This window comes from Mesorhizobium shangrilense, from assembly GCF_028826155.1.
GTDB classification, from domain to species: Bacteria; Pseudomonadota; Alphaproteobacteria; order Rhizobiales; family Rhizobiaceae; genus Arvimicrobium; species Arvimicrobium flavum.
Window position 1 is genome coordinate 2855305 of record NZ_JAQGPN010000001.1, and the last position, 55308, is coordinate 2910612.

A 55308-nucleotide genomic window follows, 5' to 3' on the forward strand; every position below is an offset into this window, starting at 1 on the left:
CCAACTCCTGAAGCAGCGTCTCGTCGATGTCTTCTTCCTTGGGCGGCGGCGGTGGCGTGGGAGACTGCGGCCGTGCGGGCGCAGGGGCCACTGGCGCGACCGTGCTCACCGGGATCGGGCGGGCAGCGAGCGGCTTGTTCTCCGGACCTGCTTCCTGTGGGCGCGGAGATGGCGGCGCAGGGCGAGCCTGCGGAGCGGGCGAAGCGGGACGCAGCGGCGCGGCCGGAATTGCGGCTGGGCGCTGTCCCAGCGTCTCGGGAGGGCGCGGCCGCGCCGGCTGGTGATTCGCAGCTTCAGTAACGCCCGGGCGTCGGGCCGGCGCGTTCAGCCGGATGTTCTGTTCGACGACGATGTCGTTCGAGCCGCCGATCAGGAGCAGGTGTTCCACGTCGTCGCGCCTTACGAGCACGAGCCGCCGGTGGCTGTCGACAGCCGTGGCGTCCATTACCGCCAGGCGGGTCTTGCGGTTGCGCCCGCCCGCCACGAAAGTACCGGATGAGGCCCGCCGCACAATCCTTACGGCGACCAGAACAACAACCAGGGCGACTAGCGCCGCGAATGTCCAAAGGAGCGCGGGGACATATTGCGGCCCCGCGATGTTCTCCAACCAAGCCAGCATTTTTGCGCACCCCTGCAATGGCTGCCGAGACTAGACTGTAGACTCGCGCGTCTGCAAGTTGCCAATATCGGGGCGCGTATCAAGAAGTTTTCCTGTTGTTTTCCCAAAGGGCACTTTCCGGGCTCTTTGGAATATGATTCAAGCACGCTGCGAACCGGGGCAACCGCGACGCCAGGCAGGGGGCGATGGCCAAAGAGAATCGTAGCGATTTCAATCCACTCCCGATAGTCGACGACGTGATGCGACCGGGCGCGGTGACTCGGCTCATCATTTTCATCATTGTCCTGATCGGCGGCGCCTTCATCTTCGGGATCTTCCGCGACCGCTTCGGCAATCCGTTCCTGCTGGGGCTGCTGGGCGTTCTTGCCATGATCGGCGTCGGCTACCTGTTCGCCACCGCCATCGGCTTCGTGCAGATCGCCCCGAGATCGGGGGGCGACGAACTGTCAAAGGCGTTCGTGGATTCCATGCAGCAGGGTCTCCTGGTGACCGATGCCCGGGGAAGGATCATCTACGCCAACCGCGCCTACGGGGACATGACCGGCGCGACATCCGCAGCCGACCTGAGAACGCTGGAGGGATTGCTGTCCGATCTCCCGGAAGCCTCGGGCATCGTCTATCGCTTGAGCCGGGGGCTGAAGGACGGGCAGGGCGGGGATGGCGAGTTCCGTCTTCTGCAATCGATCAGGCCCGGCGAGGCGGCCGGCGCGCATTGGTACCGCATTCGCGCACGCAGCTTCACGGCGCCCAGCCACCGTCAGCCGCTGCAGGCCTGGCAGCTTGCCGACATCTCGAGTGAGCGCGCCGAGCAGGAGCGCTTTTTCCTGGACCTGCAGAAGGCGATCGACCACCTCGATCATGCGCCTGCCGGCTTCTTCTCGGCGGATCAGGACGGCCGCGTCACCTATGTGAACGCGACGCTTGCCGAATGGCTGGGCATCGACCTGGCCAGCTTCACCCCCGGCTCCATCGCGCTTGACGATATCGTCGCGGGCGATGGCATGGCGCTGGTGCGCTCGGTCAAGGCCGATCCGGGCACCACGCGCAATGCCGTCATTGACCTGGACCTGGCGACGTCCAAGGGCGCCGCGCTGCCTGTCCGCTTCATGCACCGCATCACAGCCAGCCGAGAAGGGCAGCAAGGCCCCACACGGACCATCGTGCTCAACCGGGCCGAGGGCGAGGACGTCTCGGCCGAACTGCGCGCATCCGAGGTCCGCTTCACGCGGTTCTTCAACTCGACCCCCATGGCGATTGCGGGGATCGACCAGCAGGGGCGCATCCTCCGCACCAATGCGCCGTTCGTGTCGCTCTTCTCCAGCGTGGTCGATCGCGATGCAGTCGATCGCCGCGTGCGCTTCGATACGGTGATCCATGAGCGCGACCGAGCGGCCTTCGCCAATGCCGTGGAGAAGGCCGTGCAACGTCAGGCTGATATCCCGCCGATCGACACGGTGCTGCCGGACAACGAAGAGCGGCATGTCCGCTTCTATGTAAACGCGATCGCAGAAGGCGCCGGCGATGACGGCGCCGAGGAGGCGGCGATCGTCTATGCGGTGGAGACCACCGAGCAGAAGGCGCTCGAAAGTCAGATGGCCCAGAGCCAGAAGATGCAGGCTGTCGGTCAGCTCGCCGGCGGCATCGCGCACGACTTCAACAACGTGCTGACGGCCATCATCATGGCGTCCGACCTGCTGCTGACCAGTCACCGGCCATCGGATCCGTCATTCCCGGACATCATGAACATCAAGCAGAACGCCAACCGCGCTGCCTCGCTGGTGCGGCAGCTGCTGGCTTTCTCGCGGCGCCAGACGCTTCGTCCGGAAGTCCTCAACCTGACCGATGTCCTGGCCGACCTGCGCATGCTTCTGGCGCGGCTGGTGGGCAACGATATCAGCCTGAAGATCGACCACGGGCGGGACCTTTGGCCGATCAAGGCCGACATCGGCCAATTCGAACAGGTGGTCGTGAACCTTGCTGTCAATGCGCGCGATGCGATGCCAGGCGGGGGCGATCTCACCGTGCGCACGCGCAATCTGACAGCCGAGGAATGCGCGCGCTACGGGTATCGCGAGTTGATTGCGGCCGACTATGTGCTTGTGGAGGTGGGCGATACCGGCACGGGCATCGCCCCGGACGTGCTCAAGAAGATCTTCGAGCCCTTCTTCACGACCAAGGAGGTCGGCAAGGGCACGGGCCTTGGCCTGTCCATGGTCTACGGCATCGTCAAGCAGACGGGCGGCTTCATCTTCTGCGATTCCGAAGTCGGCAAGGGCACGACCTTCCAGATATTCCTGCCTCGCCATGTGCCCGAGGCAAAACCCGTCGTGGAGGCGGGGGCGCAGCCGGCGACAGATGTGGCGCCGGCGCCGGCGAAGGCGCCGGACCAGAACAAGGATCTCTCGGGCTCCGCTGTCGTGCTGCTGGTCGAGGACGAGGACGCCGTGCGCATGGGAGGCATGCGGGCGCTCACCTCGCGCGGATACAAGGTGCACGAGGCGTCGTCCGGCGTCGAGGCCCTGGAGGTTTTCCACGAACTCGAAGGCAAGGTCGACATCGTCGTGTCCGACGTCGTGATGCCGGAGATGGACGGGCCGACCCTGCTCGGCGAGCTGCGGAAACTGCAGCCGGACATCAAGTTCATCTTCGTGTCCGGCTATGCCGAGGATGCGTTCGCGAAAAACCTTCCGGCGGACCAGAAATTCGGGTTCCTGCCCAAGCCATTCTCGCTGAAGCAACTGGCGACGGTGGTGAAGGACGTGCTGGAGAGCTGAGCCCCGTCTTCCACCGGCGCTGCCCGCCGGACATGCTGATCCGGGTTCGCGTACGACGTCTTTTATGACATAGTGTGCGGGGTGGGGTTGGGGATCTGCCGATGACGCCGCATCTGGAAGCCGCCGCAGGCGACTATGCCGATGCAGTGCTATTGCCCGGAGATCCCGACCGGGCGGTGTGGATCGCCAAGACCATGCTGGACAGTCCGCGCTGCGTGAATCGTGTCCGGGGCGCGCTCGGCTTTACCGGCACCTATCGCGGCGTGCGCGTCAGCCTGCAGGCCACCGGCATGGGCCAGGGGTCCTTCGCGATCTATGTCAACGAGTTGGTCAAGTTCTATGGCGTGAAGACCGTGCTGCGCATCGGCAGCTGCGGCAGCCTGACGCCCGAGGTGAAACTGCGCGAACTCGTGGCCGCCGAGGCGACGGTGAGCGATGTCGAAAGCGGCGGCTCGAGCTTCGGGACGTTCGAGAGCGCCAAGCGACCATCTGTCGAACTGCTGGACAAGGCCCGGGCGCGGGCGCGTGATCTCGGCCTCGTCCTGCATGTGGGGCCGACGGGCGCAAGCGACCATTTCTATCATCCGCTGGGCATGGCACGGTTGGCGGGGCTGATGGCTGACCGCGCGATCGCCATCGACATGGAAACCCATGCCCTCTATGCGCTCGCCGAACGGCTCGGCATTCGCGCCATCTCGCTCTGCACGGTCGTGGACAGTCTGGTGACGCACGAGGAGATCGACAATTCCGAGCGGCAGGCAGTGTTCGGGCCGATGGCGCGGCTGGCGCTGGAGATCGTCGCAGCCTCCCGCCTTGAGCAGGGGCACCCGCAGTGAGTTGCGGCCCCGTACCCGCAGTCTGCAAGCGATGCTAAAATTGCGTCCGTGAGTCGGCTTGAGAGTTTGGGGGGAGCCGCGAAAAATCGACCTTGAATGCGCAAGCTTGGCGCAGGCGTCGCGGACTAGAAGGAGTGCGGTAACAGTCAGTTCATATGCGTTGGCTGGTTGGGGCAGAGGGGACCAATGCAGGACAACATCGAGGATTGCGCCAAGAGGCGCCTGACGGAGCGCGTGGATCTGGAGACTGCGATCTCAATCCTTCGCGCGCGAGGCTACGACGTCGAGGAGATGCTGACCGAGATGGTGCGGCTCTTCTATGTCGATCTCGACGAATTCAATGAATTGGTCCGGGCCGCCTAGGCGCGGCTGCTGGTCGTCCGCTCGATTTGCGATGAAGATGCGCCTTGCGCTGGCCGGGCGTGATCCAGTCTGGGCTCGGCAAATCGTTCCCCGTTTCGCCGCAATTCGCCTTACAAGGCGAAGCGAGGTTGGCGAGTCGTCGCGGCCCGCAATTGAGAGGGATATTGATGAAGACCAAGATCGTCGCTGCCGCGGCAGCACTCGCATTTCTCGCGGCATGCACGACCGACCCCTATACCGGCCAGCAGAAGATCGCCAACACCACCGGCGGCGCGGCCATCGGCGCCGGCATCGGTGCGCTTGCAGGCATGGCGCTGGGCGGCGGCAACGATCGGCGCAATGCGCTGATCGGCGCGGGTATCGGTGCGCTGGCGGGCGGCGCCGTCGGCAACTACATGGATCGGCAGGAATCGGAGCTGCGCGCCCAGTTGCAGGGCACCGGCGTCAGCGTTACGCGCGCCGGCGACCGGATCATTCTCAACATGCCCTCCAACATCACCTTCGCGACGGATCAGGATGCCGTGAAGTCGAGCTTCTACCCGACGCTCAACTCGGTCGGGCTGGTGCTGAAGAAGTTCAACCAGACGATGGTCGACGTCTACGGCCACACCGATTCGACGGGTAACGACCAGTACAACTACGATCTGTCCGAACGTCGCGCCATGTCGGTCGCCAACTACTTCTACGGCCAGGGCATCGACGGCCGGCGCTTCGTCGTCCGGGGCCTCGGCGAAACGCAGCCGATCGCATCCAACTCGACCGAAGCCGGCAAGGCACAGAACCGGCGCGTGGAAATCCAGCTTTCACCGCTGTCATAGGCTCATCTGCGGAGGCGGCGCGTGCCTGACCGGCGCGGCCGCCTTTCGACTTGGTGAAGCCGGATCAGATGTCGCGCGCGATCCTCGCGGCTAGCCGCGCATTGTTCTCCACCAGGGCGATATTCGTCTTGAGGCTAGCGCCGCCGGTGATTTCGAGGAGCTTGGCGAGCAGGAAGGGCGTGACCTCCTTGCCACTGATCTTGCCATCGAACGCAGCCTGCTGCGCCTCGGCGATGTGAGCAGCCATGGTTTCGGCCGGGATCTCGTCGGCGGCTGGGACAGGATTGGCGACCAGCATGCCGCCGCCGAGACCCAGCGCATGGCGGGTCGCAAAGAAGCGCGCAATTGCCGCCGGTTCATCGAGCCTGAGCGGCGCGGTGAACGGGGATTGCCGCGACCAGAAGGCCGGCACGACGTCGGAACCAAACACCACGACCGGCACGCCGCGCGTCTCCAGCACTTCCAGCGTCTTCTCGATGTCGAGAATGGCCTTGGCGCCGGCCGACACCACGATGACGGGCGTTCGGGCCAGTTCGTCGAGGTCGGCGGAGATGTCGAAGCTGGTTTCCGCGCCTTTGTGGACGCCGCCGATGCCGCCGGTGGCGAAGACGCGGATGCCGGCGAGCGCCGCCGCGATCATCGTCGCGGCGACCGTGGTGCCGCCGGTGCGGCCTTCCGAGACCGCGAAGGCGAGGTCGGCGCGCGATAGCTTCATTGCGCCGGTCGTCCGGGCGAGCGCTTCGCGTTCGGCTTCGGGAAGGCCGATCTTCAGCCTGCCGTCCACCACGGCGATGGTGGCAGGGGTCGCGCCTTCCTCGGCGATGATGGCCTCGACCCTCGCGGCCATCGCGGCGTTGTCCGGGTAAGGCATTCCATGCGTGATGATCGTGCTCTCAAGCGCGACGACCGGTTTGCCGGCGGAAAGCGCTGCCGCGACAGGTGCATCCAGGTCCATGAACTGCCGTGCGCTTTCGGGATTCATCGAAATGCTCCGCTTGTTGCGCCGCTCATTGCCACCTCGATGGGCTCGGGCACCAGCGCAAGCGCGCCCGAAAACTCCTCCGGCGTGAAATCCGGCACGGCCGATGCGGTCTCGACGGCGAGCATCGCGGCTGCCACGCCTTCGCGAACGGCCCTGACGAAGGGCGCGCCTCGCAGGAGCGCGGCGACCGTCGCGCCGGCAATAGCGTCGCCCGCGCCGGTGACGTCGACGATGCGGCGCGGCGGCGGCGGCGTGAAGGTCCAGAACCTGCCTTCATCGAAGGCGATCGCCGCATCGCCGCCGTGGGTGATGACGGCGCGAACAATGCCGCGCGCGGCCAGCGCCTGTACGATCGACTGCGGATCGGCATGAAGGGGCAGCGCGGCGAGGGCCGCCGCTTCGCGGCGGTTCATGAAAAGGCAGGACAGCGAGGGAAGCATCCCGGCCAGCCGCACGGCCTTGGCCGGGGAGATGGCGATGGCGTAGACGGGCCGTCCGTTCGCACAGGCGACGAGCCGCGCCAGCGCGGGTTCCGGCAGGTTGGCGTCGGTCAGGATTGCGTCATGTCGGGCAATGGCCTCGCGGACCTTGGAACGTCGCATCTGCTTGGGGAAGGCGAGTTCGTAGAGGCCCATGTCGGCAAGCGCGGCGACGACGTCGCCCGTGCGGTCGAGCAGCGCGGTGTAGCTGGGCGTCGACCGGTCGAGGAAGATCGCGGAGGCGTCTTCGATGCCTTCATGCGCTATCGCGTCGGCCACCAAAGCGCCCGGCCCGTCGCCGCCGCGAACGGACATCAGTGTCGCAGTGACGCCACGCCGGACCGCGATGCGCAACGCGTTGAAGGCGCCGCCGCCGATTTCCTCGCGCATCGTCCCGGGGATCGATGCGCCAGGCACGAAATCGGCGGCCATCTGGCCGCGCCGGTCGATGTGGGCGCCGCCGACGGCGAAGATTTTCTGGCGTTGGCTGGGTGAGTTCATGATCGGGATGTCGTTGGCAGGCGACCATAGGCGGGCCGCATGCAGGGTGCAATCGGTCGTCCGCGCGGGCAGGTCTTGAGCCAGCGCGGGTGCTCCCGACGTGCCATCCCAGGAAAGCTATGGCGCAGCCCGGGCAAAGGGTGCTTATGTCGCGCCGCCATGAGGAGAGGGGAAGACGGCTCAGAATGCGTCCGACGGAGTTTCCTGATTTCGGCCTGACCGAGGCCGAGCGACATGAGGCCGTGTTCGGCCACTATTTCGAATCGCCAGGCATGGACGGGGAGCGCGGCGAGATCTGGTGCTACACGGATCGCTTTTCCTATCGACCGGGCGACAAGGCGGAGTTCAAGGTCAGTTCGACCGCCCCGCGATTCGACATCGAGATCGTGCGGGACGGCGGCGTCGAGATGCCGGCCTTTTCCCAGCATGGAATCGCTGCCCACTGGCAGGAGACGCCGGAGCAATGCTCGGTCGAAGGATGCGGCTGGGAAACCACCTTCGACCTGACAATCCCCGACGAATGGCCGTCCGGCGCCTATCGGGCGACGTTGACGGCGGAAGGCCGGGATGGAAAGCCCATTCACAGCCACCATCTTTTCATCGTCTGCCCGAAACGGGCGAAGGCGGGGCGTATCCTCCAGATCGCGGCGACTGGCACCTGGACGGCCTACAATACCTGGGGAGGCTCGAATCATTATCAGGGGATCACCGGACCGAACCGCGACCAGTTCGCGACGAGGGTGAGCACCCAGCGGCCCTGGTGCCGCGGCTTTGCCGTGCTGCCTCCCGATGCGCCGCGGGTGCCGCTGGAGATCGCATTGCCGCCGATGACGGAACCCCGCTATCCGCATATGGAATGGGCCTACGCCACCGGCCACTCGAAGAAATACACCTCGGCCGGCTGGGCGAGCTACGATTCCCATTTCTTCAAATGGGCGGAACGGTCCGGCTACGGAGTTGACCTCATCAGCCAGCACGAGCTGCATTTCTCGCCGGACATCCTCGATGGATACGACTGCATCGTGTGCGTCGGCCATGACGAATACTGGACCTGGGAGATGCGCGACACCGTCGACGCCTATCTGGAGAAGGGCGGACATGCGGCGCGCTTCGCCGGCAATTTCCTGTGGCAGACGCGGCTCGAGGACGGGGGGAGGCAGCAGGTCTGCTACAAGTACCGCGCGCGCAAGGAAGACCCGGTCTACGCGTCAGGCGACACCAGCCGCGCCACCAACGCCTGGGAGGCGCCCGAGGTCGGGCGGCCCGGCGCCACGACCTTCGGGCTCAGCGCGATGGCGGGCGTCTATGCCGGATGGGGGGGCTGCCTGCCGCGCGGCGTCCGCGGCTTTCCGATCTACCGGCCGGAGCATTGGGCGTTCAAGGGCTCTGGCCTCTACTACGGCGACGTGCTGGGCGACGAGAGCCACATCTTCGGCTACGAGGTCGACGGCCTCGATCACGTTATCTGCAACGGCCTGCCTGAGCCGACAGGCAAGGACGCCGCCCCTGCCGGCGTGCAGATCCTTGCGGTCGGCCTTGCAAGCCAGGTCGAGGAGAACGCCGACATTCCCCCGGGCTTCCTCAACGACGAGGATGGCCGCTTCACCGCCGCGACGCTCTATGGCGAGGCGAGCGACGAGAACCTCGAAAAGGTGAAGCGCGGCAACGGCATGATCGTCAATTTTTCCAAGGGGAAAGGCGAAGTCTTTCATGCGGGAACCTGCGAATGGGTCGCGGGCCTGCTGCGCAAGGACGCCATGGTGGAGAAGGTGACACGCAACGTGCTGGACAGGTATCTGGGGAGCTCGAATTCCTGATGAGCAACCGCGCATGACGAACCAAAACCTCTTCTACTACACGCGCCTGCCGCGACCGATGGTCGATCGGGCCGAGGGAATCTACCTCTGGGACAAGACCGGCAAGCGCTTCATCGACGGGTCGAGCGGAGCGGTGAACGTCAATATCGGCCACGGCAACCGCAACGTCATCGACGCCATGAAGCGGCAGATGGACAAGGTCTGCTTCGCCTACACCATCCATTTCGAGACCGAGCCGGCGGTGGAACTGGCGCGCGATCTGGCACGGCGCATGCCCGGCATGGACAGGATCTACTTCGTCTCGGGCGGCTCGGAGGCGGTGGAGGCAGCGCTGAAACTGGCGCGGCAGTGGGCCGTTGCGACCGGCCAGTCCGAGCGTTGGAAGGTGATCGGGCGGATGCCCTCCTACCACGGCATTACCATCGGTGCGCTGGGCGTGACCGGCGACCATGTGCTGACTGACGCCTTCGACGCGATCGGACGCGGCATGCCGCTGGTCCCGGCGCCGATGACGCATCGCGACCGGGACAACCTCTCCGATGAGGAGCGTGGACTGCGCTATGCCGACATGCTTGAGGAAAAGATCCTTGAGGAGGGGCCGGAGAGCGTGCTCGCCTTCATCATGGAGCCGATCGGCGGCGCTGCGACCGCGGCACTGGTTGCGCCGGACAGCTACTATCGGCGTGTCCGCGAGATCTGCGACCGCCACGGCATCCTGCTGATCCATGATGAGGTGATGAGCGGGGCCGGGCGGACCGGCAAATTCCTCGGCGGTGAGCATTGGAACTGCCGCCCCGACATCGTCATCCTGTCAAAGGGCTTGAGTTCCGGCTACCAGCCGCTCGGCGCCATCGCTGCGCCGGAGCGCATCGTCGGGCCGATCATCGCCATGGGGGGCTTCCTGCACGGCCATACCTATGCCGGCAACCCCGTGGCCTGCGCCGCCGGTCTGGCGGTGCTGTCGGAGACCGACCGGCTGGGCCTTGTCGAACGGGCTGCGGTCATGGGCGAGGCGCTGAAGAGCGAATTGGAGCAACTCGGAAAGCGCTTCCCCTTCGTCGCCGACATACGCGGCAAAGGTCTTCTGCTGGGCGCGGAAATCTACGCTGATCCGGTAGCGAAGCGGCCGCTTCCTCCCGAAGCTTTTGCGAACACCCGTTTGCTCGACCTTGCCTTCGAGCGCGGCCTGATCATCTACTCGCGCCGGGTGAAGGGGGGAGCGTTCGGAGACAACTTCATGGTCTGCCCGCCCCTCATCGTCTCGCGCGAGCAGATCGGCGAGATCGTTTCGATCCTCGGCGATTCGCTGCAGCAGCTTGCGCGGGAATTGGATCTCCCGGTGGATGGTTGACCGATGAAACCGTCTGCAGACGTTACGATCCGGTTCGCGGAAGCCGGCGATGTGGATGAGATCCACCGCGGGCTTCTCACGCTGGCGACGCATGTCGGCGACGTCCGCAAGATCAAGAGCACCCCGGCGGACCTTTTGGCGCACGGATTTGGCGATGACAGGGCATTCGAATGCCTGCTCGCCGAATCTGGTGGAGAAATTGCAGGCATGTGCCTGTTTTTCCGGAGTTTTTCGACGTGGTTCGGCCGTCCGGGACTGTATGTCCAGGATCTGGTCGTGGATGACGCGCACCGCGGCAGGGGAATCGGCGAGAAGTTGATGCGGCGCGCCGCGGCAATCGCCAAATCGCGTGGCTGGATCTACATCCGCCTGGCCGTCGACCACGAGAACCATACCGCCATGGCGTTCTACGAACGCCTTGGCTTCATTCACCGCTACGACGATCTGATCTATGGCCTCTACGGCGAGGCGTTCGATGCGCTGGCGCGGGAAGAGGGAGAGACGCGGTGAAGGCCTATTACGCGATCGAACAGAAGCGCCACGATCCGAAGGCGTTTTTGTCGAGCGGCGCGCCGCAGCCCAATCCTGAGCAGCCGGAGCGGGCGGAGCGGCTGCTCGCCGGCGCAAGGGCTGCAGGCTGCGAGATCGAGCGCCCGGCCAACTACGGCCTGGGACCCATTGCGGCTGTTCACACCCCGGAATACCTAGCCTTCCTGGAGCACATTTTTACCCGGTGGCGTCGCATCGAGGGGGCGTCGGAAGAGGTGATTCCCAACATCCATCCGCTCGCACGCACCGGCTCCTATCCTGCGTCGGCGGTGGGGCAGGCGGGCTATCATATGGCGGATACGGCCTGCCCGATCTCTGCCGAGACCTTCGACAGCACCTGCTGGAGCGCATGGAGCGCCGTGGCGGCGGCAGAACATGTGATGTCTGGCGCGCCCGCCGCCTATGCGCTCTGCCGCCCGCCGGGCCATCACGCCTTCGCCGATGTTGCCGGCGGCTTCTGCTTCCTCAACAACTCGGCGATCGCCGCACAGCATTTGCGCCGGTCCGCGGCGCGGGTGGCGATCCTCGATGTCGACCTGCATCACGGCAACGGCACGCAGGGCATCTTCTATGCCCGGCCGGACGTACTGACCGTGTCGCTGCACGCCGATCCGGTGCGATTCTATCCGTTCTTCTGGGGGCACGCAGACGAGCGTGGCGAGGGACCCGGGCTCGGCTACAACCTCAATCTGCCGCTGCCGCGCAAATCGGGTGACGAGGCGTTCCTGGGGGCGCTGGCGTCCGCCTTCCAACGGATGAGGGCTTTTGCGCCCGATGCGCTGGTCGTCGCCCTGGGGCTGGACGCCTTCGAGGGCGATCCGTTGGGCGGATTATCGGTATCGACCCCCGGCTTCTCGCGCATCGGCGAGGCCATTGCAGGTCTGGGACTGCCGACGGTCGTCGTCCAGGAGGGGGGCTATCTCTGCGATGCGCTGGGCGACAACCTGACCGCCTTCCTGACGGGGTTCGAAGGATGATTGCGTAGTCTGCGATTCGCGCCAGCGGAGCCCGACGATCCCACGCTGCGCGGTCAGTTCGTGAGCGCCGGCTGCATGTTCTCGATGCCCAGCAGGCTGCTGATCGGCCGCGACTTCACCAGGTCGGCGATCGAGTGGCGCATGAGGACCTCGAAGAAGGCGTTCAGCGCCTCGCGCAGGGCCGAGTTCAGGCCGCAGCTGTCGATCAGCGGGCATTCGGTCGCTTCGTTCTCGAAGCACTCCGCCATGGCGAAATTCTCCTCGGTGACGCGCACGACATCGAAGAGCGATATCTCGCCGGCCGGACGCCCGAGCTTCACGCCGCCGTTGCGGCCGCGCACCGTGGTGACAAGTTTGTGCTCGACCAGCGGCTGCAGGATCTTGAACAGGAACAGCTCGGACACCGAATAAGCCGCCGCGATCTCCGGAATGCGCGAAAGCCGCCCGTCGTTGGCGGCGCAGTACATCAGGATGCGGATGGCATAATTGGTTTGGCGCGTGAGGCGCATAATTCATCCTCGCAATCGAAGTCGGCCGGAATATGGCCCACAGCTTAGAACAATTCCAGAAAAGAATGCGGGCGCGGCTTTCCGACCCGCCTTCCGCCGCGCCCAAATGGCCGCGGAGGGATGCCCGTTGCGCAAGGCTGCCATGCCTTGCATTTCATGTTGCATCGCACAATATTCGACGCGTCGGGAGTCAGCAGAATCGAGGAGGCACAGGAAGTTTGCGCCATGTCGCACCGCACTCCGAAAAAGCCCGCTGGACGCATCCGCCAGCTGAGACCCTCGGACCAGCCGCGATTTCGTGACCATCTGATGCGGCTCGATCCGGAGAGCCGCTGGGACCGCTTCAACGGCGTCACCAACGACACTTTCATTACGGACTATGTCGACCGCTCGTTTCACGATGGCACCACCGTCATCGCCTATGTAGAGGGCGATGAGGTGAAGGGGGCAGCCGAACTGCACGAAAGGCCCGAGTTCGACATCCCCACCGGCGAGATCGCTTTCAGCGTCGAACGCGACCGTCAGGGACAGGGTATCGGGAGCAAGCTCTTCCGCCGGCTTCTCGCCCACGCCCATGCACTGGGCTACGAACGACTGCTGGTGACCACGCACTCGGACAATCGCGCAATGAAGGCGCTCGCCCGCAAGTTCGACGCCCAGCTGACGTTCCATATCGGCGAGACCGAGGGCGTCATCGATCTTTCGCCGGAACGGGCTCTCCCCGTCTGGAGGCAGGAGATACTGGCGGCCACGGCGGCCCTCTGACCTGCGAGGCGGCAGGCAGGCGGGAACATCTTCGGAGCGCGGTCGTTTGCCAAAGACCGCGCCAGCGCGGAGTGCGCCATGTTCCAGATCCTGCAGGTCATCACCCTCTCGCTCGTTACCCTCGCCATGGTCACTGCCGTGGCGCACGCCCTCGAGCTGCCGGGAAAGCTGCGGCTGCCGAGGGAAACCTATCTTCAGGTCCAGCCTATCTACTATCCGGGCTTCACAGTCGTAGGCGGCGCGGGCGAAGTTCTGGGCATCCTCGCCACGCTGACGCTCGCGGGCATGTCCTACGGGATGCCACAGTTTCCGCTCGTCGCCGGCGCCTTTCTCTGCATGCTGGCGATGCACGCCGTCTACTGGGTATTCACGCATCCAGTGAACGACTTCTGGCTGCGCCAAACCAGCGTCGGGCGCACGGGCGGCAGCTTTTTCGCTTTCGGCGCCGGAAGGGACGGCGAGGGCGACTGGACCGTGATGCGCGACCGATGGGAGTACTCGCACGTCGGGCGCGGCGTGCTGTCCGCGGCGGCGTTCCTGATGCTCGCGATCTCGCTTGTCATGTCTTGATCGGCGGTGGCCAAGATCTGGACGAACGGGCTAGAAACGACCGAGCGCGTATGGCTCCTGCCTTTCGGTTTGAGATGCCTGCGGGCTGAACGCAGCAAAGTGGAATGCCGCCGGAAGCCCAGATGAACCTGCCGCCCCAAACACAGCCAGCCATCCTCGCCGACCCTGACGCCGAGAAGCTCGCAGCGCTCAGGCGAACGAAGTTCCTCGCCACCGCCGCCCTAGTGGCCTGTCTGTTCGTCTTCCTTGTCGCGAAGTCGCTCGAAAGCCGCTGGCCGCTGCTCGGCTTTGTCGCGGCTTTCGCGGAAGCGGCAACGATCGGCGGGCTGGCCGACTGGTATGCCGTCGTTGCTCTGTTCAAGCGGCCGCTTGGCTTGCCAATTCCTCACACCGCAATCATCCCGGAGAACCGGGGGCGAATCGCCGACAATCTCGGCCGCTTCATCGAGGTCAGCTTCCTCGCGCCGGAGCCCGTCAGGGCCAAGTTGGCAGAAGTCGACTTTGCCGCTCTTGTCGCCGAATGGCTGTCCGATCCCGAACGGGCGAAGGGTCTCTCCCATTTCATCGCGCGGCTGGTGCCGCGCATGATGACCGCGATTGAGGGCTCGGGCCTGCGTGACTTCGTCAGCAAGCGGCTGATCGACCAGATCGACAAGGTCGAGATCGCACCGCTGGCCGCGGATCTCGTCTCGGCCTTCACCGCCGACCGTCGCCACCAGAAGCTGTTCGACCAGATCACCATCGTCATCGGCAACTTCCTGAACGACCAGGATGCACTCGATGCGATGCGCGACAAGATCCGGCAGGAGCTGCCGACACTCTTCAACCTGTTCCGCGCCGACGCTTTCCTGCTGAAGAAGATCGTCGCCTCGGCCGGCGCGATGCTGGAGGAAGTGCGCGCCGACCCTGACCATCCGATGCGGCACGAATTCGACCGTTTCGTCGAAGGGTTCGTCGAGCGGCTGCGCACGTCCAAGGACTATGCGCGACGCGTCGAGCGGATGAAGCGGGACTTTCTCAAGCGCCCGGAGGTGAAGGATCTCGCCGGCGATATGTGGCAGGGTTTCAGGACCTTCATCGAGCAGGATGCGAGCGCGAGAAAGTCGGTCGTGCGCAGTCATCTCACCGGCATCCTGGTGGACGTCGGCAAGCAGCTGGCGAGCGAACCACAGATCCGCGCGGATATGAACCAAGGGTTCGTTGTGGCGCTGGCCTCCTTCGTGGAGAGCCAGAAGAGCGGCGTTTCGGCATTCATCGCCGATCAGATGAAGAGCTGGGACTTGGCGCAACTGGTCCGGGTGATCGAGACGAATGTCGGGCGTGACCTGCAATACATCCGCTTCAACGGCATGATCATCGGCGGCCTTGCGGGCCTGGCGCTCTACTCGATGGAGCTGATCCTTCTCGCGAATTGACCCGCCCCGCGCATCGGCTATCCTCGTTCCGATCTTTTCCTGCACGGGAGGACGTTCATGGCGAAGAAACCGCAGCCCGAATCCACCGAGAAGCCTCAGCCTGATTCCTTCGTGGACATGTTCGCGAGGCTTGGGCAGGACCTGAAAATGCCCAAGATGGATGTGGACGACTTCCTCGCCCATCATCGCAAGAACCTCGAGGCGCTCGAGAAATCCGCGAAGGCGACCGCCGCAGGCGCATCCGCAGCCATGCACAAGCAGCGCGAAGCGCTGCAGGAGACGCTGCGCGAGGTGACCGAGATGGCGCACAATGTGAGGGCCAGCGGCAGCGCGCAGGAAGCCGTCTCGAAACAGGTCGAGTTCGCCCGTCGCTCTTTCGAGGTGGCGGTGAAGAACGCCAGCGACATCGGCGAGATCCTGCGTAAGTCCGGGTCGGAGACCGTCGACATCCTGCGCCAGCGCATCAAGGATGCGATGGAGGAGATCCGCGGCGGGGCCGACAAGAAGTAGGACCGGCCGCCGCGAGCAGCGCGCATGGGGCGTCGGCGTTCAGAACTCCGTCACGACGCTGATGCCGAGGCCCTCGAAGCGGTCCATCGCCATAAGGGCGGCGGGTGCCTCGTCGAGGCGGATGCGCTTGCCGACCAGCATCTGGGGCGACAATTTTCCGGACGTGATCATGTCCAGCATGGGCGCATAGCGGAACGCCTGCATGCCGTGGCTACCTCGAATCTCGAGCTCGAAGGCGATGACCTTGCTCATCGGGATCGCCGCCCTGGCGTGATCTCCCAGCATCAGGCCGACCTGGACGTGGCGGCCGCGGCGGCGCAGGTTCGACACGGAGTTGTAGCAGGTCGTCGGATGGCCGAGCGCATCCATCGACATGTGCGCGCCGCCGTTGGTTATCTGCTTGACCGCCTTGACCACGTTCGGCGTGTCCTTGGCATTGATTGTGGCGGCTGCGCCCATCTTGCGCGCGAAATCCAGCTTCTCGTCGCTGAGGTCGATGGCGACGACATTGGCGCCCATCGCATTGGCGATCATGATCGCCGACAGACCGACGCCGCCGCAGCCGTGGACGGCAACCCATTCGCCGGGCTGCACGCGGCCCTGATCGACGATGGCTCGGAACGAGGTGACGAACCGGCAGCCGAGGCTGGCGGCGGTGGCAACGTCCATGTCCTCGGGGAGGGCGACGAGGTTGGTGTCGGCATGATCGATCGCTACGTACTCGGCGAACGAGCCCCATGCTGTAAAACCGGGCTGGAACTGGTGCTCGCAGACCTGGTGGTTGCCGGAGGCACATTCGAAGCAGCGGCCGCAAGCGGCCACGAACGGCACGGTGACGCGATCACCGGCCCTCCAGCGGGTTACGGACTTGCCGACGGCCGCGACCGTGCCGGCAAGCTCATGCCCGGGCACGTGGGGGAGGCGGATGTCGGGATCGTGGCCCATCCAGCCGTGCCAGTCGCTGCGGCAGAGGCCGGTCGCCTCGACCTTGATGACGACGCCGTCATGCGCAGGTTTTGGGTCGGGCACCGTTGCAATGGTGGGTTCCTGACCAAATGCCTCGAACAGCACAGCCTTCATGTCTCAAACCCTTCCAGCTTCTTGAGTCGTCGGGCGCACTATTCCGCATCGGGCTGGTTTTGGGGAGCCGCCTTCGTAAAGGCAGGGAGGTCGAGACATGCGGCATTTATGCGGGCGATCACCGGATAGGGCGTCATGTCCACGCCGAAGCGCTGGTTGTTGGCGACCTGAGCCACAAGGCAGATGTCGGCGAGGCCAGGGACGTCGCCGTGGCAGAAGCGTCCGGTGTGGGGGCTCTCCGCCAGGATTTTCTCCAGCGGGCCGAACGTCTCGCCGACCCAGTGCCGGAACCAGCCCGCGACGTCGTCATCTCCTGCTCCATAGAGCGTCCTGAGAGAGGTGAGCACCCGCAGATTGTTCACCGGGTGGATGTCGCAGGCGATCATCTGGGCGATCATGCGCACACGCGCGCGCCCGCGCGCGTCCCTGGGAAGGAGCGGCGGTTCGGGATGGGTTTCGTCCAGGTATTCGATGATGGCGAGCGATTGCGTGAGCACCGAACCGTCCTCCAGCACCAGCGCAGGCACGAGGCCCTGCGGATTGAGCGCCCGGAACGGCGGCTCGAGGTGCTCGCCGTGGCGGAGGTGATGGGCGACATAGTCGTAGTCGAGCCCCTTCATCGCGAGCGCGATGCGCACCCGGTAGGAGGTCGACGAGCGGTAGTAGTTGTGCAGCGCGAGTCGGGTCATCGCGGTCAGATTGCCTCCTGGGCGACGTTGCGCATGGGAATGCAACCATCAAGCCATTTTGCCATCACTGCAAGGCACGGCGTTGCGCCGATCTGGCCCCTCAGCGCAAAGACAGCCCCTTGAAGCTGGCGGTCTGGTCGCGGATGGCGGTTTCCGCGGGCAGCCGCTCCATGCTGGAGGCGCCGTAGAATCCGTGGATGTTGCAGTGCTTCAAGGTGTAGGCCGCATCGTCCGGCATGGAGATCGGACCGCCATGGCAGAGAAGGATGATGTCCTTGCGCACGGAGCGCGCCGCGGCCGCGATCGCGTCGATCTCCTTCACGCAATCATCGAGCGACTTTGAGCTGCTCGCGCCGATGCTGCCGCCCGTCGTCACGCCCATATGCGCGACGACAATGTCGGCGCCGGCCCGCGTCATGGCCTTCGCCTCGTCCGGATTGAAGACATAGGGGGTGGTCAGCAGGTCCTGGCGGTGCGCCTCGGCGATCATGTCCACTTCGAGCCCGAAGCCCATGCCGGTTTCCTCGAAGCTGACCCGCATGCCGCCGTCGAAGAGACCGATGGTGGGGAAGTTTTGGACGCCGGAAAAACCCATGTCCTTTAGTTCGGCGAGAAAGCGAGGCATGAGGATGAAGGGGTCGGTACCGTTCACTCCGGCAAGCACGGGCGTCTTCTTCACCACCGGCAGCACCTCGACCGCCATTTCCTTCACGATCTCGTTGGCGTTGCCGTAGGCGAGGAGCCCGGCCGCCGAACCGCGCCCGGCCATCCGGTAGCGGCCGGAATTGTAGATGATAATGAGGTCGATGCCGCCGGCCTCCTCGGCCTTCGCGGAAATGCCGGTGCCGGCGCCGCCGCCGACGATCGGGCGACCATCTTCAATCATCTTGCGGAACTTTGCGAGGATGTCTTTGCGGGGGATGGAGGGCATGGGGTCCTCAAATGCTTGGATGAAGTCACCCCGTCGGCCGCGCGGGGCCTGAGCGGGCGAAGGGAGGATGAAGGCTGTCACGTCGCGATCTCGCGATACGCGGCAACGGCGGCCCGGGCGAATTCCGGGTCGTTGATGTGCAGCGGCAGGCGGATCAGTCGGCGGTTCGGCGTGATCTGAAGCGTGGTTTCGATGGCATCGAACAACGCTGCGTCGGCCTCGGGATCCCAGAATGCCCCGCCTTCGATGTCCAGGGCCGAGACGCCCTTTTCGGGGATCAGGAAACGCACCGGCCCGTCGCAGGCGTTCAGCCGGTGCGCGATCCAGCTGCCGATTGCGGCGCACTCCTCGGCGGTGGTTCGCATCAGGGTGACGTTCGGGTTGTGCTGGTAGAGCAGGCGCTCGCCGTATTTCGCAGGAACCGTGGCGCGTGCCCAGAAATTGATCATGTCGAGCGCGCCGACCGAACCCACATAAGGAATGCGGGCGCGTGCGACGGCGCCGAACCTGTCTTCGGTTGCGGGCAGGACGCCTTCGAAGAGCAGGTCGCAGACTTCCGTCGTCGTGATGTCGAGAATGCCGGCGAGCAGCCCGCTGTCGGCCAGCTTCTCCATCGAGCGACCGCCGGTTCCAGTGGCATGGAAGACCATGCAGTCGTAGTCGCCACGCAACTGCTCGACCATCGCGGTGACGGCGGGCGTGGTGACTCCGAACATGGTGAGGCCGAGCGCTGGCAGGCCCCCGGCTTGGGGGGCAGGCGTCCTCGCCATGCCGGCAATCGCCTGGGCTGCATTGTGCAGGATCACCCGGCTCAGCCGGTTGAGGCCGGCCATGTCGGTGACGGACGGCATCATGACGATATCGGACACGTCGACGAAGGGCGCAACGTTGCCTGAGGCGAGGGTGGAGACCATGATCTTGGGCAGGCCGAGCGGCAGCGCGCGCATGCCGGCAGTGATGATCGACGTGCCGCCGCCGCCGCCGATCCCGACGATGCCCGCAACGTCGTCGCGGGCCGCAATGAAGGCGGTGAAGGCGACGCCCATCGCTGCGACGGCCTTGCCGCGATCGTCGGGTCCAAGCACGGCATCCCGGCCTTCCGGATGGCAGGCGGCGACCTCACGGGCATCGACGTCGTTTCGCATCGCCGAGGGGCGTGTGCCGACATCCACGCTGACGACCGCGGCTCCGGTCCATTCGATGCGCTCCGCCAGATAGGCGAGTTCGTCGCCCTTTGTGTCGGCGGTGCCGACGACGTAAATCCTGCCCACGTCTCCTCCTCAGTCGCACGCCTTGCGGGGTCCGACCCGTCGCCAAAAACGCTGTTGCCTGCATTTTGAGACGAGAGTATCGTAATGACATGGATGTCTCACGTCAAGAAACGCGCGGACCCAAGGCCCGCACACGCCGGCTGATGCTGGCGACGGCCACGCGCCTCATGCAGGCCGGCGCCGTGCCGTCGGTGACGGAAGTGGCGGAGGCGGCGGACGTATCGCGGGCAACCGCCTACAGATATTTTCCGAGCCAGGCGGCGCTCGTGCATGCGGTGGTGGACGAGGCGCTGGGCCCAATCCTCGACTGGCAATCGGACTCCGACGACGCGCGGATAAGGACCCGGTCGCTGCTGGAAAGCTCGATCCCGCGCATCGAGGCGTTCGAAGCGACGTTCCGCGCGGCGCTGAAGCATGCGCTCGACCAGTGGGCAGTCAGCAATGCGGGGGGCGAGCTCCAGGAGCCGGCCTTCACGCGCGGGCATCGCATCGACTTGCTGCGCGCTGCCATCGCCCCGCTCGCCGACAGGCTGCCACCGGTGGAGGCCGACAGGCTGGCGAAGGCGCTGTCGCTCTTGTTCGGGATCGAGGCGCTGGTGATCCTGAAGGACATTTGGGGCGTAGACGGCAAGGAGGCGCGGGAGGTCGTCGTGTGGGCAGCCGACATCCTCGTTTCGAACGTGGCTCGCACCGGTATGGGAGGAACGGATGGTTGATCTGGTCCGACCAAAAGAATCCGCAGAGCCAATGCGTCAAGCGCCGTATGGCCTTGCTGCAATCGATTACCAAGCCCCTTCAGTGACATAGGATTCGGGCAGCCATCGCAAGCGACTGCAAGGAAATCCGGTAATGCGAATGTGTGAACAAGAAAGGCCCTTGACCATCTGCGACAATTGGTAATACCAGATTGAGCAGGTGGAGATCGAAAGTGGGATCGCGCAGGGAGGCGCGGTCCGCCGGTTCTTCCCAAGCCTGCGTGGAGGAACCCGAAATAAGGGAAAGCAGGAACTGCTCTCAGGCAGGCCATCTGGCGAGGCCGCAATGTGCTTCCAGGGTGGCAGGGAATGATGCGCCAAAGGGAGGAAACCAGGATGCGCAGAACCATCACCGGCTTGCTTGCCGGTATATCCATGCTTGCATACGGAACGGCCGCCAACGCCCAGGAACTCACCATATTCTGGGCGGAGTGGGACCCTGCGAACTACCTGCAGGAACTGGCCAACATCTACGAATCCGAGACGGGGGTCAAAGTCACGGTCGAGACGACGCCCTGGTCGGACTTCCAGACCAAGGCCTTCACCGAATTCAACGCCAAGGGCAGCGCCTACGACATGGTGGTCGGCGATTCCCAGTGGATCGGCGCCGCATCGGAAGCCGGCCATTACGTCGACCTGACCGACTTCTTCAACAAGCACAATCTGAAGGAGGTCATGGCGCCGGCGACGGTCAAGTACTATGCCGAGTATCCCTCCAATTCCGGAAAATACTGGTCGATCCCGGCCGAGGGCGACGCCGTGGGCTGGTCCTATCGGAAGGACTGGTTCGAGGACCCCAAGGAGATGGAGGCGTTCAAGGCCAAGTACGGCTACGACCTCGCACCGCCGAAGGACTGGAAGCAGCTGCGCGACATCGCGGAGTTCTTCCACCGCCCGGATGAGAAGCGCTACGGCATCGCCATCTACACCGACAACTCGTACGACGCGCTGGTGATGGGCGTCGAGAACGCGATCTTCTCGTTCGGCGGCGAGCTCGGCGACTATGCGACCTACAAGGTCGACGGCATCATCAACTCCGACCAGAACGTAAAGGCGCTCGAAGCGTACAAGGAGCTCTACAAGTTCACGCCTCCGGGCTGGGCCAAGAGCTTCTTCATCGAGGACAACCAGGCGATCACCGAGAACCTGGCCGCGATGAGCATGAACTACTTCGCCTTCTTCCCGGCGCTGGTGAACGAGGCCTCGAACCCGAACGCGAAGGGCACTGGCTTCTTCGCCAACCCCGCGGGGCCGAACGGCGACCAGTTCGCGGCGCTCGGCGGGCAGGGCATCTCGATCGTGTCCTATTCGCAGAACCAGGAGGAAGCCTTCAAGTTCCTGGAGTGGTTCGTGAAGGACGAAACCCAGAAGAAGTGGGCTGAACTCGGTGGCTACACCGCCAGCGCCAAGGTGCTGGAGTCGGAGGAGTTCCAGACCGCAACGCCCTACAACAAGGCCTTCTACGAGACGATGTTCAAGGTGAAGGATTTTTGGGCGACGCCTGAATATGCGGAATTGCTGATCCAGATGAACCAGCGTCTCTATCCGTACATCACGGGCGACCAGGGCACGGCCAAGGAAGCGCTCGACGCGCTCGCCGGCGACTGGAACGCGACCTTCAAGAAGTACAACCGTCCGCAGAACTGACGGACAATGCGGTCCGGAGGGGGCGGGCGCCCGTCCCCTCCGTTTTCATTTGAAGCGCGGGACCGACGTCCCGCTTCAAAACTCTCAGGGGAGGAGAGTCTTTGGCCACTGCCGTCATGAGCACGCTGGACCCGAAGTCGCGCGCCGCGTCCCGCGGCATGAGCGACATCACGATCCGCAATCTCTTCATCATTCCCACGATCCTCTTCCTGATCGTCTTCAACATCTTTCCGCTGATCTACTCGCTCGGCTATTCGTTCACCGACTTCCGCGCCAGCGGCAAGGCGGACTGGAACTTCGTCGGCCTGCAGAACTACCGCGAGCTGCTCAACGACCCCTTCATCTGGTCGAACTTCTCGATCACGGCGAAGTACGTGATCGTCTCGGTGGTGGGCCAGGTCGTGGTCGGCTTCGGCACGGCCATGCTGCTCAACCGCGACATCCCCATGAAGGGACTGATCACGACGCTGCTGCTGCTGCCGATGATGCTCTCGATGGCGGTGGTGGGCCTGTTCTGGAAGCTGCTCTACGACCCGTCCTTCGGCATCATCAACTATGCGCTCGGGCTCGGCACATTCGAGTGGCTCTCCAACCCCGACATGGCGCTCTACGCGGTGGCGCTGACCGACATCTGGATGTGGTCGCCCTTCGTCATGCTCCTGTCGCTGGCCGGACTGTCGGCGGTGCCGAAGCATCTCTACGAGGCGGCCGCGATCGACCGGGCAGGGCCGCTCTACACCTTCTTCCGCATCACGCTGCCGCTGGTGGCGCCGATCCTGATGATCGCGATCATCTTCAGGACCATGGAGGCGTTCAAGACGTTCGACCTCGCCTACATCCTGACAAGCCAGCCGACGACGGAGGTGATCTCGATCCGGCTGTACAAGATGGCGTTCCAGGAATGGCAGACGGGACGCTCCTGCGCGCTCGCCTACATCGTGCTGATCATGGTGCTCGCCATCACCAACATCTACGTCAAATACCTGAACAAGGTGAAGGAGCGCTGAGCGATGGCCGCCGTCCGCACATCGTCCGAAATCGCGCTCAACCGCATCGCGATCGCCGCCGTCATCGTGGTGACGCTGATCTTCCTGGCGCCGATCTACTGGATCACGGCAACTGCCTTCAAGCCGCGCAACCTGTCGACCACGATCCCGCCGACGATCGTCTTCACTCCGGAGATATCGCCGTTCGTCAAGCTCTTCACCAAGCGCTCGCAGCTCAGAAGCGAGCCGACGCCGGAAGAATATGCGGCCGCGCCGTGGTGGGAGCGCATGGTCTTCGACGGCGGCGAGAAGATCGTGCGCGACGGCAAGGGCAACGTGCAGCTGTCGGGCTATCCCAGCCGCTTCATGAACTCGCTGATCGTGGCGGTGACCTCGACCATCCTGGCGGTCGGCATGGGCACCTTCACCGCCTACGGCTTCTCGCGCTTCAAGGTGAAGGGGGAGGCGGACCTTCTCTTCTTCATCCTGTCGACCAGAATGCTGCCGCCGGTGGTCGTCGCGATCCCGATGTTCCTGATGTACCGGGTGGTTGGCCTCAACGACACGCACTGGGGCCTGATCATCCTCTACACAGCCTTCAACCTGTCCTTCTCGGTCTGGCTGATGAAGGGCTTCATGGACGAGATCCCGAAGGAGTATGAGGAGGCGGCCCTCGTCGACGGCTACACGCGCATGCAGGCCTTCTTCAAGGTGGTGCTGCCGGAGGCCGCCACAGGCATCGCCGCGACCGCCGTGTTCTGCTTCATCACGGCGTGGAACGAGTACGCCTTCGCGCTGATCATGACCAACCGGCGCGCGCAGACCGCACCGCCCTTCATCCCCAGCCAGGTCGGATCGGGCCTGCCGGACTGGACCGTGATCGCTGCCGGAACCTTCCTGTTCCTGCTTCCGGTCGCAATCTTCACCTTCCTCCTGCGCAAGCACCTGCTGCGCGGCGTGACCTTCGGAGCGATCCGCAAATGATGCGCAGCGACACCCTGCAGCGGGTGGCCGAGATCGTCATGGTGCTGGGCATCGTGGCGCTCTGCCAGCCGTGGAACTTCTTCCTGCACCGATACGGGTTGACGATCATCCTGATCGGCCTGGTGACCTTCCTTCTGACCAACTGGTTCGGCTCGAAGGTGGTCACCGAGGACGACGACGTTTTGCCGGAAGAGGGCCGCCCATGACCCAGATCGAGCTCAGGGGCGTCCAGAAGTTCTTCGGCGCGGTTCAGGTCATCCGGGACCTGAACCTGAAGATCGAGGACAACGAGTTTATCGTGCTGCTGGGCCAGTCCGGCTGCGGCAAAACCACCACGCTGCGCGCGATCGCCGGCCTGGAAACGGTCGACGAGGGGGACATCCTGATCGACGGCCAGCCGGTGCAGCACCTGAAGTGCTCGGACCGGGACATCGCCATGGTGTTCCAGTCGTTCTCGCTCTATCCGCACATGACCGTCTACGAGAACATCGCCTTCCCGCTGCGGGCGACGCGCATGAACAAGGGCGAGGTCGACAAGGCGGTGGGGGAGATCGCAGGCGTGCTGCGCATCACCGACCTGCTGGCCAAGAAACCGTCCGCGTTGTCGGGCGGGGACATGCAGCGGGTCGCCATTGGGCGCGCGCTCGTCAGGCGTCCGAAGGCGATGCTGATGGACGAGCCGATCGGCGCACTGGACGCCAAGCTGCGCGAGGAGATGCGCGCCGAGATCAAGCGCCTGCACCTGAAGCAGGGTTCCACCACGATCTACGTCACCCACGACCAGATCGAGGCGATGAGCCTCGCCGACCGCATCGTCATCATGCACGAGGGCGTGCTGCAGCAGGTCGGCTCGCCGCAGGATGTCTATGCGCACCCGACCAACCTGTTCGTGGCGCAGTTCGTCGGCAGCCCGGTGATGAACGTCGCAGACGCCACCGTGTCGGCGAACGGCAGCGGCGCCAAGGTGGCAATGGAGGGTTCGCAGGAGGGGTTCACCTTCCCGAACCAGCTGCTCGGCATGCTCGACAGTGCCAACGGCGCCAACGGCAACCTGGCGCTGGGCATCCGCCCCGAGGGCGTGCTGGTCGCCAAGGAGGCGCTGTCCGGCTACCTGCCCGTCGAGGCCCACATCATCGAACCGCTCGGCTCCTACGACATCGTCGACCTCAAGGTGGGCTCGCAGATGCTGAGGGCGCGCACGCGCTCCGGCTTCGTTCCGCGCGCGGGCGACAAGGTCTGGGCGAGGATCGACCCCGCGCAGGCGCATTTCTTCGACAAGTTGAGCGGGAACTCGCTGGGGGTGAGGCTGTGAGAAGTCGGTCGACCCCCACTCCGCTTCGCTTCGTTCGGCACCTCTCCCCCGTTCGACGGGGGAGAGGAAATGCGGACACGCTGCCGCGCTTCCTTTCCCCCGGGCAGGGGGAGAGATGTCCCGCGGAGCGGGATGGAGTTGGGGTGCTTGCAACCGCGATTGAGTCCGGGAAGAGCTTCTGATGGCCCATATCCAGCTCAAGAACATCACCAAGAAGTTCGGCAGCCACACGGCGCTGCGGAACCTCAGCCTGGACATCGCGGACGGCGAGTTCTTCGTCCTGCTCGGAGAGACAGGTGCGGGCAAGACGACGACGCTCAGGCTGATCGCCGGTCTCGAGAAGCCGACCGAGGGACAGGTCTATATCGACGGCGTCGACGTCGGCGACTGGGGGGCGGCCGAGCGCGACGTCGCGCTGGTGCTGCAGCAGTACTCGCTCTATCCGCGCTACACGGTGCGGGAGAACCTCGAGTTCCCGCTGAAGTCGAAACTCCGCCGCGTGCCCGACGACGAGATCAAGGAGCGCGTCCTGCGTGTCGCCAGGACCCTGCGGATCGAGCACCTGCTGGATCGCAAGACGGACCGCCTCTCGGGCGGCGAGATGCAGCGCGTCTCGATCGGGCGTGCGATCGTGCGCAAGCCGCGCGTCTTCCTGATGGACGAGCCGCTGTCGGCGCTGGACGCCAAGCTGCGCGAGGCGCTGCGCACGGAACTGAAGAACATCCAGATGAACCTCGGCCAGACCTTCCTGTTCGTCACGCACGACCAGGTGGAGGCGATGTCGATGGGCGACAAGGTCGGCGTGCTGAACCACGGCAGCCTGGTGCAGACCGGCACGCCGCAGGAGATCTACACGAACCCGCGCGACACCTTCGTCGCGAGTTTCGTCGGCTCCCCGCCGATGAACCTGATCGACGGCAGGCTGGTCGGCGGCCGGGCGATGATGGCGCCGCTCAACTTCGAACTGCCCTATGCAGGGGCGGCCCCGGGCGGAGGCAATACGGAGGGGCGCCAGCTGGTGTTCGGAATCAGGCCCGAGGACCTGCAACTGGAGCCGGGCGCTCCGGTCGAGGCCAAGGTGCACGATGTCGAGAACCACGGCGTCGAGAAGATCGTGACGCTGCGCGTCGGCGATACGATGCTGCGCGCCACCGTGCCCGCCAACACCAACGTCGCGATCGAGGAAGCCGTGCGCTTCGCCTGGAACGACACGAAGGTGCTGCTGTTCGACAAGGCGAGCGGGATCAGCCTGCGCCACGCAAGCTGATCGGCAGCGCTCTAGAGCGGTTTGCGTTTTGTCTGAATCGGGATTCCCAAGGTTGAGGAAATCAGATTCGATGTCCTGACCGTTGGAGGTCGGGACAGATGGCGAAGCCCTATTCGATGGATTTGCGGGAGCGGGCGATGGCCCGGCTCGCGGCGGGCGAGACGAGCCACCAGGCTGCGGCAGCGCTGAAGGTGGCGTTTCGAGCGTGATCAAATGGGCGGCGCGCAAGGCGCCGTCTGGGAAGTGCGGCGCCTGGCAAGATGGGCGGCCACCGGCCGTATCTGATCAGCGGCGAGCATCGGCTGTTCGTGCTGGGGGAAGTCGAGCGCGACCCGAACGTGACGCTTCACCAACTGACGGCGGCACTGGCCGAACGCGGCCTAAAGGTCCATCCTGCGAGCGTCGGCCGCTTCCTGCACCGCGAGGGCAAGAGCTTCAATAAAACCGTTCTGCCGGCCGAACAGCTCAGGTCGAAGCTGGCGCGCCGGCGTCCCAGTGGGTCCGCAATCAGCCCCGCATTGACCCCTCCCGCCTGGTCTTCATCGACGACGCCCGAAGCTTTGTTGCGTCATCGGCAAGTGCCGATGAAAGGGGGCTGATTGACAATCAGCCAGCACCACAACGGCGACACAACAGCAGATTGACTTTAATGATATAGATCATATATATTTTTACTGTTAACAGTGAGAGGAGAGCCCCTTGGACAGCAGGATGGGCCGTGACGGCGCAGTCGTTTGGGTGACTGGCGCGCGTGGCGGTATCGGCGCAGCCATTGCCAGGGCCTTCGTGGCAGAAGGCGCCAAAGTCATCGCGACTGATCTCAGCATCGATGCGACGCCGGACTATGCCACCAGGCGGTGCGACGTGCGCTCCGCCAGCGATATTGCCGAAATCATTGCGTGGTGCGAGGCGCAGGGAGGGGTGGATGTCCTGGTCAACAATGCTGGCATCATGCGGCGGTCCGATCCGCTGGAAATTGAGCCCGAGTTCTGGGACGACGTAATCGGCGTCAACGTCAAGGGCGACCTGCTAGACTAGCGGGTGAGTTCGGCCTTGAGCGCAGGGCTCACGGTGGTGTTATTCGGGAGGTTGTTCCACAGTTCGGGATCGGTTTCCCGCGCGAAGTGGTTGAACCAGCCGATGACCCAGGGCGAACCCGGCGCGAAGGTCGCACCGCGAGCGGGAGACGCAAAGCCGTCGACGACAGGCATCTTGCCGAGTTGCTGGAAGCGGAAGATCCAGAAGCCGAGGATCGCATCGTATTGCGTGTCGCGCGGGGGCGGCAGCTGGTTGCCGTTTGCGATGCCGAACTTGGACACCTGCGGATGCCCCTGAGCCATGATGAGGAGCAGCTTCATGAGCTCGATGTCGGTCGACCCGTTGGGGCAGTCCGATGAGGGACCGACACGGGCGGAAATATTCCAGAGAAAGGGCAGGGTTCCAGACATGAGTGGAAGACGTGCAGCCATAGGAGTTCTCCCTCAACCGTGCACGTCGCCTTGTATCTGCTACGTTGCACGCTGCCGGACGCCGGCGCCTGTTGACTATCCGCCCGGAAAATCCTGAATTCAAGCGGGAGGAACGGCGCTGCTTGCCAGCGTTCGAAGAAGGGCGGGCCATCAACAAACACGGGACAGGAAACATGCCCAAGCGCATCGTGTTCACCGGCGGATCCGGCAAGGCGGGGCGGCACGTCGTGCCCTGGCTGAAGGAGCGCGGGGACTATGACATCCTCAACGTCGACCTGAAGCCGCTCGATTGTCCGGGCGTCAACACCCTCGTCGCCGACCTGACCGACAGCGGGCAGACCTTCAACGCGCTGTCCATGCATTTCGGCTTCGAGGGCTACGAGACGGCCGGGGGACCGAAGCCGGTCGACGCGGTCGTGCACTTCGCGGCCATACCGCGTGTCCTCATCCAGCCCGACAACGTCACCTTCCAGGCCAACGTGGTCTCCACCTACAACGTGATCGAGGCCGCGGTAAAACTCGGCATCCGCAAGATCGTGATCGCATCGAGCGAAACCACCTACGGGGTGTGCTTCGCGGAAGGCGACAAGGATTTTCACCACTTCCCCCTGGACGAGGACTATCCGATCGATCCGATGGACAGCTACGGACTGTCGAAGCAGGTCAACGAGCAGACGGCGCGGGCGTTCGCGGCGCGCTACGGGGCCGACATCTACCCGCTGCGCATCGGCAATGTGATCGAGCCACACGAGTATGGGCCGTTCAAGTCCTATGCCGCCAATCCGCCGGTGCGCAAGCGCAATGCCTGGAGCTACATCGATGCCCGCGACCTCGGCCAGATCGTGCATCTATGCCTGGAAAAGGACGGACTGGGCTTCCAGGTGTTCAACGCCACCAACGACACGATCACCGCGAATGAGCCGACCGAGGCGTTCCTCAAGAGGTGGGCGCCGAGCACGCCGGTGACCCGGCGGATGGAAGGTTTTGAGGCGCCCCTCTCCAATCGCAAGATCAGGGAGGTGCTCGGCTTCAAGGAGGAGCACGATTGGCGGACGTACGTCTAGCGGAAGGTGGTGTTGAGGAGACAAGGGGCAACCCAGAATTAGGATTGCCCCCCGGCGACGGCTACGCCGCCGAAGGAAACTGGAGCCCCTCGGCGACAGTCCTGTTGCGGCCGGCGCGCTTGGCCGCATAGAGCATCTGGTCGGCGCGATCCACGGCGATCCAGATCTCCTCACCCGGGCGATGCTCCGCGACGCCGAAGCTGGCGGTGATCCGCTCCGGCTGCTTAACATCCCAGAACGCTGCCTCCTGGAGGCGCCTGCGCAGGCGTTCGGCAATCAGGAAAGCTTCCTTGCGCGGAGTGGAGCCGAGGAGAAGGACGAACTCCTCGCCACCGATGCGGGCCACGAGGTCCCCCGCGCGGCTTTCCTTCCTCAGGATGTCGGAGAAGGCCGAGATGACTTCGTCGCCGGCAGCGTGTCCGTGGACGTCGTTGATGCGCTTGAAGTTGTCGATGTCGCAGGCAACGATGGTCAGCGGTCTGGCTCGTCGGTCCTGCAGCAGGGTGCGGGCATGTTCCTCGAAGGCCCGGCGGTTGAGCAGGCCGGACAGCGGATCGGCATCGCGTTCGGTACGCAACCGCGCCAGCGTGTCGAGCGTGACCGCCGCAAGCAGCGTCAGCGCCATCGCGGCCCCGGCAATGGACACGGTGAACTGGAGGCCGAGCCAGAAGGGCGACGTGGCGAAGGTATCGAGATCGTCGACCAGTGCGTCAATGGTGATCCAACTGCGCGGGATGAAATGCAGTCCCAGGGCGAGGGCGCTCCAGAACACGGCGCGGTCAATGAGGTCTCCCCGAGACAGCTTCCACAGCCGTAGCGCAGCGGTGGCGACGATCGCCCCGAAGCCGCCATTGATGATGTAGATGCGGGCGACTACATCCCGGTCGACATAATAGTAATAGGCGATGCCCCCCACGATCGCGACGAACACGACAGCGTTGTACCAGGCTGGCATTTTCAGTCCGGAGCGCCGCAGCAGCCCTTCGGAGAGGCTGATTGCGCCGCTTATGTAGAGCATCGCCGAGACCACCGCGTTTACGCCGAGCTCGGCAGGCCACAGGGCGACCTGGACGCCGAGCCCCAGGCCTGACAGCAGGAAACCGGCGCCGAACAGCGCCACATGGTGTGGCGAGCGCGTGATGCGCCAGAAGGCCAGGAAGCCGCAGCCGAACACTAAAAGGAGGATTGGAGGAACAAAGATCATGATATGCGGCGTGCCTGCACCGGCTGGTCCGGGTTCATGGCCCTGAGATCATAAAAGAATCGGTAATGCGAAATGCGTACATCGGCGGCCTGAGCCCAGGATCAGGCAGCCTTCTCCCATTTTCGGGAAAGGAAGGCGGCACGTTGGAATTGCGGTGCGACCGTGATGTCCCGACCCAGCGCCGCGGCTGCCCGCCACGGCCACCGGGGGTCGGCAAGCAGCGCCCGCCCCAGCGCAATGAAGTCGGCCCGCCCCTGCGCGACGATGTCGTTTGCCTGATGCGGCTCGTCGATCATGCCGACGGCGCGGACGGGGATGTCGACCCGCTGCCTCACATATTCGGCGAGGTGGACCTGATAGCCCGGTCCGGTCGGAATCTGTTGGAGAGGCGAGTTGCCGCCGCTCGAGCAGCAGACGTAGCTGACGCCCTCTGCCTGCAAGGCCTTCACGACCTCGACCGTTTCGTGCTCGACGAGGCCGCCGTCCACCCAGTCCTTCACTGACAGGCGCGCGCCGAGCATCAGCCCGGGCGCCGTCCTGCGCACTTCGCGTGCCACCTCCACCGCGAAGCGCATGCGGTTGTCGAGCGATCCACCCCAGTCGTCGGTGCGGTGGTTCGAGAGGGGCGAGAGGAACTGGTGGATGAGGTAACCGTGCGCCGCGTGCAACTCGATGAAGTCGAAACCTGCGCGTTCGGCCCGGCGAGCCGCCTCGCCGAATTTTTCGATGATGTCGCGGATGCCGGTTTCGGTCAGCGCCTGGGGCGTCTGCCATCCGGCGTCGAACGGAATCGCGGAAGCGGAGACGGTCTGCCACGGGTCCTGGCCGGACTGCAGGGGGGCGCCGCCTTCCCAAGGCCTCGTGCACGAAGCCTTGCGCCCGGCATGCGCGAGCTGCGTGCCGAACCACGTGCCCGGATTGGCGACGCGCCGAGCTGCAATCAAGGTGCGCTTGGCGGCGTCCTCGTTGGCGTCGGAATAGAGACCGAGGCAGCCATGGCTGATGCGGCCGCGCCGCTCGACGTCAGTCATCTCCACGGTGACCATCGCCGCGCCCGACATGGCGAAATTCATCCAGTGATAAAGGTGCCAGACGCTGGCCGAGCCGTCATCGGCGGAATACTGGCACATCGGCGCGACCGCGATGCGGTTCTTGAACTCTAGCGTACCGATGGAGATCGGCGAAAACAGATCAGTCATGACGGGTCTCCGGGATGGGCGCAATCTAAACGTGAATTGTGCGGTGCACAACCGGACGCTGGAGCTCTTCACGCGGGCAACGCGTCCCTCGGGCGCCACGGTGGGTCGCTAGGCCGGAAACCGCTTGCGATAGCGCTCCACAACCTCGGGGTTACACAGGTTGACGGGGAGACGACCAGCGAGGACACGCAGCGTTTCCTCAGCAGCGCCAATTCCCATCCGCAACATGCTGTTTTCCGTGATGCCGGCCATGTGCGGCGTCACGATGACGTTGTCGAAGCAAAAATAAGGATGATCGGGCGGCAGCGGTTGCGTCGGGAAGACGTCGAGCGCCGCGCCGCCGACGCGTTTCGCGCGTAGCGCCTCGATCAGGGCGTCGTCGTCGATGACCGGTCCGCGGGATACGTTCACCAAAACCGCATGGGACTTCATCATGGCGATGCGCTCGCGGCTGATCAGCCCGGTGGTCTCCGGGGTGAGGGGGCAGCACAACACGACGATGTCCGCCTCGGAAACGAGTTCGTTGACGGTGACGAAGCGTGCGCCGTCCGGCAGGCTTTCCGGCCGGCGGCTGTTCGCGATCACCTCGAGGCCGAAGCCGTTCCTCGCAATGTGCGCGACGTTGGTTCCGACATTGCCCATGCCGACGATGCCCATGGTCTTGCCGGTCAGGTCTGCGCCGGAATTGGAGTGCTCCCGCGCGACCAGCCAGCCCCGCGAGCGCAGGTCGCCATCTACCTGCCGGAAACGCCTCAGCAAGGCGATCGACGCGAAGATGACATGCTCGGCGACGGTGCGTGCATTGACGCCGGGCACATTGGCGACCAGCACGCCAGCCTCGGTTGCGGCATCGACGGGGATCATGTCCAGCCCGGCGCCGTGCCGGACCGCCGCGCGCAGCCGCGGCGCACCGTCGAACAGGGACGGCGGCAACGGCGCTCGCACGATGACGATATCCGCCTCACGACCTTCGCGACCGAGAGTGGCAGTGTCGAGAGAGGAGGCGACGACCAGGCGGCCGGCGCCGGCAAGCCGTTGCTGCGCGAGCGGGTGCAGCGGATGGGTCGAGAAGATCAGCGGCTCAGGCATGCTGAAGCGGGCGTCCGGGATCGACGTCGTCATCGTTCTTCTCGATGAGCCCCTTCCAGTAGCTCTCCACACCCTGCAGGTGCGCGCTCATCAGCGCCTGGGCGAGGTTGCCGTCGCGCCGCTGCAGGGCTTCGAAGATCTGCACGTGTTCGGCGTGCGAGCGCCGGCAGCGCTCCGGATCGTTGAAGTAGATCGGCACGCGATCCTCGCCCATCACGTAGTAGACGCTGCAGATGCGGTGGAACACGCTGTTCTGCGTAGCGCGTACGATCTCAAGGTGAAAATCGCGGTCTTCCTGGGCGAGGCCCTCGCCGGCAGCGATGCGCTCCTCCGAGGCCTGCAGGATCTCGCGCAGCCGGTCGTAGTTTTCTTCCGTCGCCCGGGAGCATGCGAGTTCCGCCGCCTTGATCTCGTGGATCTTCCTCAGTTCGACCATCTCGTAGATCTGGATCGGATCGAGCGGCACGCCGGCCTTGGCGAAGAGAGCCATGGCCTCCACGCTGGCCTGGCGCGTGGTCAGGTAGATTCCCGACTTCGCGCGGCGTTCGACGATCCGCATCGCTTCCAGGATCGCCAGCGCCTCGCGAATCTGGCCGCGGGACACTGCAAAATGTTCGGCAAGCTCGCGCTCGGACGGCATCCTGCCGCTTTCCGTCTTGGAGCAGGAGAACAGGTGAAAGGCCAGTTCGGCCAGCAGATTCTTCTCGGTCATGGGGACATGCCCTAAACCTTCACTGCATGCGCCTTCAAGAAGCTTTCCGAGACAGTGACACCAAGTCCCGGACGGTCGGGTATAGCAATCGTGCCGCAGCCCAGGTCCACATCTTCCTCAACCAGATCGTGCAGCATGGGATTCGCGCCAAGCGAGTACTCTATGATGAAGCTGGCAGGCGAAGCGGCGCAGACATGCAGGCCGGCATAAAAGGCCGGCGCGCCGGCCCACAGGTGGGGGGCGAGCCTCAGGTTGAAGGCTGACGCGATCGCTGAAATCCGCATCGCCTCCGTGATGCCGCCGCAGAAGGCAAGGTCCGGCTGGAAAATGTCGGCCGCCTTCAGCACCGCCATGTCGCGGAAGTCGAATCGCGTGGTCTCGCTTTCGCCGGCGGCGATCGGAATGGTAGAGCCCGCCCGAACTTCGGCCATGCCTGACTTGTCGTCTCCGATCACGGGTTCCTCGAACCAGGCGAGGTTCTGATCCTCGACGAGGCGCGCGAAACGCTTTGCGTCGGCCACCGTGAAAGTGCCGTGGGCGTCGACCATCAGCTCGACATCGGGACCAACGGCGGCGCGAGCTGCGCGGACGCGCGCGGCTGACACGTGCGGGGCGGCGTCCATCGCGCCGACCCTCATCTTCACCGCCCTAAAGCCCCCTTTCTCGATGTAGCCGAGCAATTGCTGGCCGATCGTCTCGGCGTTCGCCCAGCCGCCGGAGGCGTAGGCCCTCATGCGCTCCGCCTTGCGCCCTCCGAGCAGGCGCCAGACCGGTTGGTCGAGCGATTTTCCGAAAATGTCCCAAAGCGCAAGGTCGACGGCGCTGATCGCGGCGAGCGACAGGCCGCGGCGCGAAAGCTGCGGCATGGCATGGCCAGACGCCGACGCCGCGCGATGCCGCACGCCATTATAAAGGAGCTCCCAGATGTCGTTGATGTCGCGCGGATCGCGGCCGATCAGCTGCGGCGCGACTTCGTGATTCAGCAGGTGGACCAGCGCCCCGTAGGCGCCGGCGCTGCCGGCGGCATTCTTGCCTTCCCCCCAGCCGACGATGCCGTCGTCCGTTTCGACGCGCAGGATCGCCGCATCGAAGGTCGTCACCTGCCCGAAGTCGCTTCGGTGCTGATTGGCCTCGGTGATGGGTATGCGGACCCACCAGGCTTCGACACGCTTTATCTTCATCATGAACCTCGGCCCTCTCGCGATGGCGCGAGAGGGCTCCAAGAGTGACCCAGGCCCTACTTGATGAGCGGCAGCAGCGTTTCGGCCGTGATGCGCATCTGGTCGGTGTAGAATTTTTCGGTGAGCACGCTGGATCCGTGATCCTGGATGAACTTCAGCTGCTCCGGGGAAATGTCGACCGGATTGCGCTCCACCATCTCTGGATAGCGCGCGGCCGGCGTGCGATCGACCGGCGCGACGAACTCGTTGGTCAGCGCGCCGTCATAGCCGATGTCCTTGAGGGTTTTTACGATGGCTTTCCAGTCGATGGTGCCGAGGCCCGCCGCGAAACGGTTGTTGTCGGCCACATGGAAGTCGAAGAGCCGCTTGCCGGCCTTGCGGATCGCCTCGTGGACGTCGAACTCCTCCATATGCAGGTGATAGGCGTCGAGGCAGACGCCGCATTCCGGGCTCACCGCGTCGGCCAGCGCCAAGGCCTGCTCGCCGCGGTTGAACAGGTAGGTCTCGAAGCGGTTCAAGGGCTCCACTGCGATCTTCACGCCGACCTTCTTGGCGTGGCCGAAGCATTCACGCGTGGCGTCGACGACCCATTTCCACTCTTCTTCCTCGGTTCCGTCGGGGACGACCTTGCCGACGGTGGCCGGCACCAGCGTGATGATCTCGCCGTCCAGCTCGCTCACCATCGTCAGCACGTCCTTGACGTACTGGACCGAGCGCTCGCGCTGGCCCTGGTCCTTTGCGGCGAGATTGCGCTCGCCGAGCATCAGCGTCACCGCGCCCCAGCAGCGAATGCCGTGCTCCTTCAGCAGCGCGCGCGTCTCCTTGGGCTTGTACTGCTCGGGCTCCCCCGAAATCTCGATCGACTCGTAGCCGAATTTCTTGATGCGCTTGAGCGTGGTTTCCAAGGGCTCCGCACGCATCCAGTTGTGCGTCGAAAGATGCATAATTCGTCCTCCTCGCGTTCGCTTGATCCTCGCTCCGTCGCTCTGGAGGAGGCCTCCTCCCCAATGGTGGAACACGAACTGGTTCGACCAATTGGGCTCGTTCCGACTTCTAACGGATTTCCACAATGGTCGCAAGCAGGTGAGAAGCGATGCAGGAGCAGATAGCTATATGCCTGAAATCAAAGATAAAAATCATGCAGCTATCAGCGGGTCGCTCAGGTGGCGGCCTCGCCGGAGCCCTTGACGTTTCCAATGTTCTTGGTCATACCAGAAAAAGCGGCTGCGGGACTGAGCTTGAGCGGGTGAAGGACAGTCCGGCATCTTCGGTGATCAACGGCGGTCGGTGGCGGGGCGATCATCAACCTACACACGTCCAGGGCCAGGCCATCGTGCATCCATCGATTGTCGTGCGGCGGTCTTGGCGATATGTAATCGATTGCGCGGGCGCTCGGCGGCCGTCGGAGGAGGAGCTTCATGGCAACCACAATCAAGGGGCCGGCGGTTTTCCTGGCCCAGTTCGCCGGTGACGCGGCGCCGTTCAACTCACTGCCCTCCATCGCCAAATGGGCGGCCGGGCTGGGCTACAAGGGCATCCAGATCCCGACCTGGGATGGCAGGCTGTTCGACCTCAAGAAGGCGGCAAGCTCCAAGACCTACTGCGACGAGGTGAAGGGGATCTGCGCTGACGCCGGCGTCGAGATCACCGAACTGTCCACCCACCTGCAGGGCCAGCTCGTGGCCGTGCATCCGGCCTACGATGCGCAGTTCGATGGGTTCGCGCCGGCGGAGGTCCACAACAATCCCAAGGCGCGCCAGAAATGGGCGGTCGAGCAGATGAAGCTCAGCGCCAAGGCGTCGAAGAATCTCGGGCTGAAGGCGTCGGTGACGTTCAGCGGGGCGCTGGCCTTTCCCTATCTGTATCCTTGGCCGCAACGGCCTGCGGGCCTGATCGAGGAGGCATTCGCAGAGCTTGGCAAGCGCTGGAAGCCGATCCTGGACGCCTATGATGACGCCGGCGTCGATGTCGGCTACGAAATCCATCCGGGCGAGGACGTTTTCGACGGCGCCACCTTCGAGATGTTCCTGGACGCTGTCGGCGGCCATCCGCGCTGCGCGATCAACTACGATCCGTCGCATTTCCTGCTGCAGCAGCTCGACTATCTCGCCTTCATCGACATCTACCACGAGCGCATAAAGGCCTTTCACGTGAAGGACGCCGAGTTCAACCCGGATGGCAGGCAGGGCGTCTATTCCGGCTACCAGGGCTGGGTGAACCGGGCAGGGCGGTTCCGCTCGCTGGGCGACGGCCAGGTCGATTTCGGCGGCATCTTCTCGAAGCTCTCCGCCTACGGCTACGACAGCTGGGCCGTGCTGGAATGGGAGTGCTGCCTGAAGCATCCGGAGGATGGGGCCGCCGAAGGCGCCCCCTTCATCCAGCATCACATCATCCGTGTTACCGAGAAGGCGTTCGACGATTTCGCCGGCGGGACAACGGACAAGAAGATGCTGCGGGCGATGATGGGAATAGGATGAGTGAATGGCGAGTGGTGAGCGGCGCAACTTGATTGCCGCCAGGTGCCAGCTTCGGCGCCCGAACCACAGCGTATTTTTTACTCGCTACTCACTATTCGCTACTCGCTATCGGTTGGAGAAACAAAATGGTCAGCGGCAGGCAGGTTGAATCCGGGAGCGGGCCGATCCGCTACGGCATGGTAGGCGGCGGGCAGGGCGCCTTCATCGGCGGGGTACACCGTATCGCCGCCCGGATGGACGGCGAGTTCCAGCTGGTTGCGGGCGCATTGTCGTCCAGCCCCGAAAAGGCGAAGGCTTCGGCCGCCGAACTCGGCCTCGATTCCGAACGCAGCTACGGGTCCTTCCAGGAAATGGCGAAGGCGGAGGCGAAACGCCCCGACGGGATCGAGGCGGTCGCCATCGTGACGCCGAACCACATGCACTATCCGGCCGCCAGGGCGTTCCTGGAGGCAGGCATCCACGTCATCTGCGACAAGCCGCTGACCTCAAATCTCGCTGACGCGAAGAAGCTTGCCGCCCTTGCCGAGAAGTCCGGCAAAGTGTTCGTTCTGACGCACAACTACACTGGCTATCCGATGGTCCGCCAGGCGCGCGAGATGGTTTTCAAGGGCCAGCTCGGCGATATCCGCGTCGTTCAGGCCGAATACCCGCAGGACTGGTTGACCGAACCCATCGAGCAGTCGGGCCAGAAGCAGGCGTCATGGCGGACGGATCCGAAGCAGTCCGGCGTTGGCGGGTCGACCGGCGACATCGGCACGCATGCCTACAACCTCGCGCGCTTCGTCACCGGACTGGAACTCGACAGCCTTTCGGCCGACCTCGATTCGTTCGTGGCTGGCCGACTGCTGGACGACAACGCTCACGTGATGCTGCGCTTCAAGTCGAAGAAGAACGAGCCGCCGGCCAAGGGCATGATTTGGGCTAGCCAGGTGGCGCCCGGACATGAGAACGGCCTGAAGCTGCGCGTCTACGGGACGAAGGGGGGCATCGAGTGGGTGCAGGCGGATCCGAACTATCTCTGGTTCACGCCGTTCGGCCAGCCCAAGCAACTGATCACCCGGGCCGGCGCCGGGGCAGGCGCAGCGGCGTCTCGGGTGACCCGCGTGCCGTCCGGCCATCCCGAGGGCTATCTGGAAGGCTTTGCCAACATCTACCAGGAAGCGGCGCGCGCCATACGTGCCGCCCGCAGGAAAGTCCCAAAGCCGCCGAAGGACGTGCTTTTTCCGACTGTCCAGGATGGTGTGGAAGGCGTCGCCTTCGTCGAGGCCTGCGTACGGTCCTCGAAGAAGAACGCGGCCTGGACGAAGCTTTAGCCAGTCTGCCGACGCCCTGCCGCGAAGGCGGCCGGGCGCGCGCTTGTGCACGACTGGAGCACTCCCTTTGCGCCCTGTACTATTTGGCAATAATTAGCGGGCGTAACGATGGATATCCTGCTGCCCGGCGGTTTCGGCGCGCCGGAGACCGAATCATATGAACGCGCAAGGCGAGCTTGTCCGCTTCCTGATCATTGATGATCACCCGCTGTTTCGCGAGGCGCTGCACAGCGCGATCCAGCTGGCCTATCCCGAGGTCGAGACGGTCGAAGCCCGCACCATCGCCGAGGCCAACGAGCTACTCAGCGCAGGAAAACCATTCGACCTTGCGCTGCTCGACCTGAACATGCCCGATGTCAGCGGCTTCGAGGGTCTTCTGCAGCTGCGCACCCGCCATCCCCGGTTGCCGATCGTGGTGGTGTCGGGCCACGAAGATCCGCGCATCATCAGCGAGACGCTTTCCTACGGCGCCGCAGGCTTTATCCCGAAATCCTCCCGCAAGAGCGACCTTGCCGCCGCGATCCGAGCCGTGATGGAAGGCCAGGTCCATGTGCCCGAAGGCTATGAGGGGAAGCCGCCGGATGCAGACAGCGCCGACCGCGTCGAGATGGTCAGCCGACTCGCCAAGCTCACGCCGCAGCAGCTGCGCGTGCTCCAGATGTTGCGCCAGGGACTGCTCAACAAGCAGATCGCCTACGAGCTGCAGGTCGGCGAAACAACCGTCAAGGCGCACGTGTCGGAGATACTCCGCAAGCTCAACGTCTACAGCCGGACGCAGGCGGTCATCGAGGTGTCGAAGCTCGACAATGCCGATCTGTTCCGCGATCCGACGGGGCTTTGAGCCTGTCCGCGAGCGACGGGCCGTTCCGTTGCCGGCGCAGGTCTGATCCCGCCTCTTCGAATTTACCTCCATGCGAATCCCGATGCGGGGTTAACCCTGGCCGTCGATCTGCCGTAGCGGCAATCTTTAGTTAACCTTGCGCCGCGGCAGGGCAACGAATGCCGTCCGACGAGAGGAATGCAGCTTGACGCTCGGAACAAAATAAGAACATAATAAAAACAGATGCAAAACACGGAGGGTTTTCACATGCAGAACCTCGTTCAGGATGTCCTCTCCATGCTGTGCATGGGCGCGTTCCTCGTGTCGATGGCGGTGTGGATCGGAGCTCTTTGACGCTCGCCGGATAAGCTCAGGCGACATCGCTCGGCGTCGCCGGGCGATCGGCGATGGCCACGTCGCCGAACACCTCGGCGAACGCGCGCCGCAGCGCGACGTCGAGGTCGGTCAGGGTGACCGGCAGCCCGAGGTCGACGAGACTGGTGACGCCGTGCTCGGTGACCCCGCATGGCACAATCCCATCAAAATGGGTGAGGTCGGGATCGACGTTGATGGCGATGCCGTGGAAGCTTACCCAGCGCCGCAGGCGGATGCCGATGGCCGCGATCTTGTCCTCGGCAGGCCGATCGTCCGGCTGCGTCGCGCGGTCGGGCCGCACCACCCAGACGCCGACGCGGTCTTCGCGCCGTTCGCCGCGAACGTTGAAAGCAGCCAGGGTCGCAATGATCCAGGCCTCGAGCGCGGCGACGAAGGCGCGCACATCCTCGCGGCGGCGCTTCAGGTCGAGCATGACATAGGCCACGCGCTGGCCGGGGCCGTGGTAGGTGTATTCGCCGCCACGGCCGGAAGCGAAGACGGGAAAGCGGTCCGGATCGACGAGGTCGGCGGCGTTGGCGCTGGTCCCCGCCGTATAGAGGGGCGGATGCTCGACCAGCCAGACGAGCTCGTCCTCGACGCCGTCGCGAATCGCGGCGGCGCGCGCCTCCATGAAGGCGACCGCCTCCGTATAGCCGGTGAGACCGGGTTCGATTCTCCATTCGACCGGACGTGAACCGGCAGTCGGAAGGAACGTGGTGCTGATTTCGTCGCGAAGCGTCATAGCGGACCTTTGCGGCACATATAGGCGTCCGATGCATGCGGGGTCCAGAGCTCGGGCCCACCGGAGGTCCAGGGCGCAGAAAGGCAGCGTCCAAGGCAGGCGGGAGGCAGCTTCGGCGCGGCGGCCGGATAGATCCGTCTGTCCGATGCGCGAAGGGGACATCGCTGCCCTCGCGGTCGCCGCGTGCCTGGCGAATCAGGTGGCAAGCCGCGGCCAGCGCAAAGGAGGGGCTCGTTGCGGTGGCCGGTGCAGGCGATTGCTATCGACGGCGCTGTTTTCCCCGGCGCGGGACGAATCGTTGAGACGATCGACCGGGATTTTCAGCCGGCTGCAATCTGTGGTGCGTCGATCGTCCCGGCCTCGCCACCACGGGACACCGAAGGAGCGGGGGAGAAGCGGCAAGTTGTCGCCGCCATGCGGGCCGGACGCCGGAGAAACCCAGCCCAAGCCCAGCAGATCCACGCTTCTGTAGTTCCGTGCCGGGCGCGTCTGTGGAGCATCGAAAAATGGATCGATTATTGCATTGGGTCAGGCTTGTTTCGCCGAAATTGTTTTGCTACATGCCGCGAGCCGGTTCGGACCGGCCCTGTCGTGACGTGCGGTCGTGGCGGAATTGGTAGACGCGCAGCGTTGAGGTCGCTGTGGGGCAACCCGTGGAAGTTCGAGTCTTCTCGACCGCACCATAACTCTCTGAAATCCCTTGTGGGCCAGATAGTTGATCGAAAGAGCTGTGGTCTCTTATCCCTCAAAAGGGCGCTGCAGACGACCACATTGCCGGTGTTCCTCGCGCGAACAAGAGATTGCGACAGGTTATCCCTAGTGCCGTTTCTGCGGATGTCGGGGCTGCTTGAGGCGCGCGGATGGCGGTGAGGCTTCGAGCTCAACGCTCGTCGTCGGCCGGCGTTGGCGAAGCGCAGTCTTTCACCGGTCGCAGTCCCCGAGCTTAAGATTCGCGGCTGATCTTCATCTCCGCATTCCTGTCCTCCGGGTTTGTAGAACCCCAGCTTGGTGTCCCCGAAACGGACGACATGCAAGCTCGCGAACCTTTTGGGGCGCTGTGCGGACAGGTCGCATCCGCTTGGCGGACGGTTTTTTCAGTCGTGCCGCCGGGCTCCAATGGCGACCGGCATCCTGCGGCGCCGTTGGAAGTGGCAATGGCCACTGCCGGGACTGAAATCCTCGTCTCAGCCTGTCGGTTCGGGATCGGGAAATTTCCACGTACCGTTCAGGATTTCGTCACGCGGCCGATAGAGCCGCACCGTATAGTTCCAGCCGGATACGGTCGGCAGGCAGTTCGGAATTTTTCCGTCGCAGCCCCCGAATTGCATCGTGACCGCGGTCGCCTGTGTTTGGGGAACTCGTGGCGACCAATACGGACGGACGAGCCAGGTCGGGTCCACACATATTGTCGATCCCGATGCAGCGAAGAGCTTCGATAGCAGGGAACTCACGGCCGTAGGTAGGCGACTCGGTGGATATGCCGACGCGGAGGTTGGACTTTGCCCGTCGGGAGGCACCGGTCGGAAAAACTCGTCGAAGCGCCTTGCCGGCCGCGCCTCAGCCCAGCACGTCCGTCGCCTTGTGGTCTGCATCCACGCCGTCGACGATCATCGTGTCGCCGTATGAGTTTTTCGTGCGCAAGGGCAGGATGGCCCGGTAGGCGGGGGAGGCATACCAGGCTTCGGCGCTGAAGCGGTCGGGGAACGCGATGACGATGAGGTCGCCTGTCCAGTCGCCTTCCAGCACGGTCTTGGGACCGCCATGGATGATGAAGCGACCGCCGAACGGCGCGAGCGTCGTGTCGATCCTTGCGAGATACTCGACAATGTCGGGACCGACATTCACGTTTCGGAGGTTGGCTACGGCATAGGCGGTCATTGTCTGATCCTTTCTGCTCCCGGGCCAGACGCCCGCATGACCTGATGATGCCAGTTCACCCATCGGGCAGCGATGACCTGCGAGGTAATCAGGCTGAGGTTCCCGGGTCGGCTTTGTGCCGGGCGGGCGCCGTTCGGTGGCTTGCAGTTGAGGGTTCCTGGCCTCGCTGGGCAGGGCAGTGCCGCCTCGGCCGACCCACAGTCGTAGCGCTCGCAACCGGCGCCAATCGATGTCATCGGGGCTCAAGGGGGGCTTTGTTTTTCGGGGCCATGCAGGATAGACGTGGGCCGAACTCGCTCAGGCTTTCGGGAGGCGCCCGTGGAAGGCACCGAACACGGAAATCACGCCGCCGCTGAGCCCGAAGCGGCGAACGCCGGCATCTACGGTGAAGACGGCAGCATCGCCGCTCCCTTCCTCGCGCACATCGGCGCCGCCATCGCCGACCGCGACACGATCGCGTTGAAGCGCGACGTCGAGCAGCTTCACCAATCGGAACTCGGAGACCTGCTCGAAGCGCTGATGCCGGACCAGCGCCGCGCACTCGTCGACCTCCTCGGTGCCGATTTCGACTTCTCGGCCCTGACCGAGGTCGACGACGCCATTCGTCTCGACATCGTCGACAGCATGCCCAACGAGCAGATCGCGCAGGGCGTGCAGGATCTCGATTCGGACGACGCCGTCTACATCCTGGAAGACCTCGATCAGGAGGACCAGGACGAGATTCTTGCCCAACTCCCCTTCACGGAGCGGATCAGGCTTCGCCGCGCGCTGGACTATCCGGAGGAGACGGCAGGTCGGCGCATGCAGACCGAGTTCGTCGCCGTGCCGCCGTTCTGGACCGTGGGCCAGACCATCGACTACATGCGCGAAGACAAGGACCTGCCCGATCGCTTCTCGCAGATCTTCGTAATCGATCCGACCTTCAAGCTGCTCGGCGCCGTCGACCTCGACCAGATCCTGCGCACCAGGCGTACGGTGAAGATTGGCGAGATCATGCACGAGACGCGCCATGCAATTCCCGCGACGATGGACCAGGAGGAGGCGGCGCGCGAATTCGAGCAATACGACCTGCTTTCGGCCGCGGTTGTCGACGAAACCGAAAGGCTGGTCGGCGTGCTGACGATCGATGACGTCGTCGACGTCATCCAGCAGGAGGCGGAGGAGGATCTGCTGCGCATGGGCGGCGTCGGCGACGAGGAACTGTCCGACAAGGTGTTCGCCACGTCGCGCTCGCGCGTGCCCTGGCTGCTGGTCAATCTCGTCACCGCCTTCATCGCGGCGTCGGTGATCGGGCTGTTCGACGAGACGATCGAGAAGATCGTGGCGCTGGCCGTGCTGATGCCGATCGTCGCCGGCATGGGCGGCAATGCCGCGTCGCAGACCATGACGGTCACGGTGCGCGCGCTGGCGACCAAGGACATCGACATCTACAATGCGGGGCGCATCATCCGCCGCGAGATGGGCGTCGGCTTCCTCAACGGCGTCATCTTCGCGATTCTCATCGGCCTCGTCGCGGCGGCCTGGTTCGGCGATCCCAATCTTGGCGGAGTCATCGCCTGCGCCATGATCATTAACATGTTCGTTGCAGCGGTGGCCGGCATCGTCATCCCCCTGGTGCTGGATCGGCTGCGCATAGACCCTGCCGTCGCGTCGGCGGTGTTCGTGACCTCGATCACCGACGTTGTCGGATTCTTCGCGTTTCTGGGCCTGGCGACCTGGTGGTTCAGCGCCTGAATCGTCAAGCGCGGGATGGCTCCGGTTGCAATTGACTTTTACGTAAATGCCGTGCGAGATTCCTTTCCGATTCAGTCGACCAGATCGGGCAGCGCATGCGGGAATATTACTCGATCACCGAGCTCACGCGAGAGTTCGACATCTCGACGCGCACCCTCCGTTTCTATGAGGACGAGGGGCTGATCCAGCCTGTCCGGCGCGGGCGGACGCGGCTCTTCCGGCCGTCGGATCGCCATCTCGTCAAGCAGATCATGCGCGGCAAGCGTCTCGGCTTCTCGATCAGCGAGATCCGCGAGATCATTCAGATGTACAGGGAGCCGCCCGGCGAGGTTGGGCAGCTCAAGCTGATGATCAAGCGCATCGAGGAGAAGCGTGAGGATCTGAGGCAGAAGCGCCGCGACCTGGAGGAGACGCTGGCGGAGCTCGACCAGGCGGAGGATTCCTGCGTAGAAAGGCTTGCCGAGCTGGGCGTCAAGACCTAGGCGCGGAAGCGCTGACGCAAATGAGGTGCGGCCCGCCGGGCCCAATGCGCTGCGTCAGCGCTGTGCAGAAACCAGGAGCATCATCGGGCGCTCGCGCTCCTTGGCGAGCGCAGGCGTCTCCTCGACCTGCTCAGGAGAGGGCGCGAATTCTTCGATCCCGCGAAGCTGGAAGCCCGCGCGAAGCAACGTGCCGACGGTCGTGCCGATGGTCCGGTGATATTTTACCACGCCCTTCGCGAACCAGTCCGTCCGGCGCTCACCCTCCATGGAGTACTGGTTGACGGGCCATGTCTCGCGGCCGTCCTCGTCGCTGATCCAATGCGGATGCGCCGCCGCCATGAAGACCGGATGCTCGATGGTGAATACCAGGTGTCCGCCGGGCATGAGGGCGCGGTGGATCATGCGCACGAGGCGGTCGAAATCCTCGACATAGTGGAAGGCCAGCGCGCTGTAGGCGAGGTCGAAGGCGGCCGCCGGCAGCTGCAGGCTTTCGAGGTCGGCGAGGCCGTACTCGATCGCAAGGTCGTCCGTTTGCGCCTGCGCCCTGCCGATCATGTTGTCGGACAGGTCGACGCCGAGCACCGAGGCGGCACCATGCTCGCGCATCCATCGCGATGCCCAACCGAAGCCGCAGCCAAGGTCTACGACGCGCCGGCCGCCAAGTTCGGGCAGCATCGCGCGAATGGCCGGCCACTCAGGCGCGCCGTCGAGGCCGCGCACCTGGCGGGGCAATTGGCTGTAGCCGGCGAAGAAATCCGGATTGTCGTAGATGTTCTGCGCCATGGATTTTCAGAACCTGCATTGATGGGGCCGGTTCTGCCGAATCGCCGGCGTCGACTACCTCAAAATGCGGGAGGGCAAGCTCGCTCCCGCCCTGCGTCGTCCATTGTTCTACGATATCAGGAAATCAAAGAGATATCGTCGCATCATGCACCGACGGATCAAAGCCAGCGTCGGACTTTCTTGCAATAGTCACGGTACTTCTTGCCGAACTTCGCCTCAAGGTGCCGCTCCTCCGGTTCGATCGCAAGCTTCTGGGTGAGGAATGCCGCGACCAGCGCGAGGATGAGGAACCAGGCGATGCCGGAGATCAGCGCGATCCCGATCATCACCAGCGTGTTCGCGACGTAGATGGGATTGCGGGTCACCGCGAAGGCTGCCGAGGTGACGAGGTGCGCAGCCGCTCGATGCGGCGCAATCGTTGTGTTGCCCAGCTTCAGCGCACGCAAGGCCGACACCATGAATGCCACGCCGGCCGCGACGACGAGCCCGCCGATCGCGAACACGATGTCCGACGCAGGCGGCAACAACCAAGGCAATTTGTAGAGCAGGTGCAACAGGACGCTGGCGGCAATCGCTGCCACATAAATGAGCGGCGGCCAGGGGAAACTGCTCGGGCGTGCCTGAATGTCCGTCACGGCGCGGGAACCTCCAGCTCATCGGTTTCCGATGCACACATCTCGGCGAAGCCGGTAAGGCGCTGGTTCAGCTCAGTGCCGCCTTGCCCCGACAACATGCTGTCCAGCATATCCGCCGTTTCGATCCTGTCGAGCATGCAGGCGCAGTAGCTGGTGCAGAACAGCGCGGTACGCGTTTCGCCGCAACTCGCCTCGCAGGTCCGTGCGAATGCTGTCTGCGGCGGTTCTATCGGCGCCGGCCAGATCTGTGAGAAGATCCAGACGCAGGCGATGAGAACCGGCTGGTGGATCAGGTAGACCGCGAGACTGTGACGGCCGGCGAAGCGAAACGGCCGCGCCCAGCCGCCCGGCCGGAGGGCGGCAAGGCGGCCCCACAGACCGAACCGGCAGGCGAGATTTACCATCGCGATGCCGACGAGGATGGCCGCGAACCAGGGGAAGACCGGCACGTAGTCGTTGGAGCGCGGGTTCACGGGCGCAAGGCCCAGCCACCACAGGAGCGGCTGGTCGAATGTCGGCGACCGGAGAAAGTGCGGAGCGGCGATCACCGCAGCGGCCACAGCCAGCGTCAGTTGCCAGGGCAGGCGCAGGAAAAGGAGGCCCAGCACGCTTCCAAGCGCGATCTGGTGGAGGATTCCGAAGAAGATGAAACCGCTCGGCATGGCGACATAGGTGGCCACCGAGATCGCGGCGGCGGCTCCAGCCACCATCGCCAGACGCTTCCAGAAGCCCGGCCAGCGAATGCCGTTGGCGTGGGCGAGCACCAGGCTGATGCCCACCAGGATCAGGAAGCTCGAGGCGATCCCCCGCGCATAAATTTTCCATGGTCCGCGCGCGGTCATGCCCGGATCGGCGTAGCCGAAGAACTCGAGATCCCAAGCAAAATGATAGGTGGCCATGGCCAGCAGCGCGACGCCGCGCGCCACGTCGAGCGCGTCGATCCGCGGGGGTCTTGCTGCTGAGGTCATCGGCCGGGCTCCGGGTTGAATGCCGCGCAGATGAACCGAGGGCGGGCGGGCGTCAACCTCGCTGCAGGAGTTTGGCGGCACAGGGCTGCGAGACGGCTCCGCGTCATGGCCGACAAGGGATTGGGCCACGAGCCTGGAAGCTTTTGCATGATGCGGATTTGCGTCGTGACACGTCGGTTTCCTTGTACTGGAGAGCGCATCGTCACTGCCATCCTCGCATCAAATCCCCGGGACTCGCATGGCGACGCAGGTACGGCACCCGATCTGGCTTCCGGCCCTGCGCGCCCCCGGCGCGCGGACGTTTGCCGCCCTCTACGCAATCGAATCGTTCGCACGCGCCCTAGTGTCCAGCGTCATCCCGATTCAAGCTTATGAGATGCTGAAGGACGAGCAGCAGGTTTCGCTGCTCTACACCGCGGTTTCCGTTTGCGCCCTCCTGATCACCTTGACGATTCCCCTGTTGATCGGGAAGCTGGCGCGCCGCTGGGTTTATTCGCTCGGCGCTGCCCTGCTCATCGTGGGCGCGGCCGCCTTCCTCACCAATTCGCTGGCGGGGCAGGTGCTTGGCATGGTGGCGCGCGCGGCGGGCTCGGGGGCCCTCGCCATCACGCTCAACCTCTACATCATGGATCACATCCGCAAGTCGGATTTCGTGCAGTCGGAATCGCTGCGCATGGCATGGTCGACGTTCGGGTGGATGGGCGGGCCGGCAGCCGGCGTACTGCTCTATACGAAGTTCGGCCTGGTCGCCGCGCATGGCGTATCCGCGCTCTGCGCGATCGCGCTGCTGGCGCTGTTCTGGTACTTCAGGCTGACGGAAAACTCGGTTATCCGCCCTGGCACGACCAAGGCAGCGAGCCCGCTGCGCAACATCGGCCGCTTCGTCGCGCAGCCGAGATTGCGGCTGGCCTGGTTGATCGCGTTCGGACGCTCCTGTTTCTGGACGACGTTCTTCGTCTACGGGCCCATCCTGATGGTGGTGACCGGCGAGGGCAAGCTGGCTGGCGGCTTGCTGGTTTCGGCAGGCAACGCGCTGCTCTTCACCGCGATCTGGTGGGGACGCGTGGGCGGGCGTTTCGGCGCGCGACGCATCATGACGATCGCGTTCCTGGCCATGTCGGTGACGCTGTTCGCCGCAGGCATCGCGGGGCAGGAGCTCCCGCTGGTGGCGGCGGGCTTCCTGCTCGCCTGTGCGTTCTTCGCCATAGCCTTGGATTCGCTGGGCTCCATGGCCTTCTTCCGCGCCGTGAAGCCGAGGGAACGCGCCGAGATGACGGCGATCTATCGAACCTATCTCGACCTGTCGGACCTGCTGCCGCCGCTGGTCTACTCGATGGTGCTGGCCTTCTTCGGCCTCGGGGCAGCCTTCATCACGCTCGGAGTATTCATGGCGATCTGTGGCGCGATCACCTGGCGCCATCTGCCCAAAACCCTTTGATGGGCGGCAGTCGAGGGCGGGTGCCTGCGTCGTGGCGCCTCGCCAATGTTCGCTTGCGGAACTTTTCCGTCATTTCGGCGTTCGATGCGAAAACTTCTTTGCATGTCAGTCGAATCAGCTTGCCGCTTTGCCCGCGGCACGACGGAGAGGACCGTTGGCCGGTGGGCACTCGTTCGGCGCCGGTGTGGTGGCGCGGTAACAAAGCGTTAATCGTGCGGGCGGAGGATTCGCGTTTGGGAGGATAACCTTGAGGAGCACGACATGTTCTGCTCAGGCCTCTCCCGCGCAGCCGAGACGTCCCTCGCCGTTGGTATCGCGGCACTTCTTCTCGCGCTGATCCCAAACGTTTCGTTCGCGCACGATGCAATCCCCACCGCGGCACAGCCGCAGGGCTGGTCCTACCCCTTCGCCTGCTGCTCGAACTTCGATTGCCGGATGGTTTCCTCCAAGTCGATCAGCGAAAGACCGGAAGGATATATGATCAAGGATACGGGCGAGGTGGTGAGCTATGCTGACGCGCGTATAAAGCAGTCACCGGATGGAGAATTCCACTGGTGCTCGGTGGCCGGCGAAGACCGCTCGCGAACGATCTGCCTCTTCGTTCCGCCCCGGGGCTACTGAGCGGCGCATCCAATAATGGCGGCAGTATTCACGGCGACGAAACCGGAACTTTTCCCGAGGGCTCGTCATTGTGCTCACATCGAAATGAAACTCCAAGGAGCGCCACCATGACCACCCATTCCGGGCACACAGCCGCCATTCCAGCAACGAAGGTGATCGGGACGGCGGTCTACAACACGGCCGGCCAGAACATCGGTACGATCGAGGACGTCATGCTCGACAAGCTGTCCAACGGCATCATGTTTGCCGTCATAGGCTTCGGCGGCTTTCTGGGAATTGGCGAAAAGTTCCACGCCATTCCCTGGTCCGCGCTGGACTATCAGGCCAACACGGGCGGCTACGTCGTTCCCTTCTCCAAGGAACAGCTGCAGGCGGCTCCGGCCTACTCGGTTGCCGAATTGACCGGCAATGACGGCCAGGAAGCTCGCGACGCTTCCTACGCGTATTTCAAGATCGAACCCTATTGGTAATGACCACATACCGGTTCTGACCCCATAGCGAGGTGCGGCGGACGCGGCCGGGCGATTACCCGGCCGCTTCTTTGTGCGCATCCGTCGGCGTGATTCACCGCGAATTCCTTCGGTGTGCATTGAGTTTTGGCGTGCTTCAGTTAAGAGGAGCGCGTTTTTCACACGGTTTTTTCCGGAGGGCTCAATATGACCGCCATTGTCGACATCGTCGGCCGCGAAATTCTGGACAGCCGTGGAAACCCGACGGTTGAAGTCGACGTGGTGCTGGAAGACGGCTCGATGGGCCGCGCGGCGGTGCCGTCCGGCGCCTCGACGGGCGCCCACGAGGCAGTCGAGCTGCGCGACGGCGGCAAGCGCTACCTCGGCAAGGGTGTCCAGAAGGCCGTAGATGCAGTCAACGGCGAGATTTTTGAGGCGATCGGCGGCATGGAGGCCGAGGGCCAGCTCCATATCGACCAGACCATGATCGATCTCGACGGCACGCCGAACAAGAGCCGGCTCGGCGCCAACGCCATCCTGGGCGTGTCGCTCGCGGTCGCCAAGGCAGCTGCCGAGGCCTCCGGCCTGCCGCTCTACCGCTATGTCGGCGGCCCGAACGCCCGCGTGCTGCCGGTGCCGATGATGAACATCATCAATGGCGGCGCCCACGCCGACAATCCCATCGACTTCCAGGAATTCATGATCATGCCGGTGGGTGCCCCGTCGCTGCGCGACGCCGTGCGTTGGGGATCGGAGATCTTTCACACGCTGAAGAAGGGCCTGAAGGACGCCGGCCACAACACGAATGTGGGTGACGAGGGCGGCTTCGCGCCCAACCTGAAGAGCGCGCAGGCCGCGCTCGACTTCGTCATGGCTTCGATCGAGAAGGCCGGCTTCAAGCCGGGCGAGGAAATCGCTCTTGCGCTCGATTGCGCCGCGACCGAGTTCTTCAAGGACGGAGCCTACGTCTACGAAGGCGAGAAGAAGACGCGTGACCCGAAGGCGCAGGCCAAGTATCTCGCCAAGCTGGCGGCTGACTATCCGATCATCTCGATCGAGGACGGCATGGCCGAGGACGATTGGGACGGCTGGAAGTACCTGACCGATCTCTGCGGCGACAAGGTGCAGCTCGTCGGCGACGACCTCTTCGTCACCAATTCGGCACGCCTGCGCGACGGCATCAAGATGGGCGTCGCCAATTCGATTCTCGTCAAGGTGAACCAGATCGGCTCGCTGTCGGAGACGCTCGACGCGGTCGAGACCGCTCACAAGGCGCGCTACACGGCGGTGATGTCCCATCGCTCGGGCGAGACCGAGGACTCCACCATCGCCGACCTCGCGGTCGCCACGAACTGCGGACAGATTAAGACCGGCTCGCTGGCCCGCTCCGACCGGCTGGCGAAATACAACCAGCTCATCCGCATCGAGGAAGAGCTGGGCAAGCAGGCGAAGTACGCCGGCGCTTCCATCCTTAGGGCGTGATCGCGTCAGTCCGTGGGATTGCCCGCGGACGCTCTGCGCTCACCAACTTCACGTCATCAAGCGGCCCGCTCCCTCATGGGGGCGGGCTCTTTTCTTTCGTGCGTAGCGCGCCCACCGCTGCACCGGTTGGAGCAAGTGGCGACTGGGTCCAAAAGGCACAGCCCGCGCCAAGCGCATAAAAGAAAGCGGCGGGCCCACCCCAGGGCCGCCTGTCCGTAACTGTCCATTAAGCATGTCCGGGCGACAAGGGAGGTTCCCGCATGGATATTCGGCGATGTGGACACGTCATCACAAGAACAGAAATACCGGCCGTCTGATCCTGCCGACAGTGTGCGCCGCGTTTCTCGCCTATTTCGGCTATCACACCTATAATGGCGAATACGGCATCAATTCGAAGCACCAGCTCGAGCAACGCCGCACAGAGTTGACCGCTCGGCTCGAGAAGTTGCACGACGAACGGATCCATATCGAGCGTCGCGCGAACCTGCTGAGGGACGGCAACCTAGAGAAGGACATGCTCGACGAGTACGCGCGGCGGGCGCTCAGCATGTCGAAGCCCGACGAGGTCGTCATCATGCTCGACGAGGCTTTTGTCAATTAACCGAAAGTTGGTTAAGCACCAAGAAGTTTAATCATTCTAACGAGTTAAAAGCATGACAGCCATGCGTTTTTCGGCATGGCCGACGACCGCTTTGCGTGTTAGCCTTTCCTAAATTCAAAGGGGAGGCAGCCTTGCTGGAACTCCCTTTTGCTCTCCGGGACGAGACGCACGATAGGGAGTGTAGAATGGCGACTGCCGCTCGAAAAGCGCCGGCGAAAGCCAAGTCTGACAGATCACCAGCGGCGCCGACAGCGCCAAAACCAGTCGAATTCACCAAGGAAGAAGAGCTTCGCGCCTATCGCGACATGCTCCTTATCCGGCGCTTTGAGGAGAAGGCCGGCCAGCTCTATGGCATGGGCTTCATCGGCGGCTTCTGTCACCTCTACATCGGTCAGGAAGCGGTTGTCACCGGCCTGAAGATGTCGCTGATCGAGGGTGATCAGATGATTACCGCATATCGCGACCATGGCCACATGCTGGCGATGGACATGACTCCGCGCGGCGTGATGGCCGAACTGACGGGGCGCAAGGGCGGCTATTCCAAGGGGAAGGGCGGCTCCATGCACATGTTCTCCAAGGAGAAGAACTTTTATGGCGGCCACGGCATCGTCGGCGCGCAGGTTTCGCTCGGCACCGGCCTCGCCTTCGCCAACAGGTATCGGGAAAGCAAGAACATCTGCCTGACCTTCTTCGGCGACGGTGCGGCCAACCAGGGGCAGGTCTACGAGAGCTTCAACATGGCCTCGCTGTGGAAGCTGCCGGTGATCTACGTGATCGAGAACAACCGCTACGCCATGGGCACGTCGGTGACCCGCTCATCCGCCGAGACCGATTTCTCGCAGCGCGGCCTCTCCTTCCGCATCCCCGGCATCCAGGTGGATGGCATGGACGTGCGCGCTGTCAAGGCCGCGGGCGAACTGGCGGCGGACTGGGCGCGTTCCGGCAAGGGCCCGATCATCCTCGAGATGCTCACCTACCGCTATCGCGGCCACTCGATGTCCGACCCGGCCAAGTACCGCACCAAGGAAGAGGTGCAGAAGATGCGGTCGGAGCAGGATCCGATCGAGCAGGTGAAGGCGCGCGTCATCGGCAAGAAGTGGGCGACCGAAGACGAGCTGAAGGCGATCGACAAGGAAGTGCGCGACGTCGTCGCCGACTCCGCCGACTTCGCCCAGACCGATCCCGAGCCGGATGTGTCCGAGCTCTGGACCGACGTGTATCTCTGAGGGAGGGCGAAACATGCCGATCGACATCCTCATGCCCGCTCTCTCCCCGACCATGGAAGAGGGCAACCTTTCGAAGTGGCTGAAGAAGGAAGGCGACAAGGTCTCCGCGGGTGACGTCATCGCCGAAATCGAGACCGACAAGGCAACCATGGAAGTGGAAGCCGTCGACGAAGGCACACTGGGCAAGCTGCTCGTGGCCGAGGGCGCCGAAGGCGTGAAGGTCAACACGCCGATCGCGGTGCTGCTGCAGGACGGCGAAAGCGCCGACGACATCGGCAAGGCCGCGCCGGCAAGGGCCGAGGCTCCTGCCGCGGCTGCGAAGCCCGTTGCCGAAGAGGCGTCCAAACCGGAGACTGCGGCCCCTGTTCCGGCCGCGCCGAAGGCCGAGGCCGCCGCCGATCCAGACATTCCGGCGGGAACGGAAATGGTGTCGATGACGGTGCGCGAAGCACTGCGCGACGCGATGGCCGAAGAGATGCGGCGTGATCCCGACGTCTTCGTCATGGGCGAAGAGGTCGCCGAATACCAGGGCGCCTACAAGATCACGCAGGGGCTCCTGCAGGAGTTCGGCCCACGCCGCGTCGTGGATACCCCGATCACCGAGCACGGCTTTGCCGGCGTCGGCGTCGGCGCCGCCATGGCGGGCCTGAAGCCGATCGTCGAGTTCATGACCTTCAACTTCGCCATGCAGGCGATCGACCAGATCGTGAACTCCGCGGCCAAGACGCTCTACATGTCGGGCGGCCAGATGGGCGCGCCGATCGTGTTCCGCGGGCCGAACGGTGCGGCTGCGCGCGTGGCGGCCCAGCACAGCCAGGACTACGCGGCCTGGTTCGGGCACATACCGGGCCTCAAGGTTGTCCAGCCCTACAGCGCGGCCGACGCCAAGGGCTTGCTCAAGGCGGCGATCCGCGACCCGAACCCGGTGATCTTCCTCGAGAACGAGATTCTCTATGGACAGAGCTTCGATGTGCCGAAGCTCGACGATTTCGTGCTGCCGATCGGCAAGGCGCGCATCCACAAGCCGGGCAAGGACGTGACGCTGGTGTCCTGGGGCATCGGCATGACCTACCTGGTGAAGGCGGAAGCCGAACTCGCCGGCATGGGCATCGATGCCGAGATCATCGATCTCAGGACCATCCGGCCGATGGACCTCGACACCATCGTCGCATCGGTGAAGAAGACCAATCGTCTCGTGGTGGTGGAGGAAGGCTTCCCGCAGTCCTCGGTCGGCGACTTCATCGCCAACCAGGTGTCGCAGCGGGCGTTCGACTTCCTCGACGCGCCGGTGATCACCATTGCCGGCAAGGACGTGCCGATGCCGTATGCCGCGAACCTCGAGAAACTGGCGCTGCCTAATGTCGGCGAGGTCGTCGCTGCGGTGAAGGCCGTTACGTACCGCTGAGCGTGATGATGTTGACGGCGCCGGACCTTCGCCGGATGCTGGCGCCGTCGAGTTCCTTGCAACCGGGCTGATCGCAATGGCCGAAGCGGGCAAAAGGCGCGCGACGTATGCCGATCTGGAAGCGGTCCCGCCACATCTGGTGGCGGAGATCATCGAGGGGGAGCTTGTCACCCATCCGCGACCTTCGCCGAGGCATGGCGTTGCGGCATATGCGTTGGGCGCGAAACTTGGAGAACCTTATCAGTTCGGTGGCAGCGGCCCGGGAGGGTGGATCTTCGTCGTCGAACCGGAACTCCATCTGGGGAAGCATGTCGTCGTGCCGTACATAGCCGGTTGGCGGCGGGATCGAATGCCTTCGTTGCCGGATTCCGCATACATCGAGATCGCGCCGGATTGGGTCTGCGAAGTGCTTTCGGCGTCCACCGAGCGCCGCGACCGCACGGCAAAGTCGCGCATCTATGCGATGCAGAGCGTCGGCCATCTCTGGTTTCTGGATCCGCGCGTGCAAGCGCTTGAAGTACTTGAGTTGAACAATGGCGGGTGGCTACCGGTCGGTTTCTGGCGCTCCGACGACCTGGTGAGCGCGCCGCCGTTCGATGCCATCTCGTTTTCGCTCGCCGACTTGTGGCCGCTCGATCGCCCGCTGGGTCTGAACGAGGACCCGCAGCACCTTTTCGTGGGAGACAGATAGAATGCCCATCAACATCACCATGCCGGCCCTCTCCCCGACGATGGAGGAAGGCAATCTCGCCAAGTGGCTCGTCAAGGAAGGCGACAAGGTTTCGCCGGGCGACGTCATCGCCGAGATCGAGACCGACAAGGCGACGATGGAAGTCGAGGCCGTGGACGAGGGCACCGTCGCCAAGCTCGTCGTGCCGGCCGGGACCGAGGGCGTCAAGGTGAACGCGCTTATCGCCATCCTGGCCGGAGAAGGCGAGGACGCCGGCGCTGCCGCAAAGGGCGGCAACGGCGCAGGCGCGAAGGCGGAAGCGACCCCCGCAAAGGACACGGCCGCCAAGCCGGAAGCTGCGAGCGCCGAGACGCCCAAGCAGACTGCAGCGGCGTCGCAGGCCGCGCCCGCCGCTGCCGCTGCTCCCGCCGCTTCGACCAACGGGTCCGGCGAGCGCAGCTTTGCCTCGCCTCTGGCGCGGCGCATTGCAAAGGACGCCGGTGTTGACGTTTCCGCCGTGAAAGGCTCGGGACC

General features: G+C 64.3%; 56 protein-coding genes, 1 tRNA gene and 1 pseudogene (2 of these 58 cut by a window edge). 37 read left to right on the plus strand and 21 right to left on the minus strand.

The window, feature by feature from the left end:
* On the minus strand, positions 1–619 hold the 5' portion of the coding sequence (locus PD284_RS13765; RefSeq protein ID WP_274628756.1) for a flagellar biosynthetic protein FliO. It extends 107 nt beyond the left edge of the window; the window shows 619 of its 726 coding nt (coding positions 1–619); it begins with the start codon at positions 617–619; its stop codon lies beyond the left edge, outside the window.
* Positions 620–804: 185 nt separating this feature from the next.
* Here PD284_RS13765 and cckA point away from each other — a divergent pair, with 185 nt between their 5' ends.
* From cckA to PD284_RS13785, 4 genes are all read left to right on the plus strand, one after another.
* A complete protein-coding gene (gene cckA / locus PD284_RS13770) occupies positions 805–3393 on the plus strand; it encodes a cell cycle histidine kinase CckA (RefSeq protein ID WP_274628757.1) in 2589 nt (862 codons plus the stop codon).
* A gap of 101 nt (positions 3394–3494) precedes the next feature.
* On the plus strand, positions 3495–4229 hold the full coding sequence (locus PD284_RS13775) for a DeoD-type purine-nucleoside phosphorylase (RefSeq protein ID WP_274628758.1): 735 nt from the start codon (positions 3495–3497) through the stop codon (positions 4227–4229).
* Positions 4230–4415: 186 nt separating this feature from the next.
* On the plus strand, positions 4416–4592 hold the full coding sequence (locus tag PD284_RS13780) for a hypothetical protein (RefSeq protein WP_274628759.1): 177 nt from the start codon (positions 4416–4418) through the stop codon (positions 4590–4592).
* A gap of 161 nt (positions 4593–4753) precedes the next feature.
* Complete coding sequence (locus PD284_RS13785; protein ID WP_411956269.1) at positions 4754–5410, plus strand: YiaD family glycine zipper/OmpA-like lipoprotein; 657 nt, start codon at positions 4754–4756, stop codon at positions 5408–5410.
* Between the two features lie 64 nt (positions 5411–5474).
* Here the strand turns inward: PD284_RS13785 and PD284_RS13790 are convergent, their stop codons facing one another.
* A complete protein-coding gene (locus tag PD284_RS13790) occupies positions 5475–6392 on the minus strand; it encodes a pseudouridine-5'-phosphate glycosidase (RefSeq protein WP_274628761.1) in 918 nt (305 codons plus the stop codon).
* Positions 6389–7372 carry a carbohydrate kinase family protein gene (locus tag PD284_RS13795; protein ID WP_274628762.1) on the minus strand — a complete coding sequence of 328 codons (984 nt, stop codon included), beginning with the start codon at positions 7370–7372 and terminating at the stop codon, positions 6389–6391. The genes PD284_RS13790 and PD284_RS13795 overlap by 4 nt, the downstream gene beginning before the upstream one ends.
* A gap of 185 nt (positions 7373–7557) precedes the next feature.
* Here PD284_RS13795 and PD284_RS13800 point away from each other — a divergent pair, with 185 nt between their 5' ends.
* From PD284_RS13800 to PD284_RS13815, 4 genes are read left to right on the plus strand one after another with little or no spacing between them, the layout of a single operon-like run.
* Positions 7558–9189 carry a N,N-dimethylformamidase beta subunit family domain-containing protein gene (locus PD284_RS13800; RefSeq protein WP_274628763.1) on the plus strand — a complete coding sequence of 544 codons (1632 nt, stop codon included), beginning with the start codon at positions 7558–7560 and terminating at the stop codon, positions 9187–9189.
* 13 nt (positions 9190–9202) lie between these two features.
* Positions 9203–10540, plus strand: coding sequence for an aminotransferase family protein (locus PD284_RS13805; RefSeq protein ID WP_274628764.1), 1338 nt, complete (start codon positions 9203–9205; stop codon positions 10538–10540).
* Positions 10541–10543: 3 nt separating this feature from the next.
* A complete protein-coding gene (locus tag PD284_RS13810; RefSeq protein WP_274628765.1) occupies positions 10544–11050 on the plus strand; it encodes a GNAT family N-acetyltransferase in 507 nt (168 codons plus the stop codon).
* On the plus strand, positions 11047–12066 hold the full coding sequence (locus PD284_RS13815; RefSeq protein ID WP_274628766.1) for a histone deacetylase family protein: 1020 nt from the start codon (positions 11047–11049) through the stop codon (positions 12064–12066). Before PD284_RS13810 ends, PD284_RS13815 begins: the two co-directional genes overlap by 4 nt.
* 53 nt (positions 12067–12119) lie before the next feature.
* Here PD284_RS13815 and rirA read toward each other — a convergent pair whose 3' ends face one another.
* Positions 12120–12575: an iron-responsive transcriptional regulator RirA gene (gene rirA, locus PD284_RS13820; RefSeq protein ID WP_274628767.1), complete on the minus strand. Its 456-nt coding sequence runs from the start codon at positions 12573–12575 to the stop codon at positions 12120–12122.
* Between the two features lie 225 nt (positions 12576–12800).
* On the opposite strand from rirA, the gene PD284_RS13825 reads away from it, so the two are divergent.
* The 4 genes from PD284_RS13825 to PD284_RS13840 all read left to right on the plus strand — a co-directional run bounded on the left by PD284_RS13825 (position 12801) and on the right by PD284_RS13840 (position 15835).
* Positions 12801–13340, plus strand: a complete 540-nt coding sequence (locus tag PD284_RS13825) for a GNAT family N-acetyltransferase (protein ID WP_274628768.1) — start codon at positions 12801–12803, stop codon at positions 13338–13340.
* A gap of 78 nt (positions 13341–13418) precedes the next feature.
* Positions 13419–13910, plus strand: coding sequence for a DUF1772 domain-containing protein (locus PD284_RS13830; RefSeq protein ID WP_274628769.1), 492 nt, complete (start codon positions 13419–13421; stop codon positions 13908–13910).
* Between the two features lie 122 nt (positions 13911–14032).
* A complete protein-coding gene (locus PD284_RS13835) occupies positions 14033–15325 on the plus strand; it encodes a DUF445 domain-containing protein (protein ID WP_274628770.1) in 1293 nt (430 codons plus the stop codon).
* A gap of 57 nt (positions 15326–15382) precedes the next feature.
* The gene (locus tag PD284_RS13840) at positions 15383–15835 is read left to right on the plus strand and encodes a phasin family protein (RefSeq protein WP_274628771.1); all 453 of its coding nucleotides are present in this window, start codon (positions 15383–15385) and stop codon (positions 15833–15835) included.
* A 39-nt stretch (positions 15836–15874) separates the two neighbouring features.
* Here the strand turns inward: PD284_RS13840 and PD284_RS13845 are convergent, their stop codons facing one another.
* The 4 genes from PD284_RS13845 to PD284_RS13860 all read right to left on the minus strand — a co-directional run bounded on the left by PD284_RS13845 (position 15875) and on the right by PD284_RS13860 (position 19806).
* Positions 15875–16915 (minus strand): zinc-dependent alcohol dehydrogenase family protein, encoded by a 1041-nt coding sequence (locus PD284_RS13845; protein ID WP_274628772.1) that lies wholly within the window; start codon positions 16913–16915, stop codon positions 15875–15877.
* A 38-nt stretch (positions 16916–16953) separates the two neighbouring features.
* Positions 16954–17604 (minus strand): maleylacetoacetate isomerase, encoded by a 651-nt coding sequence (gene maiA, locus PD284_RS13850; protein ID WP_274628773.1) that lies wholly within the window; start codon positions 17602–17604, stop codon positions 16954–16956.
* A 100-nt stretch (positions 17605–17704) separates the two neighbouring features.
* A complete protein-coding gene (locus PD284_RS13855; protein ID WP_274628774.1) occupies positions 17705–18535 on the minus strand; it encodes a phosphoenolpyruvate hydrolase family protein in 831 nt (276 codons plus the stop codon).
* Positions 18536–18612: 77 nt separating this feature from the next.
* Positions 18613–19806, minus strand: coding sequence for a Tm-1-like ATP-binding domain-containing protein (locus PD284_RS13860; RefSeq protein ID WP_274628775.1), 1194 nt, complete (start codon positions 19804–19806; stop codon positions 18613–18615).
* Positions 19807–19895: 89 nt separating this feature from the next.
* Here PD284_RS13860 and PD284_RS13865 point away from each other — a divergent pair, with 89 nt between their 5' ends.
* From PD284_RS13865 to PD284_RS13905, 9 genes are all read left to right on the plus strand, one after another.
* Positions 19896–20522 (plus strand): TetR/AcrR family transcriptional regulator, encoded by a 627-nt coding sequence (locus PD284_RS13865; protein WP_274628776.1) that lies wholly within the window; start codon positions 19896–19898, stop codon positions 20520–20522.
* A gap of 375 nt (positions 20523–20897) precedes the next feature.
* Positions 20898–22208, plus strand: coding sequence for an ABC transporter substrate-binding protein (locus PD284_RS13870; protein WP_274628777.1), 1311 nt, complete (start codon positions 20898–20900; stop codon positions 22206–22208).
* A gap of 116 nt (positions 22209–22324) precedes the next feature.
* Positions 22325–23215, plus strand: coding sequence for a carbohydrate ABC transporter permease (locus PD284_RS13875; RefSeq protein ID WP_411956270.1), 891 nt, complete (start codon positions 22325–22327; stop codon positions 23213–23215).
* Between the two features lie 3 nt (positions 23216–23218).
* Positions 23219–24178 (plus strand): carbohydrate ABC transporter permease, encoded by a 960-nt coding sequence (locus tag PD284_RS13880; protein WP_274628779.1) that lies wholly within the window; start codon positions 23219–23221, stop codon positions 24176–24178.
* Positions 24175–24384 carry a hypothetical protein gene (locus tag PD284_RS13885; protein WP_274628780.1) on the plus strand — a complete coding sequence of 70 codons (210 nt, stop codon included), beginning with the start codon at positions 24175–24177 and terminating at the stop codon, positions 24382–24384. The genes PD284_RS13880 and PD284_RS13885 overlap by 4 nt, the downstream gene beginning before the upstream one ends.
* Positions 24381–25490: an ABC transporter ATP-binding protein gene (locus PD284_RS13890; RefSeq protein WP_274628781.1), complete on the plus strand. Its 1110-nt coding sequence runs from the start codon at positions 24381–24383 to the stop codon at positions 25488–25490. Before PD284_RS13885 ends, PD284_RS13890 begins: the two co-directional genes overlap by 4 nt.
* Positions 25491–25671: 181 nt before the next feature.
* Positions 25672–26757, plus strand: coding sequence for an ABC transporter ATP-binding protein (locus PD284_RS13895; RefSeq protein WP_274628782.1), 1086 nt, complete (start codon positions 25672–25674; stop codon positions 26755–26757).
* A gap of 260 nt (positions 26758–27017) precedes the next feature.
* Positions 27018–27356, plus strand: a complete 339-nt coding sequence (locus PD284_RS13900) for a hypothetical protein (RefSeq protein ID WP_274628783.1) — start codon at positions 27018–27020, stop codon at positions 27354–27356.
* Between the two features lie 100 nt (positions 27357–27456).
* Complete coding sequence (locus tag PD284_RS13905; protein WP_274628784.1) at positions 27457–27795, plus strand: SDR family oxidoreductase; 339 nt, start codon at positions 27457–27459, stop codon at positions 27793–27795.
* On the opposite strand, the gene PD284_RS13910 is transcribed toward PD284_RS13905, so the two are convergent.
* Positions 27792–28226, minus strand: a complete 435-nt coding sequence (locus PD284_RS13910) for a hypothetical protein (RefSeq protein ID WP_274628785.1) — start codon at positions 28224–28226, stop codon at positions 27792–27794. The genes PD284_RS13905 and PD284_RS13910 overlap by 4 nt on opposite strands.
* 173 nt (positions 28227–28399) lie before the next feature.
* Here PD284_RS13910 and PD284_RS13915 point away from each other — a divergent pair, with 173 nt between their 5' ends.
* Positions 28400–29290 (plus strand): NAD-dependent epimerase/dehydratase family protein, encoded by an 891-nt coding sequence (locus PD284_RS13915; protein WP_274628786.1) that lies wholly within the window; start codon positions 28400–28402, stop codon positions 29288–29290.
* A 61-nt stretch (positions 29291–29351) separates the two neighbouring features.
* On the opposite strand, the gene PD284_RS13920 is transcribed toward PD284_RS13915, so the two are convergent.
* The 6 genes from PD284_RS13920 to PD284_RS13945 all read right to left on the minus strand — a co-directional run bounded on the left by PD284_RS13920 (position 29352) and on the right by PD284_RS13945 (position 35619).
* Positions 29352–30494: a GGDEF domain-containing protein gene (locus PD284_RS13920; protein WP_274628787.1), complete on the minus strand. Its 1143-nt coding sequence runs from the start codon at positions 30492–30494 to the stop codon at positions 29352–29354.
* A 101-nt stretch (positions 30495–30595) separates the two neighbouring features.
* Positions 30596–31693, minus strand: a complete 1098-nt coding sequence (locus PD284_RS13925; RefSeq protein ID WP_274628788.1) for an NADH:flavin oxidoreductase/NADH oxidase — start codon at positions 31691–31693, stop codon at positions 30596–30598.
* Positions 31694–31801: 108 nt separating this feature from the next.
* Positions 31802–32815 (minus strand): NAD(P)-dependent oxidoreductase, encoded by a 1014-nt coding sequence (locus PD284_RS13930; protein WP_274628789.1) that lies wholly within the window; start codon positions 32813–32815, stop codon positions 31802–31804.
* Complete coding sequence (locus tag PD284_RS13935; RefSeq protein WP_274628790.1) at positions 32775–33494, minus strand: FadR/GntR family transcriptional regulator; 720 nt, start codon at positions 33492–33494, stop codon at positions 32775–32777. Before PD284_RS13935 ends, PD284_RS13930 begins: the two co-directional genes overlap by 41 nt.
* An 11-nt stretch (positions 33495–33505) precedes the next feature.
* Positions 33506–34675 (minus strand): mandelate racemase/muconate lactonizing enzyme family protein, encoded by a 1170-nt coding sequence (locus tag PD284_RS13940; RefSeq protein ID WP_274630635.1) that lies wholly within the window; start codon positions 34673–34675, stop codon positions 33506–33508.
* Positions 34676–34731: 56 nt separating this feature from the next.
* Positions 34732–35619: a sugar phosphate isomerase/epimerase family protein gene (locus tag PD284_RS13945; protein WP_274628791.1), complete on the minus strand. Its 888-nt coding sequence runs from the start codon at positions 35617–35619 to the stop codon at positions 34732–34734.
* A 474-nt stretch (positions 35620–36093) separates the two neighbouring features.
* Between PD284_RS13945 and PD284_RS13950 the strand changes: the two genes are divergently transcribed.
* From PD284_RS13950 to PD284_RS13960, 3 genes are all read left to right on the plus strand, one after another.
* A complete protein-coding gene (locus PD284_RS13950) occupies positions 36094–37152 on the plus strand; it encodes a sugar phosphate isomerase/epimerase family protein (protein ID WP_274628792.1) in 1059 nt (352 codons plus the stop codon).
* Between the two features lie 125 nt (positions 37153–37277).
* Entirely contained in the window at positions 37278–38465 is a 1188-nt protein-coding gene (locus PD284_RS13955) for a Gfo/Idh/MocA family protein (RefSeq protein WP_274628793.1), read from the plus strand.
* Between the two features lie 157 nt (positions 38466–38622).
* Entirely contained in the window at positions 38623–39306 is a 684-nt protein-coding gene (locus PD284_RS13960; RefSeq protein WP_274628794.1) for a response regulator transcription factor, read from the plus strand.
* Between the two features lie 349 nt (positions 39307–39655).
* Here the strand turns inward: PD284_RS13960 and lipB are convergent, their stop codons facing one another.
* Positions 39656–40402, minus strand: coding sequence for a lipoyl(octanoyl) transferase LipB (lipB, locus tag PD284_RS13965; protein ID WP_274628795.1), 747 nt, complete (start codon positions 40400–40402; stop codon positions 39656–39658).
* 598 nt (positions 40403–41000) lie between these two features.
* Between lipB and PD284_RS13970 the strand changes: the two genes are divergently transcribed.
* Positions 41001–41085: transfer RNA gene (locus PD284_RS13970), tRNA-Leu, on the plus strand.
* Between the two features lie 501 nt (positions 41086–41586).
* Here the strand turns inward: PD284_RS13970 and PD284_RS13975 are convergent.
* Positions 41587–41739 (minus strand): annotated as a pseudogene (locus PD284_RS13975) (carboxylesterase); the annotation flags it as partial.
* A gap of 220 nt (positions 41740–41959) precedes the next feature.
* Positions 41960–42280 (minus strand): DUF1330 domain-containing protein, encoded by a 321-nt coding sequence (locus PD284_RS13980; protein ID WP_274628796.1) that lies wholly within the window; start codon positions 42278–42280, stop codon positions 41960–41962.
* A gap of 318 nt (positions 42281–42598) precedes the next feature.
* On the opposite strand from PD284_RS13980, the gene mgtE reads away from it, so the two are divergent.
* On the plus strand, positions 42599–44014 hold the full coding sequence (gene mgtE, locus PD284_RS13985; RefSeq protein WP_274628797.1) for a magnesium transporter: 1416 nt from the start codon (positions 42599–42601) through the stop codon (positions 44012–44014).
* A 95-nt stretch (positions 44015–44109) separates the two neighbouring features.
* A complete protein-coding gene (locus tag PD284_RS13990) occupies positions 44110–44496 on the plus strand; it encodes a MerR family transcriptional regulator (RefSeq protein ID WP_274628798.1) in 387 nt (128 codons plus the stop codon).
* Positions 44497–44550: 54 nt separating this feature from the next.
* On the opposite strand, the gene PD284_RS13995 is transcribed toward PD284_RS13990, so the two are convergent.
* The 3 genes from PD284_RS13995 to PD284_RS14005 form a co-directional block, all read right to left on the minus strand.
* The gene (locus tag PD284_RS13995) at positions 44551–45279 is read right to left on the minus strand and encodes a class I SAM-dependent methyltransferase (protein ID WP_274628799.1); all 729 of its coding nucleotides are present in this window, start codon (positions 45277–45279) and stop codon (positions 44551–44553) included.
* 158 nt (positions 45280–45437) lie between these two features.
* Positions 45438–45914, minus strand: coding sequence for a methyltransferase family protein (locus tag PD284_RS14000; RefSeq protein ID WP_274628800.1), 477 nt, complete (start codon positions 45912–45914; stop codon positions 45438–45440).
* On the minus strand, positions 45911–46882 hold the full coding sequence (locus tag PD284_RS14005; protein ID WP_274628801.1) for a heparan-alpha-glucosaminide N-acetyltransferase: 972 nt from the start codon (positions 46880–46882) through the stop codon (positions 45911–45913). Before PD284_RS14005 ends, PD284_RS14000 begins: the two co-directional genes overlap by 4 nt.
* Before the next feature lie 238 nt (positions 46883–47120).
* Between PD284_RS14005 and PD284_RS14010 the strand changes: the two genes are divergently transcribed.
* The 9 genes from PD284_RS14010 to PD284_RS14050 form a co-directional block, all read left to right on the plus strand.
* Positions 47121–48320: an MFS transporter gene (locus PD284_RS14010; protein ID WP_274628802.1), complete on the plus strand. Its 1200-nt coding sequence runs from the start codon at positions 47121–47123 to the stop codon at positions 48318–48320.
* Between the two features lie 261 nt (positions 48321–48581).
* The gene (locus PD284_RS14015; RefSeq protein ID WP_274628803.1) at positions 48582–48941 is read left to right on the plus strand and encodes a hypothetical protein; all 360 of its coding nucleotides are present in this window, start codon (positions 48582–48584) and stop codon (positions 48939–48941) included.
* A 107-nt stretch (positions 48942–49048) separates the two neighbouring features.
* Positions 49049–49411: a PRC-barrel domain-containing protein gene (locus PD284_RS14020; RefSeq protein WP_274628804.1), complete on the plus strand. Its 363-nt coding sequence runs from the start codon at positions 49049–49051 to the stop codon at positions 49409–49411.
* A gap of 186 nt (positions 49412–49597) precedes the next feature.
* Positions 49598–50872 carry a phosphopyruvate hydratase gene (gene eno, locus PD284_RS14025; protein WP_274628805.1) on the plus strand — a complete coding sequence of 425 codons (1275 nt, stop codon included), beginning with the start codon at positions 49598–49600 and terminating at the stop codon, positions 50870–50872.
* Positions 50873–51146: 274 nt separating this feature from the next.
* Complete coding sequence (locus PD284_RS14030; RefSeq protein WP_274628806.1) at positions 51147–51473, plus strand: FtsB family cell division protein; 327 nt, start codon at positions 51147–51149, stop codon at positions 51471–51473.
* Positions 51474–51658: 185 nt separating this feature from the next.
* The gene (pdhA, locus tag PD284_RS14035; protein WP_274628807.1) at positions 51659–52699 is read left to right on the plus strand and encodes a pyruvate dehydrogenase (acetyl-transferring) E1 component subunit alpha; all 1041 of its coding nucleotides are present in this window, start codon (positions 51659–51661) and stop codon (positions 52697–52699) included.
* 13 nt (positions 52700–52712) lie between these two features.
* On the plus strand, positions 52713–54104 hold the full coding sequence (locus tag PD284_RS14040) for a pyruvate dehydrogenase complex E1 component subunit beta (RefSeq protein WP_274628808.1): 1392 nt from the start codon (positions 52713–52715) through the stop codon (positions 54102–54104).
* A 76-nt stretch (positions 54105–54180) separates the two neighbouring features.
* Entirely contained in the window at positions 54181–54795 is a 615-nt protein-coding gene (locus PD284_RS14045; RefSeq protein WP_274628809.1) for a Uma2 family endonuclease, read from the plus strand.
* Between the two features lies 1 nt (position 54796).
* Positions 54797–55308 carry the 5' portion of a pyruvate dehydrogenase complex dihydrolipoamide acetyltransferase gene (locus PD284_RS14050; protein WP_274628810.1) on the plus strand. It continues 862 nt past the right edge of the window, so the window shows 512 of its 1374 coding nt (coding positions 1–512); it begins with the start codon at positions 54797–54799; its stop codon lies off the right edge, out of view.

What these genes read in the sequence shown, in the direction of transcription:
- cckA (WP_274628757.1), top strand. Translation starts at nt 805, where the DNA reads ATGGCCAAAGAGAATCGTAGCGATTTCAATCCACTCCCGATAGTCGAC.
- PD284_RS13775 (WP_274628758.1), top strand. Translation starts at nt 3,495, where the DNA reads ATGACGCCGCATCTGGAAGCCGCCGCAGGCGACTATGCCGATGCAGTG.
- PD284_RS13780 (WP_274628759.1), top strand. Translation starts at nt 4,416, where the DNA reads ATGCAGGACAACATCGAGGATTGCGCCAAGAGGCGCCTGACGGAGCGC.
- PD284_RS13790 (WP_274628761.1), bottom strand. Translation starts at nt 6,392, where the DNA reads ATGAATCCCGAAAGCGCACGGCAGTTCATGGACCTGGATGCACCTGTC.
- PD284_RS13795 (WP_274628762.1), bottom strand. Translation starts at nt 7,372, where the DNA reads ATGAACTCACCCAGCCAACGCCAGAAAATCTTCGCCGTCGGCGGCGCC.
- PD284_RS13800 (WP_274628763.1), top strand. Translation starts at nt 7,558, where the DNA reads ATGCGTCCGACGGAGTTTCCTGATTTCGGCCTGACCGAGGCCGAGCGA.
- PD284_RS13805 (WP_274628764.1), top strand. Translation starts at nt 9,203, where the DNA reads ATGACGAACCAAAACCTCTTCTACTACACGCGCCTGCCGCGACCGATG.
- PD284_RS13810 (WP_274628765.1), top strand. Translation starts at nt 10,544, where the DNA reads ATGAAACCGTCTGCAGACGTTACGATCCGGTTCGCGGAAGCCGGCGAT.
- rirA (WP_274628767.1), bottom strand. Translation starts at nt 12,575, where the DNA reads ATGCGCCTCACGCGCCAAACCAATTATGCCATCCGCATCCTGATGTAC.
- PD284_RS13825 (WP_274628768.1), top strand. Translation starts at nt 12,801, where the DNA reads ATGTCGCACCGCACTCCGAAAAAGCCCGCTGGACGCATCCGCCAGCTG.
- PD284_RS13830 (WP_274628769.1), top strand. Translation starts at nt 13,419, where the DNA reads ATGTTCCAGATCCTGCAGGTCATCACCCTCTCGCTCGTTACCCTCGCC.
- PD284_RS13835 (WP_274628770.1), top strand. Translation starts at nt 14,033, where the DNA reads ATGAACCTGCCGCCCCAAACACAGCCAGCCATCCTCGCCGACCCTGAC.
- PD284_RS13840 (WP_274628771.1), top strand. Translation starts at nt 15,383, where the DNA reads ATGGCGAAGAAACCGCAGCCCGAATCCACCGAGAAGCCTCAGCCTGAT.
- PD284_RS13845 (WP_274628772.1), bottom strand. Translation starts at nt 16,915, where the DNA reads ATGAAGGCTGTGCTGTTCGAGGCATTTGGTCAGGAACCCACCATTGCA.
- maiA (WP_274628773.1), bottom strand. Translation starts at nt 17,604, where the DNA reads ATGACCCGACTCGCGCTGCACAACTACTACCGCTCGTCGACCTCCTAC.
- PD284_RS13855 (WP_274628774.1), bottom strand. Translation starts at nt 18,535, where the DNA reads ATGCCCTCCATCCCCCGCAAAGACATCCTCGCAAAGTTCCGCAAGATG.
- PD284_RS13865 (WP_274628776.1), top strand. Translation starts at nt 19,896, where the DNA reads ATGGATGTCTCACGTCAAGAAACGCGCGGACCCAAGGCCCGCACACGC.
- PD284_RS13870 (WP_274628777.1), top strand. Translation starts at nt 20,898, where the DNA reads ATGCGCAGAACCATCACCGGCTTGCTTGCCGGTATATCCATGCTTGCA.
- PD284_RS13875 (WP_411956270.1), top strand. Translation starts at nt 22,325, where the DNA reads ATGAGCACGCTGGACCCGAAGTCGCGCGCCGCGTCCCGCGGCATGAGC.
- PD284_RS13880 (WP_274628779.1), top strand. Translation starts at nt 23,219, where the DNA reads ATGGCCGCCGTCCGCACATCGTCCGAAATCGCGCTCAACCGCATCGCG.
- PD284_RS13885 (WP_274628780.1), top strand. Translation starts at nt 24,175, where the DNA reads ATGATGCGCAGCGACACCCTGCAGCGGGTGGCCGAGATCGTCATGGTG.
- PD284_RS13890 (WP_274628781.1), top strand. Translation starts at nt 24,381, where the DNA reads ATGACCCAGATCGAGCTCAGGGGCGTCCAGAAGTTCTTCGGCGCGGTT.
- PD284_RS13895 (WP_274628782.1), top strand. Translation starts at nt 25,672, where the DNA reads ATGGCCCATATCCAGCTCAAGAACATCACCAAGAAGTTCGGCAGCCAC.
- PD284_RS13900 (WP_274628783.1), top strand. Translation starts at nt 27,018, where the DNA reads ATGGGCGGCCACCGGCCGTATCTGATCAGCGGCGAGCATCGGCTGTTC.
- PD284_RS13910 (WP_274628785.1), bottom strand. Translation starts at nt 28,226, where the DNA reads ATGGCTGCACGTCTTCCACTCATGTCTGGAACCCTGCCCTTTCTCTGG.
- PD284_RS13915 (WP_274628786.1), top strand. Translation starts at nt 28,400, where the DNA reads ATGCCCAAGCGCATCGTGTTCACCGGCGGATCCGGCAAGGCGGGGCGG.
- PD284_RS13920 (WP_274628787.1), bottom strand. Translation starts at nt 30,494, where the DNA reads ATGATCTTTGTTCCTCCAATCCTCCTTTTAGTGTTCGGCTGCGGCTTC.
- PD284_RS13925 (WP_274628788.1), bottom strand. Translation starts at nt 31,693, where the DNA reads ATGACTGATCTGTTTTCGCCGATCTCCATCGGTACGCTAGAGTTCAAG.
- PD284_RS13930 (WP_274628789.1), bottom strand. Translation starts at nt 32,815, where the DNA reads ATGACGACGTCGATCCCGGACGCCCGCTTCAGCATGCCTGAGCCGCTG.
- PD284_RS13935 (WP_274628790.1), bottom strand. Translation starts at nt 33,494, where the DNA reads ATGACCGAGAAGAATCTGCTGGCCGAACTGGCCTTTCACCTGTTCTCC.
- PD284_RS13940 (WP_274630635.1), bottom strand. Translation starts at nt 34,675, where the DNA reads ATGAAGATAAAGCGTGTCGAAGCCTGGTGGGTCCGCATACCCATCACC.
- PD284_RS13945 (WP_274628791.1), bottom strand. Translation starts at nt 35,619, where the DNA reads ATGCATCTTTCGACGCACAACTGGATGCGTGCGGAGCCCTTGGAAACC.
- PD284_RS13950 (WP_274628792.1), top strand. Translation starts at nt 36,094, where the DNA reads ATGGCAACCACAATCAAGGGGCCGGCGGTTTTCCTGGCCCAGTTCGCC.
- PD284_RS13955 (WP_274628793.1), top strand. Translation starts at nt 37,278, where the DNA reads ATGGTCAGCGGCAGGCAGGTTGAATCCGGGAGCGGGCCGATCCGCTAC.
- PD284_RS13960 (WP_274628794.1), top strand. Translation starts at nt 38,623, where the DNA reads ATGAACGCGCAAGGCGAGCTTGTCCGCTTCCTGATCATTGATGATCAC.
- lipB (WP_274628795.1), bottom strand. Translation starts at nt 40,402, where the DNA reads ATGACGCTTCGCGACGAAATCAGCACCACGTTCCTTCCGACTGCCGGT.
- PD284_RS13980 (WP_274628796.1), bottom strand. Translation starts at nt 42,280, where the DNA reads ATGACCGCCTATGCCGTAGCCAACCTCCGAAACGTGAATGTCGGTCCC.
- PD284_RS13990 (WP_274628798.1), top strand. Translation starts at nt 44,110, where the DNA reads ATGCGGGAATATTACTCGATCACCGAGCTCACGCGAGAGTTCGACATC.
- PD284_RS13995 (WP_274628799.1), bottom strand. Translation starts at nt 45,279, where the DNA reads ATGGCGCAGAACATCTACGACAATCCGGATTTCTTCGCCGGCTACAGC.
- PD284_RS14005 (WP_274628801.1), bottom strand. Translation starts at nt 46,882, where the DNA reads ATGACCTCAGCAGCAAGACCCCCGCGGATCGACGCGCTCGACGTGGCG.
- PD284_RS14010 (WP_274628802.1), top strand. Translation starts at nt 47,121, where the DNA reads ATGGCGACGCAGGTACGGCACCCGATCTGGCTTCCGGCCCTGCGCGCC.
- PD284_RS14015 (WP_274628803.1), top strand. Translation starts at nt 48,582, where the DNA reads ATGTTCTGCTCAGGCCTCTCCCGCGCAGCCGAGACGTCCCTCGCCGTT.
- PD284_RS14020 (WP_274628804.1), top strand. Translation starts at nt 49,049, where the DNA reads ATGACCACCCATTCCGGGCACACAGCCGCCATTCCAGCAACGAAGGTG.
- eno (WP_274628805.1), top strand. Translation starts at nt 49,598, where the DNA reads ATGACCGCCATTGTCGACATCGTCGGCCGCGAAATTCTGGACAGCCGT.
- PD284_RS14030 (WP_274628806.1), top strand. Translation starts at nt 51,147, where the DNA reads ATGTGGACACGTCATCACAAGAACAGAAATACCGGCCGTCTGATCCTG.
- pdhA (WP_274628807.1), top strand. Translation starts at nt 51,659, where the DNA reads ATGGCGACTGCCGCTCGAAAAGCGCCGGCGAAAGCCAAGTCTGACAGA.
- PD284_RS14040 (WP_274628808.1), top strand. Translation starts at nt 52,713, where the DNA reads ATGCCGATCGACATCCTCATGCCCGCTCTCTCCCCGACCATGGAAGAG.
- PD284_RS14045 (WP_274628809.1), top strand. Translation starts at nt 54,181, where the DNA reads ATGGCCGAAGCGGGCAAAAGGCGCGCGACGTATGCCGATCTGGAAGCG.